This window comes from Bacillus infantis (assembly GCF_050107595.1).
In the GTDB taxonomy this organism is placed as follows: Bacteria; Bacillota; Bacilli; order Bacillales; family Cytobacillaceae; genus Bacillus_AB; species Bacillus_AB infantis_C.
Map to the genome: position 1 here is coordinate 1 of NZ_JBNILH010000005.1, position 56,219 is coordinate 56,219.

Annotated in this window: 62 protein-coding genes, 1 pseudogene and 1 riboswitch (1 of these 64 running past the window's edge); of the genes and pseudogenes, 33 read left to right on the plus strand and 30 right to left on the minus strand. The window is 45.1% G+C overall.

Annotated features, from left to right (window positions below; genetic code table 11):
- Positions 1-722 precede the first annotated feature (722 nt).
- A complete protein-coding gene (locus ACQCVH_RS11600) occupies positions 723-1,826 on the plus strand; it encodes an acyl-CoA dehydrogenase family protein (protein ID WP_426836155.1) in 1,104 nt (367 codons plus the stop codon).
- Positions 1,827-2,508: 682 nt separating this feature from the next.
- A complete protein-coding gene (locus tag ACQCVH_RS11605) occupies positions 2,509-3,465 on the plus strand; it encodes a cation diffusion facilitator family transporter (RefSeq protein WP_426835842.1) in 957 nt (318 codons plus the stop codon).
- A 112-nt stretch (positions 3,466-3,577) separates the two neighbouring features.
- Here ACQCVH_RS11605 and ACQCVH_RS11610 read toward each other — a convergent pair whose 3' ends face one another.
- Positions 3,578-4,153: a YkoP family protein gene (locus tag ACQCVH_RS11610; RefSeq protein WP_426835843.1), complete on the minus strand. Its 576-nt coding sequence runs from the start codon at positions 4,151-4,153 to the stop codon at positions 3,578-3,580.
- Positions 4,154-4,321: 168 nt separating this feature from the next.
- Here ACQCVH_RS11610 and ACQCVH_RS11615 point away from each other — a divergent pair, with 168 nt between their 5' ends.
- Positions 4,322-5,665 (plus strand): S8 family peptidase, encoded by a 1,344-nt coding sequence (locus ACQCVH_RS11615; protein WP_426835844.1) that lies wholly within the window; start codon positions 4,322-4,324, stop codon positions 5,663-5,665.
- A 393-nt stretch (positions 5,666-6,058) separates the two neighbouring features.
- Here the strand turns inward: ACQCVH_RS11615 and ACQCVH_RS11620 are convergent, their stop codons facing one another.
- Together ACQCVH_RS11620 and ACQCVH_RS11625 are read right to left on the minus strand one after the other, a co-directional pair.
- Positions 6,059-6,331 (minus strand): YqhV family protein, encoded by a 273-nt coding sequence (locus tag ACQCVH_RS11620; RefSeq protein ID WP_426835845.1) that lies wholly within the window; start codon positions 6,329-6,331, stop codon positions 6,059-6,061.
- 123 nt (positions 6,332-6,454) lie between these two features.
- Positions 6,455-7,051 (minus strand): biotin transporter BioY, encoded by a 597-nt coding sequence (locus ACQCVH_RS11625; protein WP_426835846.1) that lies wholly within the window; start codon positions 7,049-7,051, stop codon positions 6,455-6,457.
- 107 nt (positions 7,052-7,158) lie between these two features.
- Here ACQCVH_RS11625 and ACQCVH_RS11630 point away from each other — a divergent pair, with 107 nt between their 5' ends.
- The 6 genes and pseudogenes from ACQCVH_RS11630 (at position 7,159) to ACQCVH_RS11655 (ending at position 13,075) form a co-directional block, all read left to right on the plus strand.
- Positions 7,159-7,596 carry an NUDIX hydrolase gene (locus tag ACQCVH_RS11630; RefSeq protein ID WP_426835847.1) on the plus strand — a complete coding sequence of 146 codons (438 nt, stop codon included), beginning with the start codon at positions 7,159-7,161 and terminating at the stop codon, positions 7,594-7,596.
- A 61-nt stretch (positions 7,597-7,657) separates the two neighbouring features.
- A complete protein-coding gene (locus tag ACQCVH_RS11635; protein ID WP_426835848.1) occupies positions 7,658-7,804 on the plus strand; it encodes a hypothetical protein in 147 nt (48 codons plus the stop codon).
- A gap of 122 nt (positions 7,805-7,926) precedes the next feature.
- The gene (locus ACQCVH_RS11640) at positions 7,927-9,663 is read left to right on the plus strand and encodes a LytS/YhcK type 5TM receptor domain-containing protein (protein ID WP_426835849.1); all 1,737 of its coding nucleotides are present in this window, start codon (positions 7,927-7,929) and stop codon (positions 9,661-9,663) included.
- Positions 9,614-10,398 (plus strand): annotated as a pseudogene (locus tag ACQCVH_RS11645) (LytR/AlgR family response regulator transcription factor). The gene ACQCVH_RS11640 and the pseudogene ACQCVH_RS11645 overlap by 50 nt, the downstream one beginning before the upstream one ends.
- A gap of 148 nt (positions 10,399-10,546) precedes the next feature.
- The gene (locus ACQCVH_RS11650) at positions 10,547-11,992 is read left to right on the plus strand and encodes a carbon starvation CstA family protein (protein ID WP_426835850.1); all 1,446 of its coding nucleotides are present in this window, start codon (positions 10,547-10,549) and stop codon (positions 11,990-11,992) included.
- Between the two features lie 144 nt (positions 11,993-12,136).
- Positions 12,137-13,075 carry a ketopantoate reductase family protein gene (locus ACQCVH_RS11655; protein ID WP_426835851.1) on the plus strand — a complete coding sequence of 313 codons (939 nt, stop codon included), beginning with the start codon at positions 12,137-12,139 and terminating at the stop codon, positions 13,073-13,075.
- 389 nt (positions 13,076-13,464) lie between these two features.
- Here ACQCVH_RS11655 and ACQCVH_RS11660 read toward each other — a convergent pair whose 3' ends face one another.
- From ACQCVH_RS11660 to ACQCVH_RS11675, 4 genes are all read right to left on the minus strand, one after another.
- Positions 13,465-13,602: a hypothetical protein gene (locus ACQCVH_RS11660; RefSeq protein WP_009793745.1), complete on the minus strand. Its 138-nt coding sequence runs from the start codon at positions 13,600-13,602 to the stop codon at positions 13,465-13,467.
- 96 nt (positions 13,603-13,698) lie between these two features.
- On the minus strand, positions 13,699-14,814 hold the full coding sequence (locus ACQCVH_RS11665; protein WP_426835852.1) for a metallophosphoesterase: 1,116 nt from the start codon (positions 14,812-14,814) through the stop codon (positions 13,699-13,701).
- A 199-nt stretch (positions 14,815-15,013) separates the two neighbouring features.
- Positions 15,014-15,493 carry a YusW family protein gene (locus ACQCVH_RS11670; protein WP_426835853.1) on the minus strand — a complete coding sequence of 160 codons (480 nt, stop codon included), beginning with the start codon at positions 15,491-15,493 and terminating at the stop codon, positions 15,014-15,016.
- An 86-nt stretch (positions 15,494-15,579) separates the two neighbouring features.
- Positions 15,580-15,924, minus strand: coding sequence for a hypothetical protein (locus ACQCVH_RS11675; RefSeq protein ID WP_426835854.1), 345 nt, complete (start codon positions 15,922-15,924; stop codon positions 15,580-15,582).
- Positions 15,925-16,044: 120 nt separating this feature from the next.
- Here ACQCVH_RS11675 and ACQCVH_RS11680 point away from each other — a divergent pair, with 120 nt between their 5' ends.
- Both ACQCVH_RS11680 and ACQCVH_RS11685 read left to right on the plus strand, forming a co-directional pair.
- Complete coding sequence (locus ACQCVH_RS11680) at positions 16,045-16,281, plus strand: hypothetical protein (RefSeq protein ID WP_426835855.1); 237 nt, start codon at positions 16,045-16,047, stop codon at positions 16,279-16,281.
- Positions 16,235-16,609, plus strand: coding sequence for a GNAT family N-acetyltransferase (locus ACQCVH_RS11685; RefSeq protein ID WP_426835856.1), 375 nt, complete (start codon positions 16,235-16,237; stop codon positions 16,607-16,609). The genes ACQCVH_RS11680 and ACQCVH_RS11685 overlap by 47 nt, the downstream gene beginning before the upstream one ends.
- A gap of 54 nt (positions 16,610-16,663) precedes the next feature.
- Here ACQCVH_RS11685 and ACQCVH_RS11690 read toward each other — a convergent pair whose 3' ends face one another.
- From ACQCVH_RS11690 to ACQCVH_RS11705, 4 genes are all read right to left on the minus strand, one after another.
- Positions 16,664-17,773, minus strand: a complete 1,110-nt coding sequence (locus ACQCVH_RS11690; RefSeq protein WP_426835857.1) for an AI-2E family transporter — start codon at positions 17,771-17,773, stop codon at positions 16,664-16,666.
- Positions 17,774-17,873: 100 nt separating this feature from the next.
- On the minus strand, positions 17,874-18,059 hold the full coding sequence (locus ACQCVH_RS11695; protein WP_426835858.1) for a hypothetical protein: 186 nt from the start codon (positions 18,057-18,059) through the stop codon (positions 17,874-17,876).
- An 83-nt stretch (positions 18,060-18,142) separates the two neighbouring features.
- The gene (locus ACQCVH_RS11700) at positions 18,143-18,310 is read right to left on the minus strand and encodes a hypothetical protein (RefSeq protein WP_426835859.1); all 168 of its coding nucleotides are present in this window, start codon (positions 18,308-18,310) and stop codon (positions 18,143-18,145) included.
- A 66-nt stretch (positions 18,311-18,376) separates the two neighbouring features.
- Entirely contained in the window at positions 18,377-19,246 is an 870-nt protein-coding gene (locus ACQCVH_RS11705) for a dimethylarginine dimethylaminohydrolase family protein (protein WP_426835860.1), read from the minus strand.
- 128 nt (positions 19,247-19,374) lie between these two features.
- On the opposite strand from ACQCVH_RS11705, the gene ACQCVH_RS11710 reads away from it, so the two are divergent.
- Entirely contained in the window at positions 19,375-19,956 is a 582-nt protein-coding gene (locus tag ACQCVH_RS11710; protein ID WP_426835861.1) for a YitT family protein, read from the plus strand.
- A gap of 30 nt (positions 19,957-19,986) precedes the next feature.
- On the opposite strand, the gene ACQCVH_RS11715 is transcribed toward ACQCVH_RS11710, so the two are convergent.
- Both ACQCVH_RS11715 and ACQCVH_RS11720 read right to left on the minus strand, forming a co-directional pair.
- On the minus strand, positions 19,987-21,303 hold the full coding sequence (locus tag ACQCVH_RS11715; protein WP_426835862.1) for a hemolysin family protein: 1,317 nt from the start codon (positions 21,301-21,303) through the stop codon (positions 19,987-19,989).
- A gap of 74 nt (positions 21,304-21,377) precedes the next feature.
- Entirely contained in the window at positions 21,378-21,821 is a 444-nt protein-coding gene (locus tag ACQCVH_RS11720; protein ID WP_426835863.1) for a MerR family transcriptional regulator, read from the minus strand.
- Between the two features lie 348 nt (positions 21,822-22,169).
- Here ACQCVH_RS11720 and ACQCVH_RS11725 point away from each other — a divergent pair, with 348 nt between their 5' ends.
- The 3 genes from ACQCVH_RS11725 to ACQCVH_RS11735 all read left to right on the plus strand — a co-directional run bounded on the left by ACQCVH_RS11725 (position 22,170) and on the right by ACQCVH_RS11735 (position 23,787).
- On the plus strand, positions 22,170-22,457 hold the full coding sequence (locus ACQCVH_RS11725; protein ID WP_426835864.1) for a hypothetical protein: 288 nt from the start codon (positions 22,170-22,172) through the stop codon (positions 22,455-22,457).
- Positions 22,458-22,574: 117 nt separating this feature from the next.
- Positions 22,575-23,423, plus strand: coding sequence for an MBL fold metallo-hydrolase (locus ACQCVH_RS11730; protein WP_426835865.1), 849 nt, complete (start codon positions 22,575-22,577; stop codon positions 23,421-23,423).
- Positions 23,424-23,490: 67 nt separating this feature from the next.
- On the plus strand, positions 23,491-23,787 hold the full coding sequence (locus tag ACQCVH_RS11735) for a hypothetical protein (RefSeq protein ID WP_426835866.1): 297 nt from the start codon (positions 23,491-23,493) through the stop codon (positions 23,785-23,787).
- 53 nt (positions 23,788-23,840) lie between these two features.
- Here the strand turns inward: ACQCVH_RS11735 and ACQCVH_RS11740 are convergent, their stop codons facing one another.
- On the minus strand, positions 23,841-24,050 hold the full coding sequence (locus ACQCVH_RS11740; RefSeq protein WP_426835867.1) for a hypothetical protein: 210 nt from the start codon (positions 24,048-24,050) through the stop codon (positions 23,841-23,843).
- Between the two features lie 146 nt (positions 24,051-24,196).
- Positions 24,197-24,520, minus strand: a complete 324-nt coding sequence (locus ACQCVH_RS11745; protein ID WP_426835868.1) for a hypothetical protein — start codon at positions 24,518-24,520, stop codon at positions 24,197-24,199.
- A gap of 261 nt (positions 24,521-24,781) precedes the next feature.
- Here ACQCVH_RS11745 and ACQCVH_RS11750 point away from each other — a divergent pair, with 261 nt between their 5' ends.
- Complete coding sequence (locus tag ACQCVH_RS11750) at positions 24,782-24,916, plus strand: hypothetical protein (RefSeq protein WP_257991015.1); 135 nt, start codon at positions 24,782-24,784, stop codon at positions 24,914-24,916.
- A 24-nt stretch (positions 24,917-24,940) separates the two neighbouring features.
- Here ACQCVH_RS11750 and ACQCVH_RS11755 read toward each other — a convergent pair whose 3' ends face one another.
- The 9 genes from ACQCVH_RS11755 to ACQCVH_RS11795 all read right to left on the minus strand — a co-directional run bounded on the left by ACQCVH_RS11755 (position 24,941) and on the right by ACQCVH_RS11795 (position 36,199).
- Complete coding sequence (locus tag ACQCVH_RS11755; protein ID WP_426835869.1) at positions 24,941-25,699, minus strand: LamB/YcsF family protein; 759 nt, start codon at positions 25,697-25,699, stop codon at positions 24,941-24,943.
- Entirely contained in the window at positions 25,686-26,663 is a 978-nt protein-coding gene (locus tag ACQCVH_RS11760; protein ID WP_426835870.1) for a 5-oxoprolinase subunit C family protein, read from the minus strand. The genes ACQCVH_RS11755 and ACQCVH_RS11760 overlap by 14 nt, the downstream gene beginning before the upstream one ends.
- Positions 26,654-27,355 carry a 5-oxoprolinase subunit PxpB gene (gene pxpB / locus ACQCVH_RS11765; RefSeq protein WP_426835871.1) on the minus strand — a complete coding sequence of 234 codons (702 nt, stop codon included), beginning with the start codon at positions 27,353-27,355 and terminating at the stop codon, positions 26,654-26,656. Before pxpB ends, ACQCVH_RS11760 begins: the two co-directional genes overlap by 10 nt.
- 73 nt (positions 27,356-27,428) lie before the next feature.
- Positions 27,429-27,932: a CBO0543 family protein gene (locus ACQCVH_RS11770; protein ID WP_426835872.1), complete on the minus strand. Its 504-nt coding sequence runs from the start codon at positions 27,930-27,932 to the stop codon at positions 27,429-27,431.
- Between the two features lie 194 nt (positions 27,933-28,126).
- Positions 28,127-31,576: a methionine synthase gene (gene metH, locus ACQCVH_RS11775; RefSeq protein WP_426835873.1), complete on the minus strand. Its 3,450-nt coding sequence runs from the start codon at positions 31,574-31,576 to the stop codon at positions 28,127-28,129.
- On the minus strand, positions 31,554-33,419 hold the full coding sequence (locus ACQCVH_RS11780) for a bifunctional homocysteine S-methyltransferase/methylenetetrahydrofolate reductase (RefSeq protein ID WP_426835874.1): 1,866 nt from the start codon (positions 33,417-33,419) through the stop codon (positions 31,554-31,556). The genes metH and ACQCVH_RS11780 overlap by 23 nt, the downstream gene beginning before the upstream one ends.
- Positions 33,416-34,603 (minus strand): cystathionine beta-lyase, encoded by a 1,188-nt coding sequence (metC, locus tag ACQCVH_RS11785; RefSeq protein WP_426835875.1) that lies wholly within the window; start codon positions 34,601-34,603, stop codon positions 33,416-33,418. The genes ACQCVH_RS11780 and metC overlap by 4 nt, the downstream gene beginning before the upstream one ends.
- Entirely contained in the window at positions 34,600-35,751 is a 1,152-nt protein-coding gene (locus tag ACQCVH_RS11790) for a methionine biosynthesis PLP-dependent protein (RefSeq protein ID WP_426835876.1), read from the minus strand. The genes metC and ACQCVH_RS11790 overlap by 4 nt, the downstream gene beginning before the upstream one ends.
- A gap of 71 nt (positions 35,752-35,822) precedes the next feature.
- Positions 35,823-35,936: riboswitch (SAM riboswitch) on the minus strand.
- 83 nt (positions 35,937-36,019) lie between these two features.
- On the minus strand, positions 36,020-36,199 hold the full coding sequence (locus tag ACQCVH_RS11795; protein ID WP_426835877.1) for an H-type small acid-soluble spore protein: 180 nt from the start codon (positions 36,197-36,199) through the stop codon (positions 36,020-36,022).
- Positions 36,200-36,350: 151 nt separating this feature from the next.
- Here ACQCVH_RS11795 and ACQCVH_RS11800 point away from each other — a divergent pair, with 151 nt between their 5' ends.
- The 4 genes from ACQCVH_RS11800 to ACQCVH_RS11815 all read left to right on the plus strand — a co-directional run bounded on the left by ACQCVH_RS11800 (position 36,351) and on the right by ACQCVH_RS11815 (position 41,387).
- Positions 36,351-36,560, plus strand: a complete 210-nt coding sequence (locus ACQCVH_RS11800) for a hypothetical protein (RefSeq protein WP_426835878.1) — start codon at positions 36,351-36,353, stop codon at positions 36,558-36,560.
- A gap of 478 nt (positions 36,561-37,038) precedes the next feature.
- Positions 37,039-39,879, plus strand: coding sequence for a 2-oxoglutarate dehydrogenase E1 component (gene sucA, locus ACQCVH_RS11805; protein ID WP_426835879.1), 2,841 nt, complete (start codon positions 37,039-37,041; stop codon positions 39,877-39,879).
- A 1-nt stretch (position 39,880) separates the two neighbouring features.
- Positions 39,881-41,146 carry a 2-oxoglutarate dehydrogenase complex dihydrolipoyllysine-residue succinyltransferase gene (odhB, locus tag ACQCVH_RS11810; RefSeq protein ID WP_426835880.1) on the plus strand — a complete coding sequence of 422 codons (1,266 nt, stop codon included), beginning with the start codon at positions 39,881-39,883 and terminating at the stop codon, positions 41,144-41,146.
- Positions 41,147-41,261: 115 nt separating this feature from the next.
- Positions 41,262-41,387, plus strand: coding sequence for a hypothetical protein (locus ACQCVH_RS11815; protein ID WP_426835881.1), 126 nt, complete (start codon positions 41,262-41,264; stop codon positions 41,385-41,387).
- Positions 41,388-41,497: 110 nt separating this feature from the next.
- Here the strand turns inward: ACQCVH_RS11815 and sda are convergent, their stop codons facing one another.
- A complete protein-coding gene (sda, locus tag ACQCVH_RS11820; RefSeq protein ID WP_022543868.1) occupies positions 41,498-41,629 on the minus strand; it encodes a sporulation histidine kinase inhibitor Sda in 132 nt (43 codons plus the stop codon).
- Positions 41,630-41,897: 268 nt separating this feature from the next.
- Between sda and ACQCVH_RS11825 the strand changes: the two genes are divergently transcribed.
- From ACQCVH_RS11825 to ACQCVH_RS11865, 9 genes are all read left to right on the plus strand, one after another.
- Positions 41,898-42,728 (plus strand): AAC(3) family N-acetyltransferase, encoded by an 831-nt coding sequence (locus tag ACQCVH_RS11825; protein WP_426835882.1) that lies wholly within the window; start codon positions 41,898-41,900, stop codon positions 42,726-42,728.
- Positions 42,712-43,491, plus strand: coding sequence for a VOC family protein (locus tag ACQCVH_RS11830; protein WP_426835883.1), 780 nt, complete (start codon positions 42,712-42,714; stop codon positions 43,489-43,491). The genes ACQCVH_RS11825 and ACQCVH_RS11830 overlap by 17 nt, the downstream gene beginning before the upstream one ends.
- A gap of 18 nt (positions 43,492-43,509) precedes the next feature.
- Positions 43,510-43,923, plus strand: a complete 414-nt coding sequence (locus ACQCVH_RS11835; protein ID WP_426835884.1) for a secondary thiamine-phosphate synthase enzyme YjbQ — start codon at positions 43,510-43,512, stop codon at positions 43,921-43,923.
- 83 nt (positions 43,924-44,006) lie between these two features.
- Positions 44,007-44,741 (plus strand): class I SAM-dependent methyltransferase, encoded by a 735-nt coding sequence (locus tag ACQCVH_RS11840; RefSeq protein ID WP_426836156.1) that lies wholly within the window; start codon positions 44,007-44,009, stop codon positions 44,739-44,741.
- A 126-nt stretch (positions 44,742-44,867) separates the two neighbouring features.
- Complete coding sequence (locus ACQCVH_RS11845) at positions 44,868-46,523, plus strand: AMP-binding protein (RefSeq protein ID WP_426836157.1); 1,656 nt, start codon at positions 44,868-44,870, stop codon at positions 46,521-46,523.
- A 391-nt stretch (positions 46,524-46,914) separates the two neighbouring features.
- A complete protein-coding gene (locus tag ACQCVH_RS11850) occupies positions 46,915-47,793 on the plus strand; it encodes a gamma-glutamylcyclotransferase (protein ID WP_426835885.1) in 879 nt (292 codons plus the stop codon).
- A gap of 90 nt (positions 47,794-47,883) precedes the next feature.
- On the plus strand, positions 47,884-48,111 hold the full coding sequence (locus ACQCVH_RS11855) for a hypothetical protein (protein ID WP_426835886.1): 228 nt from the start codon (positions 47,884-47,886) through the stop codon (positions 48,109-48,111).
- A gap of 51 nt (positions 48,112-48,162) precedes the next feature.
- Positions 48,163-48,366: a DUF6501 family protein gene (locus ACQCVH_RS11860; RefSeq protein WP_009793789.1), complete on the plus strand. Its 204-nt coding sequence runs from the start codon at positions 48,163-48,165 to the stop codon at positions 48,364-48,366.
- Positions 48,367-48,473: 107 nt separating this feature from the next.
- Complete coding sequence (locus tag ACQCVH_RS11865; RefSeq protein WP_426835887.1) at positions 48,474-49,076, plus strand: GNAT family N-acetyltransferase; 603 nt, start codon at positions 48,474-48,476, stop codon at positions 49,074-49,076.
- Here ACQCVH_RS11865 and ACQCVH_RS11870 read toward each other — a convergent pair.
- The 3 genes from ACQCVH_RS11870 to ACQCVH_RS11880 form a co-directional block, all read right to left on the minus strand.
- Positions 49,069-49,611: a YhcN/YlaJ family sporulation lipoprotein gene (locus ACQCVH_RS11870; RefSeq protein ID WP_426835888.1), complete on the minus strand. Its 543-nt coding sequence runs from the start codon at positions 49,609-49,611 to the stop codon at positions 49,069-49,071. The genes ACQCVH_RS11865 and ACQCVH_RS11870 overlap by 8 nt on opposite strands.
- Positions 49,612-49,727: 116 nt before the next feature.
- Positions 49,728-50,516 (minus strand): membrane protein insertase YidC, encoded by a 789-nt coding sequence (gene yidC, locus ACQCVH_RS11875; RefSeq protein WP_426835889.1) that lies wholly within the window; start codon positions 50,514-50,516, stop codon positions 49,728-49,730.
- A 25-nt stretch (positions 50,517-50,541) separates the two neighbouring features.
- Complete coding sequence (locus ACQCVH_RS11880; protein WP_426835890.1) at positions 50,542-50,844, minus strand: hypothetical protein; 303 nt, start codon at positions 50,842-50,844, stop codon at positions 50,542-50,544.
- Positions 50,845-51,015: 171 nt separating this feature from the next.
- Between ACQCVH_RS11880 and ACQCVH_RS11885 the strand changes: the two genes are divergently transcribed.
- Entirely contained in the window at positions 51,016-51,912 is an 897-nt protein-coding gene (locus ACQCVH_RS11885; RefSeq protein ID WP_426835891.1) for a lysylphosphatidylglycerol synthase domain-containing protein, read from the plus strand.
- Between the two features lie 41 nt (positions 51,913-51,953).
- Here ACQCVH_RS11885 and ACQCVH_RS11890 read toward each other — a convergent pair whose 3' ends face one another.
- Both ACQCVH_RS11890 and ACQCVH_RS11895 read right to left on the minus strand, forming a co-directional pair.
- Entirely contained in the window at positions 51,954-52,532 is a 579-nt protein-coding gene (locus tag ACQCVH_RS11890) for a biotin transporter BioY (protein ID WP_426835892.1), read from the minus strand.
- 144 nt (positions 52,533-52,676) lie between these two features.
- The gene (locus tag ACQCVH_RS11895; protein WP_426835893.1) at positions 52,677-53,453 is read right to left on the minus strand and encodes a glycoside hydrolase domain-containing protein; all 777 of its coding nucleotides are present in this window, start codon (positions 53,451-53,453) and stop codon (positions 52,677-52,679) included.
- 219 nt (positions 53,454-53,672) lie between these two features.
- Here ACQCVH_RS11895 and ACQCVH_RS11900 point away from each other — a divergent pair, with 219 nt between their 5' ends.
- The 3 genes in view from ACQCVH_RS11900 to nadE are tightly spaced (at most 16 nt apart) and all read left to right on the plus strand, a layout consistent with a single transcriptional unit that may run on beyond the window.
- On the plus strand, positions 53,673-54,218 hold the full coding sequence (locus ACQCVH_RS11900) for a cysteine hydrolase family protein (protein ID WP_426835894.1): 546 nt from the start codon (positions 53,673-53,675) through the stop codon (positions 54,216-54,218).
- A 16-nt stretch (positions 54,219-54,234) separates the two neighbouring features.
- Positions 54,235-55,698 (plus strand): nicotinate phosphoribosyltransferase, encoded by a 1,464-nt coding sequence (locus ACQCVH_RS11905; protein WP_426835895.1) that lies wholly within the window; start codon positions 54,235-54,237, stop codon positions 55,696-55,698.
- Positions 55,699-55,712: 14 nt separating this feature from the next.
- Positions 55,713-56,219, plus strand: partial view of an ammonia-dependent NAD(+) synthetase gene (gene nadE, locus ACQCVH_RS11910; protein ID WP_426835896.1) — the 5' portion only. Its footprint extends 318 nt past the window's final position; the window shows 507 of its 825 coding nt (coding positions 1-507); it begins with the start codon at positions 55,713-55,715; the stop codon falls past the right edge of the window.

The following is a 56,219-nucleotide window of genomic DNA, read 5'->3' on the forward strand; positions in this document are numbered from 1 at the left end:
GTATAAGCGAAGCGCGAAAATTTTTTGACAGGAAAGGGGGTACCCCCTTTCCTGTCAAAAAATCAAAACATAGCACAGTGGTTGTATCATTGTTTAGATGAATTTACACAATTTTAAGGACTTGACTTTTTTTTCAAGATAGTGGTCTCAGTTCCTTCGGCTGGAGCCACTATTTTCATTTTTCTTCACGATAGTGGTCCCAGTTCCTTCGGCTGGAGCCACTATTTTCATTTTTCTACAAGATAGTGGTCCCAGCCCATCCGGCTGGAGCCACTATTTTCATTTTTTTTCAAGATAGTGGTCCCAGCCCATCCGGCTGGAGCCACTATTTTCATTTTTTTTCAAGATAGTGGTCCCAGTTCCTTCGGCTGGAGCCACTATTTTCATTTTTCTTCAAGATAGTGGTCCCAGCTCCTTCCGCTGGAGCTACTATTTTCATTTTTTCTTCACGATAGTGGTCCCAGCTCCTTCCGCTGGAGCTACTATTTCATTTTTCTTCACGATAGTGGTCCCAGTTCCTTCGGCTGGAGCCACTATTTTCATTTTTCTTCAAGATAGTGGTCCCAGCTCATCTTGCTCCATATTTTTAAATCACATTAATTGCACACTAACCTGATCTGAATAATAATAATAGTAGTAACGTGAATTGATGTAAAAAGGCAAGGAGGAATAATGTGAGCGATTTTTGCAAAGCTGCTGGTGAAGCAGACAGATTTGAACTTATGAAAGAGCTGTCCGCAATTTTCAAGGAGCGGAGCCGATCTGAGGAAAATAGAAAGAGCTTCCCCCACAATAATATTCAAGACCTGAAAACATCCAGATACACAGCCCTGACGGTTCCTTCAGACCAGGCTGGAAAGGATATCTCCTTGCTCGAAATGATGAGGCTGCAGGAAAAGCTCGCAGAAGGAGACGGTTCTACTGCGCTTGCAATCGGGTGGCATATGGGGATTACGAAGAATCTGGGAGAAAAAAGGAAGTGGGATGATGAACTTTTTTCTTTTCTTTGCCGTGAAATCCTGGATGGGAAGCTGATAAACAGTGCTGCAACGGAAAGGCAGACGGGCAGCCCGACACGGGGCGGCCGGCCACAGACTGAAGCAGTGCTCAAGAATGGGAGCTGGGTAATCAGCGGAAGAAAGACTTTTACAACGATGGCTCCCGCACTGGATTATTTCATTGTCAGCGCCTTTATTCCAAGTGAAGACAAAACAGGGAATTTCCTTGTTCCCAGAAAGACAGAAGGTTTGTCGATCGAGGAAACCTGGGACAGTGTCAGCATGAGAGGGACCGGCAGCCATGATCTTGTGCTTGATGGTGTTTCCATTGAAAAATCTTTTCTTGCAGAAACATTGGGAAATGATAAAAAGGCGAATGGCTGGCTTCTCCATATTCCGGCGGTGTATCTTGGCATTGCTCAGGCAGCCCAGGATTATGCAGCCTGCTTTGCTAAAAGTTATTCACCAAACAGCATTGAAGGGACCATCAGCGATATTCCTTCTGTCCAGCAGAAAATAGGTGAGATGGAGCTTGAACTGATGCGGGCAAGAGAGTTTCTCTATGCCGCGGCAGACAGATGGGACAGGGCCGCTGAAAACGAAAGAGAGTCCATGCAGCCTCTTCTTGGTGCAGTAAAGCTGGCTGTGACCAATGCTGCATTAGCAGTTGCTGACCTTGCAATACGGGTCGTTGGCGCAAGAAGCCTGTCTGAACAGAATCCTTTGCAGCAATATTATCTGGATATCAGGGCAGGGCTTCATAATCCTCCTATGGATGATATGACCATTTCGCTGCTTGCCCGCAATGCTTTATCAAGGCTTGATTGACAAAAGGAATGGGGAAGCCCATTCTTTTTTTATTGTATAGGAATTTAAAAATTGTAAGTCTTGTGGATAAATATCAATTTTTGATCAACGTCCAGCAGCTTCGCCAAGGTCACAAGCCAAACCTCCAAAAAAGGCAAAGAACGCCTTTCCGGAAGCTTCGTGCAGGGGGGAGAACTCTTTATCTCTTATTTATCCAGCATGGTGGATGGTATAAAACTTGAGGAATATATCATTAAACCGCTTTCACTATCACCAGGAAATCTTATAGAGAAACAGGTGAAAACACAGGATGTTCGGCGCACTTCAAACCTGAATGATGCATTAAAAGGTATCCTTACCGGGTTTTTCTTTGCCATGGAGCAAGATTCATATGAGGGTGTGCTTCTTTCATCAGCTTCCAGCCTTTCCAGAGAGATTTCTGACCCGGCCCAATGAGCATATTATCCAGTGCTCTCAAGCAGGTTTTATTGAAGGGAATTGATCGCTTTTGGCCCCGATATATGGGAAAACTAAAGGGAAGTGAGTATTATGCAAAGGTGGATGTGAAAACGGAGTGCGCATCCATATTTCCGGAAATGACATTATCAATTAATAGTTGACAGCCTTTATTATTTTTGAGGTTTGCCTTTCGCTTTATCATGGTAAATAAATATAAATACAAAGATTATAAAGATAGAGGGTGATGTCACTGCTTGCATTTTTAAAAAGAGGGAATAAGTCTTCAGGGATTGCCGCTGTAGGGAATACGGCTTTAGCCATTGCCAAAGGAGTGGCAGCAGCGATAAGCGGCAGCGGTGCCATGTTTGCTACGACCCTTCATTCGGTTGCTGATGCATTGAACCAGGGATTCGTTTTCTTCGGAAGCGCTATATCCGAGAAAGAAGCAACAAAGAGATTTCCGAGCGGCTTTGGCCGTGTAGTCAATTTATTCGTATTGGTCGCAGTCATTGTGATTTCAATTATGGCTTACGAAACCATCCATAAAGGGTGGGATCTAATTGTCCATCCCAAAGCATCTTCTGATTTATGGCTGAATATCATCATTATGATTCTTGCAGTCCTGACAGATGGGGGGGTCCTGGTGAAGGCAATGAAAGAGATTGCCCATGAGACAAAAAGCGGGGCGAAGGGGTTCAGCGTATTTACGACATCCTTTAAGAATGTCCGCCTTGCTGCACCGCCCACAAGACTTGTCTTTTATGAAGATATCATCGCGACTTTCGGAGCTCTGCTGGCACTTATTTCGATCATCCTTGCCCATCTGACAGGCTTCTATTTCCTTGATGGGGTAGGTACAATCCTGATTGGGTTCCTGCTGGTGGGAATTGCCATCAAAATCGGCTATGAAAACACGCTTGGACTGATTGGGGTTGCAGCACCAAAGGAAATTGAAGACCGGGTGGCAGACACCATCCTATCAGATCCGGACGTAGTCGATATTAAAGATATGCGCATCCTCCAGGAAGGAAGGAAGTATCATGTTGAAAGCTATATTGAGCTGAAAGCCGGCCTTTCCCTGGCCATTGCTGATGATATTATTTACAGGGTCCGGGATAAGCTTTTTAAAGATCCAGATGTCGGCGACGTCAGGATGGGGATCCTTGAAACCGATAATATCACCACCTGGAAAAGGGAATAGATAATAATGAGGCACACTTCCAAAAGAAGTGTGCCTTTTCTATGCAGCAGAAGGCTGTAAATGCCTGTACAGTATAGGGTTAAAAATGCAAAAATCAGGTACAATCCGGTTTTTATTGCTGTACAAGGGATTGGAGATACCTGGCTGTAAGCTGTTCCTTTGTCATGACGAGATACGCAGGAGCAGTCTCCTTAAAATCCTTCCATTTAGCTTTTGGCTGGGACAGATAATAAATCGGTGACTGCATCAGCTGTTTAAGGAGAATATATCCCCTGTGTGTCAGAGGATGCCGTTCAAAGCCAAGAATCTGATAGCCTTTGCTTATCATGGTGATGCCGATGATTCCCTTGATGGAGCCGCTGTCAGGATGATGTTCGAGATGAAGGGCAAGACAGGGCATGGACTCACCGACAATCCTGATTAAAGCTCTGCCTCTCGATACCGGGCTTTTGATATGGACAAGCTGCTTAAGAAGCCTTGAATTATGAAGATGGATTTTAATGACGATATCATTCTTTTTAAGGGAGGATCCGTCTGAGAGGATGATATCAGGCCCTCTATATTTCGTCTTTCTGACACGGAATACACTATACTTTTCCTCCAGCTTCAAATGAAACAGTCTTGTGCAGCAATAATAAACAGGATCAAGGAAATCCCATAAGTAAATCAGCCAGATACGAATGATCATTCCAGTCTCCTTTGCTGTTAATTTTATTGTTAGCTTTTTATAAAAGAAGCTATTGTATACTCCCTGTATTTAAACATCTGCCCATGCCACCATGTGAATGTTTACCATCATGATTAGCTGCATTCATGAGCACGCTAAAAGGAAACTGACAATCAGAGGTGCACTTTTATGAAAAGAATGATCGCAGCCCTCATCAGTGCTGCAGCGCTGTTTGCGGCTGTTATGATGTTATTCCAGCTGCAGGGGAACAACCAGGAAAGGACAGATAAAAGGGAGCTTTCCGGGCGTACACAACCTTTTCAGCACAGCTCAAGCCGCCTGCTGAATATTAATGCAATAGAACAGGGCGAAAGAATTAAAACACTCCTCAACGGGGATGAAGATGTTAAGATCATCCATCATAACCCGAAGGATAAAAGTCACTATAAAGAGCATGAAGCTACTGTTAAGTTTTCCGTACCTCCTGATGATGATGAGCTTGACAGTCTGGCGGCCGGACTTGATGCAGAATTTTTCCGGCATATGGATTCCATTTTTGTTTTTCAGTCTGACAGTATGACAACTGCGGATCTTCTGCAGTTTTTCAGGCAGCGGCCTGATGTCTTATATGCAGAGCCTAACTTCATTCTGATGCAAAATGAAACTCAGCTGCCGAATGACCTGCTTTATAGAGAAAACTATCAATGGAACCTGCCTGCCATCGATATTGAAAAAGCCTGGGATATCTCAAAGGGCGACGAAGATATCATCATTGCTGTTGTCGATACAGGGGTGGATATGGATCATCCCGATCTCAGGAGACGTCTGATGAAAGGCTATAATGTCATGGAAAACAGCAGCAATTTTGACGACGACAATGGTCATGGCACCCACGTTGCGGGCATCATTGCTTCTGAAACGAACAATGGCGAAGGAATTGCAGGAATTACCTGGAACAATAGGATTATGCCGGTAAAGGCAATGGGCAGCAAGGGCTACGGTTATACATTCGATATTGCCAAGGGGATTATCTGGGCAGCGGATCATGAAGCGGATGTCATCAACCTGAGCCTTGGCAACTACCAGCCTTCTGCATTCCTCGAGGAAGCAATCCGGTATGCTTATGACAAAGGAGCAGTCCTCATTTCAGCCGCAGGGAATGACAACTCTGAACAGCCATCATTTCCGGCTGCCTTTCCGGAAGTGCTCAGTGTGTCGGCTGTAAGCTATACAGGAGATAAAGCTGATTTTTCTAATTATGGTTATTATATTGATGTGACAGCACCAGGTGTGTATATTCCAAGCACCTACTTTAAAAATCAGTATGCAGCCCTATCAGGCACATCCATGGCAAGCCCGCATGTAGCAGGGCTTGCAGGGCTCATTCTTTCAGTCAATCCTGATCTGTCAAACAGGCAGGTCATGAATATAATAAAAGGTACAGCGAGGGATATTGGGGAAAAAGGCAGGGATGCCTACTTCGGGAACGGCCTGATTGATATCAATGCTGCACTTGCAGCAGCAGCTGAATAATAGTGAAAGGACCAGCCGCTGTAAAAGTGGGCAGGTCCTTTTCCTTGTGGAGAACATTTTCTCCCAGTGTGATGCTGTTTCATGATAAAAAATGCTATTGTCTTTATAAATCCTTAAATTTTCTCAGAAAAAATCCCAAAAGAATGATTAAACATCTGTTACTGGAATGGAAGGAATGCAGATTCAGGTGGGAAAGCAGCGGCAGAGCGGAGACCCGCAACGCACAAGCGTGAAGAGGCTCAGTGCCGCCCCACTGAAAGCGAAGTGTCTGGAACGGAAATCAATAGCCACATTCCGACTGAAAGCTAAGGAAGAGGGGAAAGTGGAAATAATTTATTTAAGCTTGCAAATAAGCGTTCAATTCATAAATAAGCTTAGTCCAGGAGCCAGCGCTCAGCTCTTCACACCATATAAAATGCAGCCGACTCCTGCGAATACCCAAAGCATCTTTGTGAACGATACCTTGTCGGCAAGGCCAATGAGCCCTATGGTGGTTGTTGCTATTAAGATGAGCGGGCCAACGAGGGCGAGGGAACTGTTTAATACGAGAGCTTTCTCAACATCATTGTATTTGATGATCATAAATGCCGCCAAGATTTCAAGGCTTCCCGAAAAAATCCTCAGTGAAGCCATCATGATTATGGTCTTTTCCAAAAGCTGAAACATAAGTACCTCCCAAAAGCAGTTTGGTATAGTATATGCAGCCGAACTGCCGGGAAGGACAAACATTTTCAATGCCTGCTGAAGCAAAAGATTCTGGCCATCCGGACAAAATCTTTTTAGCCATTATCATGCTGATTGTTTCAGTTTGTTCAAGCGGCTGACAGAAAGCGCATTTCGATTCAGTCTTAAAGCAAGAAGGCCTGCCAGTACGGAAAGGATAATATCCTTTGGCAGCGGAACCAGCATCCAGATCCACGCCATTGCATAGGTAAAGCCTTCCGGAGCTGCAAACCACAGTTTATAAGCAAAATACATATAGTTTGTGCCCAGTATATAATTGATGGCCAGTCCCACCAGCGCAGCTGTGATATAAGATGCTTTGCTTGCATTCTTTTCGATTATCTTCCCTGTTGCATAAGCTGCAAGAATATATGTAAGGATGAAGCCGAAAGTCGGACTGATGACAGTCGCAAAGCCGGAGCCGAATTTTGCAAACACAGGGACACCTGCGATTCCAACTAAGGCATATACAGTCATGGCGATGGCTGACAACCTGCTGCCGAGGATGGCTCCGGACAGGATGGCGATGAATGTCTGCAGGGTGATAGGGACCCCTCCAATTACCATGAATGGTACAAATGAAGTGATATTTGCTCCAATCGCCATTAGCGCAGTAAACATACCGGCCAAAGAAAGATGGAGCGGTGTCAATTTCTTTTTCATGACATAAGCCTCCCAGCAAAGTTTTATACTAAAATAAGAATAAGATGGAAAACAAGTATATGTCAACTAAAAATTAATCAAGTTTACAAAAAGAGGTGCCGAAGATAGTGGAAAGGCCAAGAGCGAACACATTGGGCATTATTTATAAGGACGGCCGCATCCTGGTCGAAAAGCTCAGCGGTAAGCATTCAAAAGGTGAGGGGATCTTTTACCGCCCGCTCGGAGGAACGATTGAACTTGGGGAAACCTCAATAGATGCTTTGAAAAGGGAGTTTATGGAAGAGGCAGGAGCAGAGATCAACATAGTGGACTATATTGCTTGCCTGGAAAATATTTACTCTATTAACGGAATTACAAGACATGAATTGACACAGCTTTATGAGGCAGAGCTTGTGAATGAGTCACTTTATGAAAAAGAGTTCATTCCGGTCAATGAAAACGGGAGGAAGTCGGAAGCAAAATGGATGCCGGTCATTTCTTTTATTGAAAAGCGGGAAATACTTTTTCCGGCCGGACTTGAAAATTTTCTGATCCGTTTCTTATAGTTCTAATGTGTACTTTTCTTACTGCACGGGTATATAACAAATAAAAGAAAGGGTGATAATCATGCAGACCTATGGTGAATGGTATACCCGAAAACGTCCGGAATACAAAGGGTGGGAGAACCAGGATACAAATGAGATCCTCTTCAAAAATGCTCTCTACTATGGCCTCCCATCTGTAGTCATGGTTGCGCTTTTAATACTTGCCTGATAAGTGAAAGCACCTGCCTTGCCGGCAGGTGTAATATTATGGCCTCTTTTCCTGGATTATAGTAAAGCGTTAGAAATTATAGTAAAATAGGGGCAATCAACTGGAAGAAAGAAGGTGTCCGTATGTTCGAGCTGCTGCTGACAATGCTCGAGAGGCTTGGCCTGATTGTAACCATTGCCTTCATTTTGACCAGATTCCGTTTTTTCCGCGAAATGATATACCAGGAATCATTGACGGCAAAACAGCGGTGGGTCGCTGTTCTTTTTTTTGGATTCTTCGGGATATTCGGCACCTATACCGGTGTCAGCTTTGATACGGATACACTGCAGTTCAGCCGCTGGGCTTCAGAGCTTTCTTCAGATGAAGCCATTGCAAACTCCAGGGTAATCGGCGTAGTGCTTGCCGGTCTATTCGGCGGCTACCGGGTAGGAATCGGGGCAGGACTGCTGGCCGGCGTCCACCGTTTTACAATGGGCGGCTTTACAGCCTTTTCCTGCGGCCTGGCTTCCATCTTGGCTGGAATCATAGCAAGCATCCTGCACAGGAAAAACAGGCATGTGAAGCTATCGACAGCGTTTATTATCGGAGCCCTTGCTGAAAGTGTGCAGATGCTCATCATTCTTCTTCTCTCAAGACCTTACGGCAAAGCTTCAGCACTGGTTGAAACCATCGGTATGCCCATGATTCTCGCCAATGGAGTCGGCTGTGCCATTTTCCTCCTGATTATTAAAAGCGTGGTCAATGAAGAGGAAAAAGCTGCAGCCATCCAGGCACAGAAATCCCTGAGGCTGGCACGCCAGACTTTGAAGCATCTGCGAAAAGGGATGACCAGCGAATCTGCAGAAGAGGTATGCCGGATTCTTTACCACGAAGTGAACGCCAGTGCCGTTTCGATAACAGATGGTGAACGCATCTTGTCTCATATCGGCGCAGCGGACGACCACCATACTCCTGGACATCTGATTCAAACAGATATAACAAGACAGGTGCTAGCCCAAGGTTCCCTGATCATTGCCGGAAAGAATGATATCAGCTGCAGCAGTCCGTCATGCCCGCTTGGCGCTGCCGCCATTGCTCCTCTGAAGGAAAGGGGACAGACCATCGGCACCTTGAAATTTTATTTTAAATCAGAAAAAGAAATTACTAATGTAGTTATTGAATTGATATCCGGGCTGAGCATGCTCCTTAGCAATCAGCTCGATGCTGCAAGGGGCGAAAAAGCATTCCAGCTTGCGAAGGAGGCAGAAATCAAGGCTCTGCAGGCGCAAATCAGCCCGCACTTTTTGTTCAATACCTTGAATGTAATCGTTTCTCTGATTCGGATTGATCCAAAAAAGGCCCGCAAGCTTCTGTTGTCGCTTTCCCATTTCCTGAGGCAGAATCTCACAGGGACAACTTTGGAACGTACGACTTTGAAGGAAGAATTAAAGCATGTACAAGCCTACTTGGAAATAGAAGAAGCAAGATTTGCTGACAGGCTTAAAACAGAATTCCGGATTGAAGAAAGGGCACTTTCTGCTCAAATTCCGCCGCTGACACTCCAGCCGCTTGTAGAGAATGCAGTCAAGCATGGCATCAAGGATAAGGAAGCTGACTGCAGGATCATTATTTCTGCTGCTGTTAAAGAAGAGGGGACAGAAGTATCCGTTGTTGACAATGGGGCAGGAATCGAAGCAGAACACCTGCACGAGCTGGGGAGGGGGCTTGTACCTTCCCTGACAGGGACCGGACTTGGAATATATAATGTAAACAGAAGGCTTGCGATGCTTTTTGGGGAAAAAGCCGGACTGAATTTTGACAGCAGGCTGAATGAAGGAACGACAGTCTCATTCACGCTGCCGGACAAAGGAGAAGAATAGCATGGAAAGAAAAATCAGCATATTGATTGCAGACGATGAGCCATACAGCAGGCAGGAGCTTGTTCACCTGCTGAAAGAATATGAAGACCTGCAGGTAGTAGGAGAAGCAGAATCCGGTGAACAGGCCGTCATTCAGTGCCTGCAGCTGCAGCCGGATGCTGTATTTTTAGATATTGAAATGCCAAAAATGAATGGCATGGAAGCAGCCAGATCCCTGAATGATTTAAAAAAAGTGCCAAAAATCATCTTTGCGACAGCTTATCCGCAGTTTGCAGCAGAAGCTTTCCGCTACGAGGCGGTTGATTATCTGCTGAAGCCTTTTGACGAAGACCTGCTTAAAGAAACAGTAACAAGGCTTAGGAAGCTTTTCGCAGAAGAAGGCGACATCACAGCCGCAGCCGTGAACCCTGGGAAACTAGCAGTGGAAGAGGATGGCAATATTTCTTATATAGACCCATCATCCATCCTTTATATATCCCGTGATGATAAAGTCTCCAGAATTGTTGCGAAAAACGGAAGCTACTCTGTCAAAACCCCTTTAAAGGAGCTGGAAAGCAGGCTGCAGCATTTCCTTTTTTCCGCATACATAAAAGCACAATCGTCCATCTGCCATATGTATCAAGGCTGACTCCATGGTTTAACGGCGCTTACCAGCTGGAAGTGGAGGGGTCTGAAGAAATATTATCTGTCAGCCGGAATTACGCCAAAGGATTAAGGAGCAGACTGGAAATTTAGTGATGCAGGCTGGAGTCTTGGAGATGCATTTCAGCTTTAATAATATACATCTTAAGACAGCTTATTGACATGTTGGCCACAATTCTGCCACATTTTCTTCCCTATGCCTTATACTTTCTGTAAGCGGTTACAAAAGGAGGCATTTCAATTGTATTCTTTTATAGCAGGAATCATTTTACTTATAGTAGGCTATTTCACTTATGGGAAATTTGTAGAAAAGGTATTCGGCGTTAAAAAAGAGAGACAGACCCCGGCATATACACATAAAGACGGTGTTGATTATCTGCCGATGAACACGAAGAAAAACTCACTTATCCAGCTGCTTAATATAGCAGGAGTAGGGCCGATCTTTGGACCGATCATGGGTGCACTATATGGACCGGTCGCTTTTCTATGGATTGTGCTCGGCTGTATTTTCGCCGGAGCTGTCCATGATTATCTGACAGGGATGATATCCATCCGCAACAGGGGCGCACACTTGCCTGAGCTAGCCGGGAAATTTCTAGGCAGCTTCATGAAGCATGTTGTAAACGCATTCGCTATACTGCTGCTGCTTCTTGTGGGGACTGTATTTGTCACTTCCCCTGCAGGGCTGCTTCACAATCTGATGAACGGGTGGATGAGCATGGGCCTAATTCTTGGTGCCATTTTTATCTACTATATTCTCGCGACATTATTGCCGATTGACAAAATCATTGGGCGCTTTTATCCCATTTTTGGGGCATTGCTGCTGATCAGTGCTCTTGGAGTAGGGGCTTCACTCATCATCAGCGGTGCACCTATCCCTGAAATTAATCTGACAAACATGCATCCTGACAATGCACCAATCTTCCCGCTCCTGTTCCTGACCATTTCCTGCGGGGCTTTATCCGGATTCCATGCGACCCAGACGCCAATCATTTCTAGGACAACAGAAAATGAGGATCAGGGCAGAAAGATTTTTTATGGCATGATGATTGCAGAAGGCGTTATTGCCATGATCTGGGCTGCAGCTGCTATGAGCCTTTTCAATGGCTCTGCAGGCTTGAACGAACTGCTTGCAGCTGGCGGTCCTGCAGCGGTTGTTAGTGAAGCTTCAAAACTGACTCTTGGTGCAGTCGGCGGAACACTGGCCGTCCTGGGGGTAATTGTCCTTCCTATCACATCAGGTGACACAGCTTTCCGAAGCGCTCGGATGATCATTGCCGATTATATCCGCTTTGGACAGCAGAAGCTGGGCAACCGCCTGGTTATCGCCCTGCCGCTGTTTGTCATTTCTTTTGCACTGACAAAGATAGACTTTGAGATTCTGTGGAGATACTTTTCTTGGGCAAACCAATCTACTGCTGTTATAGCCCTTTGGGTAGCAAGCATGTACCTTTTCATTGCCAGAAAAAATTACTGGATTGCCATGATCCCGGGGATCTTTATGACAATGGCCACCGTTACTTATATTCTGAACGCCAAAATTGGATTTGGGCTTTCAATGAATATATCGTATTTAGGGGCTGCGATTGCTACGGTTATTATCACTGTTCTTTTCTACAACGCAGCAGGAAAGGCAAGAAGGAACAATATCGCACTCGAAGAAGATATTACAGGAAGAGTAGCTTAAGATTAATAATGCATGAGGGCCTGGATGAGCAATTCCGGGCTCTTCTGTTTAGACACTGTGCTAAAATGAGAAATAATGATGGAAATAAACGGAATGATGCAGGGATTATTTTGCAGCCGTATTTTAAGAAAGGATGGTCATGTTATGCGGATATTGATTGCAGGTGCAGGGGCAGTAGGAGGCTATTTCGGAGGCAGGCTCCTTGAAAAAGGAGAAGACGTTACCTTTCTAGTAAGGGAAAAAAAATACGACCAGCTTCAGCAGAACGGCCTGGTCATCAACAGCTTACATGGAGATGCAAATCTGAAACCAAAGCTTCTGAGAACAGGACTTCCTTCAGGAGAAGACTTTGATTTGGTCTTGCTTTCGGTGAAAGCCTATCACCTTGAGGAAGCCATCGAAAATATTAAGCCTTTTGCCGGAGAAGGAACATGCATCCTTCCCCTGCTCAATGGCATTGCACATATGGACATACTTGAAAGGGCTTTTGGAAAGGAGAGGCTCCTTGGAGGTCTTTGCTTTATCGAATCAACATTGAATGAAAAGGGCGAAATCATTCAGAAAAGCGATATGCAGGAGGTTGTTTTTGGGGAAATTGACGGGAGGCAGAAAGAGAGGATTTCACGGATACAGGAATCGCTTGCCGGAACAAAGGCATCTTTCCGGTACAGCAGTGAAATCGTGAGTGAAATGTGGAGCAAGTATCTTTTTATCAGCATGATGTCCGGGCTTACTACATTGACGCGTTCGCCAATCGGTCCTATAAGGGATACAGCAGAGGGGAGAAGCATCATAGAGAGGCTCGCTCTGGAAATCCTGCCTGTCATGAAAAGCCTGGGAGCGAATCTTCCGGATGATGCTAAAGAAAATATCATCAAAAAAATCAATGCAGTCGGATACATGATGAAATCTTCCATGCAGCGTGATATGGAAAAAGGCTTGGAGACTGAGTCAGTCCACTTTTTTAAATATCTCCTGGATGCAGCGGCTGAACACCGTTTACCAGTACCAGTTCTGAGTACCATCTATATGAATCTGCAGGTATATGAAAAGAGGAGGGAAGAACAAAAAGAGAGGGGGTAAACTCAAAACAGTCCGGAGACAAGTAATCACAGGGTCTTAGTTAGAGCGGCTAACACCCTCTAGCCGCAGAAAAATGAATCAGAGGGTCTTAGTCAGAGCGACTAATACCCTCTAGCCACAGAAAAGTGAATCAGAGGATCTTAGTCAGAGCGACTAATACCCTCTGGCCACAGAAAAGCGAATCAGAGGGTCTTAGTCAGAGCGACTATTACCCTCTGACCGCAAAAAAGCGAATCAGACGGTCTTAGTCAGGGCCCCCAAAGCCCGCTTGCTCATAAAAAACAGAAGCAGAGGGTTTCCCCCTCCCCAATCACAACTTCTGTTTGCCTGAAGGGGATTTCTAATTTCATTAGTTGTCTTAAAGTCTAATGCAGATCTTTAACCTTATACTATTGGAGAGCAAACCCCAGCAGTTTTATATCCTGGAGGATTTTCTGCTGGATATCAGGCTCTTTGCATTTTTCAAAGTCAGTGATCAATCTGCCAATTTCCCTAATAAAAAGCAAATATTCGCTGTCTTTCAGCATAAATAGTCACCCCTACTATCGAAATAGGTCTAATTTCATACATTTTAGTATAAAATAGCAGAGATTGGAAGTAAAGTAAAATTACCTGCAGTTCACTCATTTATGCTTTTTCGTTTTAATATGAACCTCCTCTGCGAGCTGTTCTGCTCTCTGATCGTTTTCAATGCCGCCTGAAAGGCCCGGTGTATCAGGCAGAAAGACGGGGCGGACTTCGGAATCTGCTGATACAACTTTCCACTTTCCTTCATCAAGAGCCAGGCTGAAATCTATAATCCCTAAATGGCTTCCCCAAGAACCTGCCTGTACAGCCGGAATTCCATTGATTGTGCCTGCTTCCGAATCGATCAGACCGCTGCTGTCCCTGAGTTTAGGAGACGGAAAGACCTGGTGGGTATGGCCGAACATAATGGCATCAATTCCAGGCACCTTGCTCAGCCCGAGCACTGAATTCCTGCTTTTATCCTTAACCTGTTCATCAGCTTCGAGACCAGCATGTGCCAGCGCTATTATGACATCTGCGCCTTTTTCCCTCATAATCGGAATATAATGCTCAGCTGACTCGACCATTGATTTATTGCTGAGCTTTCCTTTTAAATGTTCTTCATCCCATTTCAGGACTACAGGTGTAATGAAACCAATCACACCAATTTTGACAGGATATTTTCTGCCATCATCTGCCGTAAAGTTCCGATGAAGAATCACATAAGGGGAGAAATAGGGAAGCTCTTCCTGGAATGATTCTGTACCCTGGATAAATAGATTGCTGTTAACATAAGGAAAGGCTGCCTCTTTCAGCTTTTTATTAAGATAGCCCAGCCCGTAATTGAATTCATGATTGCCGGGTGCTGCGGCATCATACTGCAGCTCGTTCATAATGCTGATAATAGGGTGAGGCAGGCCGGGATGCTCTTGACTATAATCTCCCAGAGCACTTCCCTGGATTAGATCGCCATTGTCAAAAAGAAGGGTATTATGTCTCTCCAGGCGCGCTTTTTTGATTAAGCTAACGGTTTTTACAAATCCGAAGCTCTTCACTTTTTTTCCGCTTTTATATTCGTAATTCAATATGTAAGAGTGAAGGTCCGTCGTCTCCATGATCCTGAGCTGCATGTTGGGATGGTGTTCGCTGAATACAGCTGAGCCTGAAGGAACACAGAGGAGCATGGTTAATAAAACAAACACGGTAATAAAAATGGATTCTTTTTTCAACATGGCTCACCGCCTTCCCGTGATTCTGTTATTGTGCCTAAAACACAAAGAATCATGCCAGAAAGTTAAGCGGAGGATAACTGTTCAGATTATAGAAGGAGGGCCGCAAATACCGCTTTCAGCAGCAGAGCCTTTTATTTCCCATTCAGGAACACAGTAAAAAATCTGAAGGGCTAAGTCCAGCTGTCCCTTCAGATTTCGTTTATTTTGAATAAGTTTTTTCTGTACCATCCGTAAAAGTTACTTCAACTTCAATATTTTCATAGTCTTCGTTAAGATCAAGGCCTTGTATTACCTGTACCAGTACCTCATCCTCAGAAGACTCTTCATCAAAAGTAAATTGCTTGAATGCTTCCAGCAGCTTGTCCAGCGCTTCATCTCCGTTTAATTCTTCATCATTTAAACCATCTTTGATCTCAGCTTCCATCGTATTATTTCGATCATATTCGTAGTCAACTTCATACGATTTCATATCCGGATACTCAGCATCAAGCTCAAAATCTGTAAAATTGATGCGGGAGAAATCCTCAACCGGCTGTTTATTATCTGTATTCAAATCATCTTCCTGGCTAGGTGCGCTAGGGGGCGGATCCTGGACTTCATTCTCATCATTCCCGCAGGCAGCAAGCGGCAGCATCAGAAGGGCGGCTGCTATTGGATTCAATAACTTCGATTTTTTCATGACAGACCTCCTATTTCGTTTTTATAATATGTATATTTCCTATTTCGCTATATTAAAAACGCATATGAGAGGTTTTCTGTTCTGATCTACTCTGCTGCAGGCAGCAGCCGATCCTCTGAAAAGCATATTTCATGGAAAAAACTTTTCAGCAGCAGCCATCTGGCTGGATAGGCAGCAGCGAAGTCAGAAGCAGATTGTTCATTATAACATACGAGGCAGTCCAGCATCATTCTGCCTTCCTTCAAGTCATAATAAAGGGCATGCAGGTTTTCATAATGATCATTAAGCTGCCAGCGGTTCAGCTTAACTGAAGATATTCGGTTTATTTTCATATATTCTTGCGCTGACTTCTTTTGGATTTCATGAATACTTTCTGGCGCATAATCTCCAGCTGCCTGTCTTTCATTGATAAAATAAATGCCTTTCTTCATCTATGAACCCCGTTCCTGTGTTTTCTACCACTATTGACAGAAAAAACTGAGTTCATACAGGAAAGAACAGAAGATTATAGAATTCTTATATTAGAGTGAATATTAATGTGGAGGCTTATAATGAGTGTATTATTTGAAAATGGCAGCCTGAAAGTAAGAGAACTGGAAGATAAAGATAAATTCCACCTTGTCCGCTGGCTGCAGGATCCGTCTGTGCTGAAATATTACGAAGGCAGGGACAATCCTCATTCACTGCAAATGGTCGATGAGCATTTCTATAAACGGGATCGTTATGTAGCTGCCTGTATTTTTGAATGGGAAGAAACAGAACTGGGATATCCAGTTCTATTCGCTTGATGAAGAAGAAAGGAAGAAATACGGATACGATCCGGGTATTTCTGTCTATGGGATAGATCAGTTCATCGGGGAACCAGAATTCTGGGGAAAAGGGATCGGAAAGCTGCTCGTCCAGTCTATGATCAACTATTTAATAATAGAAAAGGGAGCAGACCTGGTAGTCATGGATCCCCAGACATGGAATGAAAGGGCTATTGCCTGTTATGAGAGCTGCGGAATGCAAAAAAGAAAGCTTCTCCCGAAAAACGAATACCACGAGGGTGAATGGAGAGATGCCTGGCTGATGGAATATGAAAAAAAAGCGGGAAAGACTTGTAAGGAAAATTAAAAGTGAAAAACCAGCAAAAAAGGAAGCAAACTCAGCTGAGTTTGCTTCCTTTTTTTATAGGAGCGTATCAGAGCCAGAGGCAACACTTTCTCTTCTTGCCCTCAGGAACCGTACAAAGTTCATGACGATTGTTTTTACAACCGCATATGTTGGAATAGCAAGGATCATTCCCAGGATACCTGCAAGGTTTCCTGCCACAAGCAGCAGGATGATGATAGTGGCAGGGTGAGTGTCCAGCCTTTTTCCAAGGATGAGAGGAGAAAGGATATTCCCTTCAACCTGCTGGGCAACAGCAATGACGATGATCGCCAGAATGGCCTTTGCCGGGGAATCGAACAGCGCGATCAATACAGCAGGCGCCCCGCCGAGAAAGGGACCGACATAAGGAATGATGTTCGTGACAGCGACTATCAGCGCCAAAACGAGTGCATATGGCAGGTCAATGATCATATAGCCAATGAAGGCAAGAGTCCCGACGAATAAAGCCACGGTTACCTGTCCCTGTATGTATGCTGCCAGAGTTTCTCCTGTCTCCTTCAGCGTCTTTAAACCTTCGCTCCGATAAGAAAGAGGGAGGAATTTGGATATGGCAGCCGGAAACCTTCCGCCATCCTTGAACATATAAAACAGCAGGAAGGGAACTGTTACAATTGTGACTGTAATATTGGCGACAAGGCTGAATACATTGGAAATTCCGTTTGTCACCCTGTCAGGGATCGTGTTGGCAAACTCCATCAGTGACCTTTCCAGATTTTCAATCGGGACATAATCCTGATTCATGACCCATTTGAACTGCTGCGAGCTTGAGAGATTTTCTATGTAGATTCTTGTTCTTTGTGCATATGTCGGCAGATCATTGAATAAGGCTGTAACCTGCTTTGAAATGATAGGAACAAGGCTGCCGATCACCAGGACAATAAGGCCGATGATAATCAGATAAATGATTACAATGGCAAGGGTCCTCGGCAGTTTTCTTGCCTGGAGGAAATTGACGACCGGATTAAGCAGGAAATAGAGGAAGCCTGAGATGATAATCGGGAAAAACAAGGTAGACACAAAGATTCCGATTGGTTCAAATAAAAAGGATATTTTGGATGATACGTAAATGATGGCCACAATCAGAAGGATCTGAAGAGACCAGAATTGGATGTTTTTTTTTGTCACAGAATTCACCTTTCACTTTCTTCCTGTAAAAAGTATAACAGATGTTAGAATAATTTTCCTGAAATTTACGATATTATGTATATAAAGCGGGCATCACCATTTAAGCGGCAAAATAAAAAGACCCAGATTGGCCCTTATGTTTGGATTTGTATAAAAGATCTTTCTTTGTTTTTGTCTTTCTTTCAGACATATCAAGTAATGCATAAGGGCTCCTTTTGCTTTCCGGGTTTCTTTTTCCTTCACGCACCATTTTAGTGCGCAGCTTCTTTGCCTTGGATCTTGCCATCACATTTACACTCCTGTCCTTAGGGAATGTATTTATTTTATAATATCCCGGTCATTCAAACAATGGGTTCTTAGACCGGGAAGCTAAATTTTTTCTGCAAGCTTCTCCTTTGCCTGCTTCAGTTTGGCGGCCATTGCCTTTTCGAGTTTTCCTGGTCCATTCATATAGCGGCAGATTCCGTATATGAAACCTTCTTCAAAAAGAATAAGCAATAATAAAACAGCAATGGCTGCAGCAAAAAGATTCATCAAGCATCATGCCTCCCGAAACCAGTCATATATAAAGCATATGAAAGGAAGGGAGGCATAATGAACATTTTATCCTCTTAGGCCGGGGCTTTCTCTCAATACAGGAAGGGTGCAGCAGCGGAAGGCTCCCCCGGACTTAATGATTTCGGTTATATCCACTTCAATTACCTCGAAGCCTCTTTCTTTCAGCTGCCTGTTGACATTTTCATTAACCGTCAGGCTGAAGATCTTCTTGTCCCCGATGCATAATACATTCGTACCCAGTGAAAATTGTTCTTCTTTGGATACTTCTATCAGATGATATCTGGATTTAATGTATTCCAGTGCTTTTGGGTCGATTTCTCCAGGATAAATCAATGCCTCGTCTTCAGAAATGACATTGAAGACACAATCGAGATGAAGGAATTTATCTGTAAAAGGGACTGTTATCACTTCATGATCTGGCAGAAGCGATTTCAAATGGGCTGCAGCTTTCTCATTCGTCCTGTCACTCAAGCCGACATAAACAGTATTGCGGTCTATGACGATATCTCCGCCTTCAATTTTTTCGCCAATCAGGTTGAAATAGGAGGTCCGCTCCTTTTCCAGCCATTCTTTGAACACATCTTCCTCGCCCTGCCTGACCCTGCTCGCCATTTCTGCCACAAAAACGGTCTGGCCGAGGGTAAAACCGATATCCCTCGTGAAAACCTGTTCAGGATATTTGCCCCGGGCAGGGAGGAGGTAAACCTCCACACCGTATTGCTCTAGTGTTTTAACAAAATTGCGGTGCTGCTCCAATGCCTTTTCAATATCAATGCCTTCTTTAAGAAAATGGCGCTGGGTCTCGTTGATCACATCTTTAATGGTCATATGCTCCGGTTCACAGAGAACCACTTTTTTCAGCCGGTCATATTCGCTTCCCACATATGCCGGCATATCTGGCGTTTGCTTTACCATAATATCCTCCTAAAATCAGGTTACTTCCTTTACTATTCACCTAAACCAGGCTAGTTATGAAAAAAGCTCATACTATCCCTGGGACTGGCTTCATATACTAGAGGACATGCAGCAGCCAGGAGTGTTCAATGATGATATTTAAAAAATCGGCTATCATCCTTACCGGATGCCTTCTTCTTTCTCTGGGGATAAACGGTTTTCTAATTCCTAACAAGGTTCTTGATGGCGGTGTAATCGGCCTCGGTTTGATCTGCAATTACTTATGGGGATTTGAAGCAGGTTTGTCCATCCTCCTGATGAGCGTTCCCATATTCGCTCTTGCCTGGTTCAAGGATAGAGGTTATTTTTTCAACAGCCTGCACGGTTTGCTGCTATCCTCCATCTTAATCGATATCATGAACCCAGTCAGCAGGTCTCTTCCATATATCGACCCTGCCATCGGCTCTATTGCCGGAGGGGCGCTTGTCGGCCTGGGCATAGGCCTGATGCTCCGCTATGGCACGAGCACAGGGGGGACAGACCTATTGGCTCAATTTATCGCGGATCTTTCAGGAATGAATGTGGGGATAGTAATCTTATTGATTGATTCCCTTGTCATCTCTATCGGAGGTCTGCTTGTTTCAGGAGATACCTTCATGCTTTCTCTTATCACGATCCTGACAGTAGGGCTGGTCACAAGCCTATGCACCTATCGGACCGCAAAAGAGTAGGGAAGGTGCATTGGGTGACAAAAAAAGCCCTTACTCAGGGCTTTCTTCTTCAGCCAGTCTCCTGACCTCTATAAAAACAATATGATGGCCTTCCAGTTCTTTGACAGTAAAGGAGTAGTTTTCCTCAATGATTTCTTCCCCCTGGACTACATCATACCGCTGGGAAAGGAACCAGCCGCCAAATGTATCAACATCCTCTTCGGGCAGGTTCGTACCAAGGAGGTCATTGACATCTTCGATAAGGACCTTGCCGCTGATGATATAATGGCCTTCAGCCAATTTGCGGATATCGGAAATTTCATCTGCATCAAATTCATCCCGGATCTCACCGACGATTTCTTCGATGATATCTTCTACTGTCACAAGTCCTGCTGTCCCGCCATATTCATCCAGCAGCAGGGCCATATGGGTCCGCTCCTTCTGCATTTTTAGGAGAAGATCATGGATCGGAATCGTCTCAATGACCCTGATGGCAGGCTTCAAAAAAGCGGTGATGGGAGCACCTGTCAGCGTTTCCCTTTTTACGGTGGCAGTCAGGATGTCCTTAATGTTGACGATTCCTTCAATATTGTCTTTATCGCCATTTATGACCGGATAGCGTGTGTACTTCTCCTCACGGATGATACCGAGGATATCCTCTACACTGTCATCGATGGAAAGGCTGACGATTTCCGTCCGAGGCACCATGATTTCCTTGGCGAGCCTGTTATCAAATTCAAAGATATTATTTACATATGTCAGCTCTGATTTATTGATCTCACCGCTCTCATAGCTTTCAGAAAGGATAATCCGGAGCTCTTCTTCTGAATGGGCCAGATCATTTTCAGAAGCAGGCTTGAGACCGAACAAGCCGGTAAGGATCCTTGCTGAACCATTGAGCGCCCAAATGAAAGGAAACATCAGCTTATAAAACAAAATCAGCGGCTTAGCAAACAACAGGGTAATTCTTTCCGACAGCTGTATGGCCATGGTCTTAGGAGCCAATTCGCCGACCACAACATGCAGAAATGTAATGGAAGCAAAGGCAATCCCGAAGGATAAAAGATGGGTGAGCGATGGATTAAGCTCCAAACTCTCAAAAAGAGGATGAAGCAGCTTCTCGACCGTCGGTTCCCCAAGCCAGCCAAGGCCGAGCGCTGTGATAGTGATTCCCAGCTGGCAGGCAGAAAGGTATTCATCCATATGGGTAATCACATGCCTGGCCGCCTGCGCTCCAGGTTTATTTTCTTCAATCAGCTGGTCGATCCTCGAACTTCTGACTTTGACGATTGCAAATTCTGCTGACACAAAAAAAGCGGTTAAAGCAATTAAAAGTGCAACTAATACCAAATTGATAAATATGTCCAACGAATCGCCTTACAGAGTAAGGCTTACACCTCCTGGATGAGTAAAAAAGTCTGCTGTAAGTTCCGGCAGGAGGGCTACATCAATAAAAGGAGAATGGTCTGCATGAGGGATATGCTTTCAGCAGAAAGATGCTTTTTAAGAGCTTCCTTCTTCAGTCCTTTATCCTCCAGATTTTGGAGCAGCTCGGAAAGCTCCTTATCCAAACCGGATATCTTTACTTTAAGTGTTTCATAATCGGTAAGATCTGATTCTTTTTCCTTTAGTCTGTTCTTTATTTCTTCCAGTGAAAAGCTGTTCCTTTTGCACTGTTCGATATATTTAAGGGTATCAAGAGCTTCTGCATCATAGTAGCGGTAATTGGAAGCAGAACGCCTTGCTTTGATAAGGCCGATTTGTGTGTAATAATCTACCGTACGCTTCGTTACATTCGCCCTTTTTGCAATCTCTCCGATTTTCAGTTTCTCTGCCCCAAACTCATCGCCTCCCCAGCAGAACGTTTTAGTTATAGTGAAAATCATAATCCTATTTATTTAAAATCACAATCATTAAGTTTTGGCGGGAATGGAATTTTCTTATGAGGATAGGGTAAAACCTATAAAAAGGACAGGGAGGGATTTTCTTATGGACTCTACAAATCCGTTTTGGCAGACTGTGCTTTCATTCTTGCCGCTTATTATTATTGCTGCGATTGTGGTTGCCTTTCTGGTCTACCGAAAAAGCAAGAGCAGGCGTTAGCCTGGCATGGCCCGGCAATAAGCCGGGTCCCATTTTAGTTGAAATAGCGGGGCAGCTTCAATTAACATGATACATAACAGAGATCCTGGCAATCCTGTCTCTATATAAAATAAAGGGGGAAACTGACTGATTTGGCACACCGCTGTTCGCATCCTTATCGTATATTCAGCAGAAAAGTGGAGTGGAATGAACAAAAAGTGATTGAAACCGAATGCCACCTCCACCTATATGACGACCGGGTCGTCGCAGAAGACCGCGAATTCAGGCTGGCTGATATCTATGATGTCTCCTACCGGGAACAGTCTTCCTTCGGCTTTTTGTACTTGCATACAAACCACGGTCTTTATCCCTATAAAGTCTATATCAGTCCTGAGGATTTCATCAGGCAATACCGCATAGCTGCAGGCAAGGCCATTTAAGCGGCTGGCAAAAGCATCCCGGATGGATGCTTTTTTTTCGGATGAAACAGAACATGAGAGCGACTATTTAAGCTCAAGAAGGGTAAAGATAGGCAGAATAGCAGAGGAGCTGATTGCATGAAAGAGAGTTCATCAACCAACCGTTTTCTCCCGGTTGCTTCAGCAGCAAGCGGAGATATGAAAGATATCACCCCTGACGTCCATTGCCTGCCGATTCAAATTGTCAATGTCTTTTTTGCTGAGGTAAATAACGATTCCAATGATTGGGTGCTGATTGATGCAGGCATGCCTAAATCGGCAGGAAAAATTATTGAAGCAGCTGAAGCTCTCTTCGGTGAAGGAGCTGCACCAAAAGCAATCATCTTGACTCATGGGCATTTCGATCATATTGGAGGGATAATCGGACTGCTTGAAACATGGAAAGTGCCAGTTTACGCACATGAGCTCGAGCTCCCATATTTAACAGGGAAGAAGGATTATCCTAAGCCTGACGCCAGTGTCGAGGGCGGGATGATTGCCAAGATGTCGCCGCTGTTCCCGCATGAAGGGATCGATATAAGTGAATATATCCATCCGCTTCCTTCTGATGGGTCTGTTCCTGCATTGCCGGGATGGAGATGGATCCACACACCCGGACATTCTCCGGGCCATGTTTCCCTGTTCAGGGAGGCAGACAGCCTGCTTATTGCCGGAGATGCTTTTGTGACGGTAAGGCAGGATTCACTTTATAAAGTCCTTGTCCAGGAAGAAGAGGTGAACGGGCCGCCCCGTTACTTGACTACGGACTGGAAAGCCGCAGAAAAATCTGTCTTAAAGCTGGCTGCATTGAACCCTTCGGCGGCTGGAACAGGGCATGGCCGTCCGATGTCAGGCCCAGGATTGGCAGAGGGCTTGCAGAGGCTTGCGGATCATTTTGGCGAATTAGCCGTACCGGACCATGGCAAATATGTCGAAGGGAACAGCTGACAGGACTTTTTTGTGTGCATAAAATCTTCTGCCCCGCCCAAACTAGAGAAAAAAGGGGCTGTATATCATGATTTTCTATGCATGCGTGAAGTATGAGGACCATGATCCCAATTCATATAAAGGGATTGAAGTGACTACATTGGGCTCCAATGATAAAGTGGCCGAATTTGAATCTTATGACCCGCTGGAGGATTACCGTAATTTTGCCAGCTGGGCTGAAAGTGTCGGCGAAAATAATGTAGGGTTCTGTGACACTTTCAAGGCATTTGCCCATGATTACAGACAGGTTTCAGAAGAAGATTCAGAAAAAATGATCTCTATGCTGTATGGGGACCATGGCAGCTGCGGCTATGAATATTACTGACAGGCTTTTTACGCTGATAACAGCAGAAAAGCCCTGGGCATCCAGGGCTTTTCTTACTGCTGTTCTTCATCAAAATAACTCTCAAAGCTAATCCGGTCTGTCAGTTTTTCATTTTTGTAATATGGGTTTTCTATTGTTGAGTTCTCAGGATCCAAATTGGTTTTGATGACGAGGAAAGGCTCTGAAGAATGCTGTGCAATGAGCCTGTCATCCAGCTCCCTGAAATCAGGCATTTTTTCACTTCCCGGCTTAATGGGATCCATGCTTCCACCTCCTGACCTTAGGTTGCTGCCGGCAGGAACACGTTATCCAGGAAAGCAGTGGAAAAAAGAAAAGCAGCTCCATCGGGATGACGGAGAGCCAGAAAAATGAGTACTAGCAGTAAATTATTCTTTGTGCAGCAGGGACGCTAGCCTGTCTTTTCCGGCATGATTTGCAAAATGAACTGCTTGGCCTTTTCATCAATGAAAAGGCAATATTCCTCCTGATCCTTCAGGTCCAGCAGATTTCTCAGCTCCATTGGAATATGGATGGACCCATTATCAGAAACAACCCTTTTGTTTTCAGTACTTCTGGGATCTGCTTTTCTGATTAAAATTTTCTTGTCTTCATCTTCGAACTCCAGATCGGCAAGCCTGCCGGGGAGAAGGTCGAATTTTTTCCTCCAGGGACTTGGCAGCAGGACTTTTCCGGTCTTAGTAAAATTTTTGCATTTATAGACGCTTTGCATCATAACACTTCCCCGAATTGTTTTACTGACTCTCTGCTGAATCACGTGTTCGAGCTTACTTACTACATAGCACGTGAAGGAGGGAAGAAAACCTCATATTGCATACGAGGGAGGAAAAAAGGGACTTTTTTTATCATACAGAGCCCGCTTCTCTGGAAGAATATGAATAGTTGTGTTCCAGCTTAAGTTTAACCAGGGAAAAATAAGGAGAAAGTACAAAGGGGCTGCATCCTGTTATATGCCTATCTAAAAGGAGGAAGAAATATGAAGGATGAAAAGAAGCTGATGAGCGAGGAAGAGCTTGATGCACTCCATCATGTAATGGAAGAGCAGATCGCTTATATTCTTGTAGATGAAGAAGAAGAAAGGTCCAGGGAAGAGCAGAAGGCTGAAAGGTAAGAGGGGGGAGACACCCCCCTTTTTTTATCTGTAAGAAGCAGCCTCAATACCTCTGTCCTTCAGGGCGGCATGAAGCGCTGCCGCAAACTCCAGCGAATGGAGACCATCACCATGGAGGCATATGGTATCTGCTTTGATTTCAATCTCATTTCCATTCCGGCTGACAGCTTTATTTTCCAGGACCATTTTCAGCACCTGACCGACTGCTTCTTCTGCAGTAGTGATCAGGGCATCGCTGCTTGATCTTGAAACAAGCGTTCCGTCATCCTCATATCTTCTGTCCGCAAACACCTCATGCGCAGCTCTGATTCCGATCCTTTCCGCTGCCCTGGTGCTCTCGCTGTTATGAAGCCCAAAAAGGACGAGTTCATCGTCCACACTCTGAACAGCCTTTGCCACCGCCTCTGCAAGCCGTTTATCACCCGCACACATATTATAAAGCGCCCCATGAGGTTTTACATGGCTGAGCCTGCCGCCTTCCGCTTTAACAAAAGCAGACAGTGCGCCGATTTGATATAACACCAGATCGAAGGCCTCTTCAGGATCAATATCCATTTTTCTTCGGCCAAATCCCTGGAGGTCAGGCAAACCCGGGTGCGCACCTATGGCCGTCCCATGCTGAAGGGCAAGCTTGACTGTTCTGCGCATTGTCCCTGGATCTCCTGCATGGAAGCCGCAGGCAATATTAGCAGATGTGATATAAGCCATGATTTCCTCATCGGATCCAATCTTGAAGCTTCCAAAGCTTTCACCGAGATCACAGTTCAAATCAATTTTCTTCATTTATGCGCACCTCTTTCTCCCATTTTTCTTTCACTATTTTTGTCATGTATGCTATTGTTTTTGCATGATTCTTATAAGCAGTTTGTGCTTCATCCAAGGAGGCAGCAGCAAACCTGATCTTATCTCCCGGTTTTTTCTGTGCAAGGATTGGAATGTCTGCGGACAGGACCTGGGCGATTTTCGGGTATCCGCCTGTTGTCTGCCTCTCAGCCATCAGGATGATGGGGTTGCCGTCAGCAGGCACCTGGACTGTCCCGGATGATACTGGTTCTGTAATCATTTCAATTTCCCTTGCTTTTGTGAGCGAAGGGCCCTTCAGCCTGTATCCCATCCTGTCAGAATCTGCTGAAATAGTAAATTCCTGCTCTGAAAACTGCTTAATAGCATCAGGAGAAAACCAGTCAGACTGCCTGCCGGGCATCACCCTGATCTTATCATGCTGAAGATAAGATGTGAGTGAGGGGGAGAGGCTCCAGCTTCTGCTGAATCGGCCGGTGGATTGTCTGATAGGAAGGACATCGTTTTTTTCTAATGTTCTGCCCTCCAGGCCGCCAAATCCTGCTTTCAGATATGTGCTCCTGCTTCCCATCAGAGGGGGCACCAAAATGCCGCCATGGAAGGCCACATATGTACGGCATCCCGCCTTCATTCTGCCAAAAGAAAGAACATCTCCTTTTTTTGCAGTGATCGGCTTGCCTGAATGGATATTGATGCCGTTCAGCTTTGCTTCTGTTTCTGCGCCAAATAAGCTGAAGATGCTATCCTTTTCGAAGAGCAGCCTGGGTCCAATCAACGTAATTTCAAGAACTGCTTCATCATTGAAATTGCCTGCTGCCAGATTGGCAAGTGTATAAGAGAAAAGATCCATTGCACCAGATGGCGATACCCCGATATTTTGGAATCCTTTTCTGCCTGCATCCTGGATCGTCGTCATTAGTCCCGGCTTAAGTATTTTTATTCCCATAGGCTGCTGCCCCCTGACTGGAATTCTGCTTCTTCAATCGGAAAAAAACGCAGACGGTCCCCGGGCTTAAGCAAGCTGGGTTCTTCCCTTTTTGGATCGAATAACTTTATCGGTGTCCTTCCGATAATCTGCCAGCCTCCAGGAGTCTCGTTTGGGTATATCCCTGTCTGCCTGCCAGCGATGCCCACCGAGCCAGAGGGAATCTTCAATCTTGGGGAAGTTTTGCGCGGAGCCGCTATGCGCAGATCCATCCCGCCAAGGAAAGGGAAGCCGGGAGAGAAGCCAAGAAAGTAAATCTCGTAGTCTCGTTTACTATGCATCTCTATAACTTCTTTTTCAGACAATCGATTTGAACGGGCTACAAAAGCCAGATCCGGGGCATGTGCTCCTTCATAGCAGACAGGGATTTCCAAAAGCCGCGGTGAGACGCCATCCAATTGTATTTCTTCTCCGAGCTTTTCATCAATTAAAGAAGAGGCTGTCTCAAAGGGAGAAAAAGTGCCGATGGCATAGGGGTCATAATGAACAGCCAATGTATGAAAGGCAGGGACGCATTCAATCATGCCCCTGAAAGGTTTTTTTGATAAAAGGGAAGCCGCTTTCCGGACTTTTTGATTGCTTTCCGGGTCGATGCTGCTTCCGAATTCAAGGATGATGCAGCTGTCGCCTGCAGCATATGAACGATAAGGCATATTTGCACCAGCTTTCTCTAAGTAGTCAGAAACAAACAAGTATACTGACTATTGTACAAGATAGGTGCTTGATTTAAAAGGCAAGCTCAACCGGCACTTTAAAAAGCCAGACCAGCAAAAGGATGATCACACCTGAAAGGCCGTAAGTCAATAAGGGCCTCATATGATGCAGCCTGATCATTATGTACATCACCGGGTAAAAGAGAAGCTCCATCCAATATTGATAGCCATTCTCAAAAACAATCATCCCTGTTGCAGCAAAAGGGAATTCTGCCGCAAAAGAAAGAACGCTCCAAAGTATTATATACCGGAGTCTGCCGCCCTTTTCCGGGTAGAATGACAGGTATAATACCGTAATTGCTGGTAGTATGGCGAATGCATGAAGCAGCTCTCCTGCAAAATGCGATTCTAATGGAATGCTTTTGTGCTTCCATAATAGATGATCCTTGCAGATAAAATTGTACAAAAGCACCAACACAGAGGTATAAAGCATCGTAGGGTGATAGGCACGCCAGTTTTTCCATGCTTTCAAATAGCCGGCGCAAACAGCCAGGATAATGGATAATGTAATGTTCATCTTCTGCACCTCAATAGGAGAAATCATCTTATAATTTACTTTTTTTGTAAAAAATACACCCGCCCATTGATATTTATTAAATTAAACGATGGCAGCGGCTGGATATTGATCAAGCATGAAAATTTTTCACGGGACATACAAATTATAAATTCCTGTATAACATAAAAGCCTGCCGTCATTGGCAGGCCGTTGCATCAGTTTTTCAAGACATTAAAATACCGTGCTTCCGGATGGGCAAAAACCATGGCTGAAACCGAAGCTTCCGGCTCCATCATGAATCCTTCCGTCAGTTCTATGCCAATTTCCTCCGGCCTGATCAAATCAAAAAGCTTGCGCTGATCTTCAAGCTCCGGGCAGGCGGGATAGCCGAATGAAAAGCGCTGTCCCTGATATTTTGCTGAAAATCTCTCTTTCATAGTAAAGTCTACTGGATCCGGGAAGCCCCAGCGGTCACGTATCTGCCTGTGGACAAGTTCTGCAAAGCCTTCTGCCGTCTCAAGCGCCAAAGCCTGAAGGGCATGGTTTTCAAGGAAGCGGCCATCCTCTTTAAGATTTACAGCAGTCTCCCTGACAGCATTGCCGGCTGTAACAGAGAAAAAGGCCACATAATCCATTTCCCCCCCATCAGCAGGCTTCAGATAATCGGCAAGACACAAAAATGGTTCAGTCTGCTGGCGTGGAAAATCGAATGTCTCCAATATCCTTCTGTGATCATTTTTATCGTAAATGATGACCTTGTTACCGTCAGATTGAGCCGGAAAAAATTGATACACAGCTCCCGGCATGATCCAGCCCTCCGTTTTTGCCTGAACGATAAGGGAATCTACTGTATCCTTCAATTTCAATGCCTTCTCATCACCTGACTCAATGAGACGGCTGATATTGCCCTTAAGCCCCAAATGATGCCCCAAGAGCATCTGCCGGTTGATATAAGGCTCTATATGCCCAAGAGTATAGGATTTCAGGACATGCCGCTCCAAATCCTGCGGAACATAAACCGGTACATCAGACCTGACAGCGGGCCGCACCTTAACTGCAGCTAGAGCTCCTGCTTTTCTTTCTGTTAAGGCAGCGGGGAGGGGAAGGGACCGCTTCGCCACTTGCTCGGCAAGGAGCCTGTTGTATTCCGGTTCGTGCCGGAGCTGATCGGCGATTGATAATCCATTCATTGCATCTTTGGCATACATGACAAGGCCGTTATATTCCCTTGAAATCTTTGTATCCGTAAATTTCCTTGATAGTGCCGCACCTCCGACGAGAATAGGGATATCTATGCCTGCCTGTTTCATATCAGAAGCAGTGATGACCATCTGCTGGGCGGATTTAACAAGCAGGCCGGAAAGTCCGACCATATCAGGCTTTTCCTTTTTTACTGCTTTTACAAGCTCAGAAGGCGATACTTTAATGCCTAAGTCGATTACCTGGTAGCCGTTATTGCTGAGAATGATATCAACAAGATTTTTGCCGATATCATGGACATCTCCTTTTACAGTGGCAAGAATGATCTTCCCTTTGCCTGAGGAACTTCCTTTTTCCATAAAAGGCTCAAGATAGGAAACAGAAGCTTTCATTACTTCTGCACTCTGAAGCACTTCGGCGACGATCAGCTGGTTGTCGTTGAACAGGCGGCCGACCTCTTTCATCCCATCCATCAGGGGACCATTGATAATTTCAAGAGGGGAATTGTACTCGAGTAAGGCTCCCTTAAGGTCATCCAGCAGGCCTTCTTTAGTTCCTTCTATAATATAATAGGCAAGGCGCTCAGCCAGGCTCATATCAGGGAGGAGACTTTTTTCTTCCTTTTTCCTCCCCCTGTAGAATTCTGTGAACTGTGCCAGCGTTTCATCTGTGGTTTCAAATAACAGCTCTTCTGCCAAAGCTGTTTCCTCCCTGGCTATACTGGCAAAGCGCTCAAGCTTTTCTGTATTCACGATTGCATAGTCCAGCCCTGCCTGGGTACAGTGGTAGAGGAACACGGAATTAAGAATTTCCCTTCCTACAGGAGGCAGGCCAAAAGAAACATTGCTGATGCCAAGAATCGTCTGTGTCTTTGGAAAGCGTTCTTTTATCAGCCGGATACCCTCAACAGTAGCTCTTGCTGAGCCGATGTATTGTTCATCACCGGTCCCGACCGGGAAGACTAGCGGATCAAATATGATGTCCTCTGGAGGAATCCCGTATTTCTCAACAAGAAGGCTGTAGGAGCGGGAAGCGATTTCAAGCTTTCTGTCTGCACTCACTCCCATGCCTTTCTCATCTATGGTTCCGACTACCACTGCTGCTCCGTACAGGCTTATGAGAGGGGCAATAGCCTCAAACCTTTCTTCGCCATCCTCCAGATTTATAGAATTAATCACAGATTTACCCTGCAGGTATATAAGAGCTTTTTCTATAACTTTCTCATCCGTAGAATCTATCACAATTGGAGCCTTTACTTTTTTAGTTACTTCTCTGATGAAGTTTTCCATGTCTTCCAGTTCATCGCGATCCGGGTCAGCAAGGCATATATCAATAACATGGGCGCCGTTCTTGACCTGCGCCCTCGCGACTTCTGAAGCTTCTTCAAACTTGCCCTCGGCAATCAATCTTTTGAACTTCCTGGATCCTATGACGTTTGTCCGCTCGCCGACCATGATGGGCCGGAGGGTTGGGTCATCATAGATAAGCGGCTCAATGCCTGATACTTTATGGACAGATGCTGCAGAGAGCTTTCGCGGTTCAAAATGTTCCATTTTATCTGCAATCGCCTTGATATGCTCCGGTGTAGTTCCGCAGCACCCGCCTACGATGTTCAGCCAGCCTTGGGATGCAAACCCTGCAAGCTTCTCTGCGAGCGATTCCGGTGTTTCATGGTAGCGTCCTTCTTCATCAGGCAGCCCGGCGTTTGGATAGCAGCTGACAGCAGCATCAGCAAGGGAAGATAAAGACCTGATATGCTCCTGCATGAATTCTGGGCCTGTAGCGCAATTAAGGCCGACAGCCAGCGGTTTCATATGCTCGAGAGAAATATAGAAAGCTTCAATTGACTGGCCCGCAAGTGTCGTCCCCATGGGTTCGATTGTGCCTGAAACAATAAGGGGGAGAGTGATGCCGGTTTTTTTGAAGGCATTTTGAATCCCGATGTATCCTGCTTTTACATTGAGCATATCCTGGCTGGTCTCTAGAAGGAGCAGGTCTGCTTTGCCATCAATTAATCCGCAGGCTTGCTCCTCATAGGACAATGCCAGCTCTTCAAATGTTGTTCCCCCTGTCACACTAAGTGTTTTTGTAGTCGGACCCATAGATCCGGCAACAAAACGCGGCCAGGAAGGAGTACTGATCTGATCAGCCGCTCTTCTTGCAATCAAGGAAGCTGTTCTGTTTATTTCATAGGCTTTATCTCCTATGCTGTACTCATCAAGTACTATGCTCGTGGCACCGAAAGTATTGGTTTCAATTATATCGGCACCAGCTTTAAGATAGGCGAGATGGATTTCCTGAATCAACCCCGGTGCTGTAAGATTCAGGTATTCATTGCAGCCGTCAAACTGTTCACCGCCAAAATCTTCAGCAGAAAGATCAGCTCTCTGCAGCATCGTTCCCATGGCGCCATCCATGATCAAAATTTTGTGATTCATTCTTTCAGATAGAGATATTTTTTGCATTTCTGTTCCTCCTGGCTGTTTTCAGCTCCACGCTGCGGGCATATTTGGCAAGTTCCGCTGTCAGTTCATACTTCATGAACGGGGTGATTAAATAGATGCCGTTAAACAGCTCTGCAGCTGCATCAATCAGTTCTTTGCTTATGCTGATCCCTTCTCTTACAGACTGGATGGGGTCATCTTTCAGGCTATTCATACGTTTCCTGATTTTGTCGGATATCTTGATGCCCGGCACTTCATTATGAAGGAAATCGGCATTCCTGCTGCTTGTCAGAGGCATCAGGCCTATATAAATCGGCTGTTCCAGATGTTTGGCAGCATCATATATTTCCAGCAGTTTCTCTTCCGAAAATACAGGCTGGGTAATAAAATAATCCGCTCCGTAAGCCGCCTTTTTTTCAAGCCTCTGAACTGCCTTCTCGAGAGAGCGGACATTTGGGTTAAAAGCAGCAGCAACAGAGAATGCAGCCTTTTGTCCAAGATCCTTGCCTGAAATCGAGCGGCCTTCATTCAGCTGCTTGATCATCTGGATAAGCTCGAAGGAGGACATATCATAGACGGAGGAGGCGCCGGGAAAATCACCGACCCTTGCAGGATCTCCAGTAATGGCAAGAATATCATGCAGCCCCAAAGTATGAAGGCCCATTAAATGAGACTGCAGCCCAATGATATTCCTGTCCCGGCATGTAAGATGAATGAGCGGCCGAAGCCCCAGCCGGGTCTTTGCCAGATAGCCGAGTGATTCATTTGAGATCCTGGGTGATGCAAGAGAATTATCAGCAAGTGTAATGGCATCTATTCCTGCGGCTTGCAGTGCCTTGGCACCCGCAAAAAAATTGTCTGTATCCAATTTCCTTGGCGGATCTAATTCCACGATGACCGATTGTTTTTCCTTCACAAGATTTTGGAGAGGGGGGAGATCTCTTTTTGCCTCTTTAGGCAAGACTTGAATATCAGCCTTTGGTTCCCTAACCTCCTTTTTCCCGATAGGAGGTGATCCTTTTAATTCCTCCGAAAATGCACGGATGTGAGCAGGAGTGGTGCCGCAGCAGCCTCCAAGCAGCCGGACTCCCTGGTTCCTGAAAGCTTTGGCAGATTGCCTGAAATAGTCTGCATCTCCCTCGTAATGGAATTTTCCATCCGTGTATGCAGGCAGGCTGGCATTCGGATATGCGGACAGATATGCCTTCTGCGGGAGGGGCACCTCCTCAAGCGTCAGCAGCATATGATGGGGGCCAAGCCGGCAATTGAGTCCCACGATATCCGCCCCGAGCGCTTCCAGCCTGGACAATGCTTCCCTTATGGGTGTATGATCCTGCAGGATTCCTGTTTCCTGCAGTGACACCTGCGCAATGAGAGGGAGGGCTGTTTCTTTTCTAGCGATCGAAAGGACTGTTTCCAGTTCCTTGAGATCGTAATACGTCTCAAGAAGGATCGCATCTACCCCTTCCATCAGCAGGCAGTAGAGCTGCTCCCTGAAGCTTCTTTTTATCTCTTCTATAGATATGGAGTGAGGTTTAATCCCGCGGCTGCCGCCAATCGTTCCCGCAACAAATGCACTTTTTCCCGCAGCCTTCCTCGCAACCGCGACAGCGGCACTGTTTATCTCTTTTACATGGTCCTCAAGTCCGTAGCGCTGCAGCTTGAGATAATTGGCTGCATATGTGTTTGTCTGAATCAGAGTTGCACCGGCATCTATATAGGCTTGATGGATATTTTGAATTTGGCCGGGCTGTGATACATTGAGTTCTTCAAAGCAGAAATCAGTACCATAGGAATAGAGGAGGGTGCCCATCGCTCCATCTGCTATGATGATCTCTTTTTCCATTTTATCCAGCAGGTTCATAGTTTTACCCTCGCTGAAGCGGATGTTCTCTCTACAGCAGCAAGTGCCCTGCTTAAATCATCTATTAAATCATCCGGATTTTCGAGACCTGCTGAAAGGCGGAGAAGCGAGTCAGATATTCCCCGTCTGCTTCTTTCGGATGAGGACATGGAAGCATGGGACATCCTGGCTGGCCAGGAGAGTATGGACTCGACGGCCCCCAGGCTTACTGCAAAAACCGGGATTTCCAGGGCTTCAGAGAATTTCCGCAGCGCATCTTCGTCCTCAAGCTCAAAAGAAAGCACCGCTCCCGGCCCGGCAGCCTGTTCTCTCTGCAGCTTATACTGAGGATGGCTCTCAAGCCCCGGGTAATGCACTTTTTTCACAAGTGGGTGATTCTCAAGGAAAGAAGCAATTTTCTGTGCTGTTTTCATTGACTGCTGCAGTCTGACATGAAGGGTTTTCAAACCCCTCAGCACAAGCCAGCAATCCTGCACGCCAAGGACAGCCCCAAAGGAATTCTGCAGAAAGGCCACTTTCTCAGCCAGCTTTGGATCTTTTACAGCACAGAGGCCGGCAACGACGTCACTGTGTCCGGAGATAAATTTCGTCGCACTGTGAAGGACAATATCTGCCCCTAGGTCCAGCGGCTTTTGCAGCTGTGGGGTCATGAACGTATTATCTACGAAGGTATAAGCATCATTTTCCTTGGCAATCTCAGCAATGCTTTTGATATCGGCAACCTTCAAGAGGGGATTGGAAGGTGTTTCAACATAGAATAGTTTTGTATGTGGAAGGGCAGCCTCTTTTATTTCCTCTATATTAGTCATATCTGCGAAAGTGTAATCGATTCCGTAGCGCGAGAGGACCTCGGTGACCATCCTGTAGGTGCCTCCATATACGTCCTCTGAAATAATGACATGGTCTCCCTGTGACAGAAGAAGAAAGCAAGTGGAGATGGCCGCCATCCCGGAAGAGAAGGCAAACCCTTTAGACCCGCCCTCAAGTCCGGCAATTATATCTTCAAGCGCCTCTCTTGTCGGGTTGAGGCTCCGGGAGTAGTCGTATTTGCCAAAAGACTCAAGATCCTTTTGATGGAAAGTGGAGGCATGATGAATCGGGACGCTTACAGCCCCTGTGAACGGGTCTGTTTTATGTTTATTGTGCAATAGCTTTGTTTCGAATCGATAGCAGTCTTTCTTCATCTTATATTCACTCCTTCCAAACAGGCACTGAAGGCTTTTTCCAGATCTTCCATCAAATCGCCCGGATCCTCAATGCCAACCGAAAATCTTAAGAGCTTGCCGCAAATTCCGGCGGCTAACCGGGTCTCTTCAGGGATGTCTGCGTGGGTCTGTGTGGCAGGATAGGTAATGAAACTTTCAGTTCCGCCAAGACTTTCAGCAAAAGTAATAAGGTTCAGATTCTGCAGGAATAGATCCGCCCATCTTTCTTCACGGACCCTGAAGGAGAGCATGCCGCCTTTTCCGGGATACAGCACTTCCTCGACACATTCATGGCTGCTCAAGTATTCAGCCAGTTTACCAGCATTGCTTTCATGCTTTTTCATCCTGAGGGCAAGGGTTTTCATTCCTCTCATCAGAAGCCAGGAATCAAACGGGCTTAATACTGCTCCTCCCGCATTATGGTGAAGGGCAAGGGAGGCGCATAATTCCTCTCCGCGTGCGGCGATGAGGCCGGCGAGAACATCGTTATGGCCGCCCAGATATTTTGTAGCACTGTGAATAACGATATCTGCCCCCAGCCTGATTGGCTGCTGAAGGACCGGCGTATAAAAGGTATTATCGACGATCAATAGAATGCCATGCTGGCGGGCAATTGCCGCCACAGCCTCAATATCGGCCTGCTGCATGAGCGGGTTGGTTGGCGTTTCCAGAAATATCGCTTTCGTTTGAGGGGTAATCTGCCTGCTTACCTCATCGATATCAGAGGTGTCGGCGTATTTTGAAACAAGCCCCCATTTGGCAAAACCCTGCTCAAGCAGCCTGTAGGTGCCTCCATAAAGGTCTTTTGACACCACCAGCTCATCACCTGAACGGAATAGAGATAAAACGGTGGATATGGCGCTCATGCCTGAGCTGCATGCATAACCTTGATCTGCTTGTTCCAGTTTGGCAATTGCCTGCTCAAGGATTTCCCTTGTGGGATTACCCGTCCTTACATAATCATAGCCGTTGGATTTGCCGATTCCTTCATGACGGTAAGCTGTAGAAAAATAAACCGGAGGGTTGACGGTTCCTGTATGCTGATCGCTGCGATTGCCAAGCTGCGCCAATAAAGTTTCTGTTTTCACCAGTGCTTTCACTCCTTTTTGCTTAATGCTTCTCCGCATTTCATGCTCCATGGAAAATAAAAAAAGTCTTCTATAAGAAGAAGACTTTTTGAATGCAGCACTTGTCATTCTTCTTATCTTTCAAGCCCATGAAGGACTTGCAGGAATTAGCACCTTTTCAATGTTATCCATTGAAGGTTGCTGAGGCTTCACAGGGCCATACCCTCTGCCTCTCTTGATAAGAAATACAGGTATTTAATTTTCTATACTTTACAACATTAAACCAGTGAAAGTCAACAAACTTTCATAATATTTTAAAAATTTGCCTTTATCCCTCAATCAGGTTCAGCACAGAAACATCCAATTCTTTTTCTGGATTAGTCTTGGAGTAGATTCGGGCTGTCCTTGTCTTTTCATCTACATGCTGGATAATTACTGCTTCGCCTTCACAGCTTACTTTAATTAGATCAGCAGACCCGAGAATTTCTTTTGCCCGGCCGATGTTCATGTTCATTCCTCCTTAGAAAGTATCTTTATATTTTTTGTACAGCGGGGAGAAATTTATGCGGAAGAAAGGAAAAAATGGTAAATTATTTTTGTGAAAATTCAGTACTTTTGTTTTAAAATAAAAGCAAGAAAAGGAAAGTGAAGGTGAGTCCATGCAAAAACATATGAAAAATCGCTGCTTATTGTATGATTGCATTCAGAGCGGAGAACTGATTGAAGAGGCAGGCAATATGCCGTTCCTGCATGCGGACGTCCTGGTAAAGGGGCCTTATGACTTTCCGCTGGACAGAAGACAGGAATGCCTGCACAGTATAAAGAGCAGGAAAACAAAACAGCTTGGTATTAATATAGAAAGAATATAATTGGGAACAGGGCCGCGGGAATACACAGAGAAACACCGGGTCAGGCAGCGTATTAGATTAAATCATATGGTAAAAAATAAACCCGGGGATCATTCCCGGGTTTATTTTTTGCTATTAGAATAATAATCACTGTTTATTCACAAGAATTCCTTAATCCTTTACAGCCCTAAAGTTAGATATCTTCCTATTATAACACTACTATATTCATTGTGGAGCGAAAAAAAATAGAAAAATCATTTTTTTAATATAGATTTTAAGGTGATGAAAAAAAATTACATTTTTCTTCTAATTTTCAGTTTAAATCCTTTGTACGATAGGGATTTGCATGGTAAAATGTCATTGAAAACGTTTTATCCTCTGAATAAAAATATTATTCATACAATTTTGCGTTACTATTTCATATATTAGGGTAAAAATTTACGGGATAAAATGCCGGAAACTAAATGTTTTCTTAAAAAAACACTCGGAGGTAATTTTCATGAAAACGCCATCCAACGGCGAGGGACCTTTACAGGGGTTTCATGGACCAAACCTTGGCTATGTTATTGAATTATATGAAAGATTCCTGGAGGACCCTCAATCAGTAGACGCTGAAATGAGAGAGTACTTTGAAAAGTGGGGATCTCCTGAACAAACTCAGATTGACACCTATGAAAATGACAAACCTGTCCAGGCTGCTGCTCCCGGACAGCTGGAAAAAACGCTGGCAGCTATCCGGCTCGCGGATAATATCAGGGCATACGGCCATATCTCGGCTGATATCTACCCTTTAAAAAACAATAAGCCGGAGAAAGACATCCTTGCCCTGGAGCAATATGGATTATCCCGGAATGATCTGGAGCAGGTGCCGGCATCGATCATATGTTCAGATGCCCCCTCACATGTCCGCAACGGATTTGAAGCAATAGAGCATCTTAAGAATGTATATACCCAAACGATAGCTTATGAGTTTCATCATGTTTACGATGTGAACGAAAAGAATTGGCTTCGGAGCAAGGTGGAAACAGGTACACTGCTTGCTGAACCTTCAAATGAAAAGAAACTGGGTGTCCTGAAAAGGCTGATGGAGGTTGAAGAGTTTGAAAAATTCCTCCACCGTACATTTGTCGGGCAAAAACGCTTTTCAATCGAAGGGCTTGATACACTTGTTCCGTTATTGGACGAGCTGGTTGCAGAATCTGTTGTCGACGGCGCGAAGACGATCAATATCGGAATGGCGCACCGCGGCCGCCTGAATGTGCTTGCACATGTACTTGGAAAGCCGTATGAAATGATCTTCGCTGAATTCCAGCATGCACCGAATAAAGAGCTCGTACCTTCCGAAGGTTCTATCGGCATTAACTACGGCTGGACAGGCGATGTGAAATATCACCTGGGACTGGACAGGCAGATCAAGAAAGAAAACACGACTAAAGCCAGACTGACTCTTGCAAACAACCCTAGCCACCTTGAATTTGTAGGCGCGGTAGTTGAAGGTTTCACCAGGGCAGCACAGGATGACAGAAGTGCATCCGGCTATCCAAAGGAGGACCCAAGCTCAGCTATGGCAATCCTGATTCATGGCGACGCGGCATTCCCTGGTCAGGGAACCGTGGCGGAAACATTGAATCTCAGCCAGCTTACTGGTTACCGGACTGGCGGAACCATTCATATCATCGCCAATAATACAATCGGATTTACAACAGAATCCCAGGATTCCAGATCTACCCGATATGCAAGCGATCTTGCGAAGGGCTATGAAATACCAATCCTGCATGTAAACGCTGATGATCCAGAAGCTGTCGTAGCTGCTGCCCAGCTCGCCTGTGAATACAGAGCGAAGTTCAATAAAGATTTTCTGATTGATCTGATCGGCTACCGACGCTTTGGTCACAACGAAATGGATGAGCCTATGACGACAAATCCGCTTATGTACAATATTATACATAAGCGCCCAACCATCAAATCACTTTACAGTGAACAGCTAGTAGCAAATGGCACTCTTTCCAGGGAAAGCCTGGAAGGGATGGGTGCTGAGGTCCTTGATAAGCTCAAAGAAGCCTATAACAAAGTTCCTGATAAGAAAAAGGAAATTGAGGAAACCAATCCGCCTGAAACGGTGGAAAAAGGCATTCCTGAATTAGCAACAGCTGTCGACCTGAAGGCATTAAAGCAAATCAATGAAGAGCTGCTGACATGGCCTGAAGATTTCAAGGTCTTCAATAAACTGGATAAGATCCTGAAGCGCAGGACTGAAGCACTCGAAGGAAACGGAAAAATTGACTGGGGCCTTGCAGAAACATTGGCATTCGCCTCCATCCTGAAGGATGGTACGCCAATCCGCCTGTCCGGGCAGGATTCTGAACGCGGCACGTTTGCCCAGAGAAACGTTGTCCTTCATGACAGCAGTTCAGGAAAAGCTTATTCGCCATTGCATATGCTTTCATCTTCAAAAGCATCATTTGCAGTCCACAACAGCCCGCTGTCAGAAATGGCTGTAGTCGGCTTTGAATACGGCTACAATGTGTTTGCTCCTGAAACTTTAGTGCTGTGGGAAGCGCAATACGGTGACTTCTCCAATGCAGCACAGGTCATGTTCGACCAATTCATTTCAGCAGGAAGAGCGAAATGGGGGCAGAAATCCGGTCTTGTCATGCTTCTTCCTCATGGTTATGAAGGCCAGGGGCCAGAGCACTCCAGCGGCAGGGTTGAAAGATTCCTGACTTTAGCTGCTGAAAACAACTGGACAGTTGCCAACCTGACTTCATCTGCCCAGTATTTCCATATTCTGAGGAGACAGGCTGCCATCCTGAACAGGGAAGAAGTAAGGCCTCTTGTCCTCATGTCGCCTAAGAGCCTGCTGCGCAATCCGAATGTAGCTTCCAACGGTCTTGAGCTCAGCGAAGGAACTTTCCAGCCAATCATCGAGCAGCCTGGATTGGGGCAAGCAAAAGACCAGGTGAAGAGAATTGTATTTGGAACAGGAAAAATCATGATCGATCTGCATGAAAATATTGAAGATGCAGCTGGCCTTGAATGGCTTCATATTTTAAGGGTTGAAGAGATTTATCCTTTCCCGATGAAGAAAATCAGAAGCATCCTTGATCAATATCCAAACGTTGAGGAAATCGTATGGGTACAGGAAGAGCCGAAGAATATGGGTGCCTGGAATTTTGTCGAGCCGCGCCTGTCAGAATTGGCTCCAGCCGGTGCAAAAGTCTCCTATGCCGGCAGACGCCGCCGTTCAAGCCCGGCGGAAGGCGACCCGAACGTTCATAAAAAAGAACAAGCGCGCATTATTAATGAAGTCTTAACACGTACGGAAGAGGGAGGATTTTAAAGTGGCAGAAATTAAAGTTCCAGAATTGGCGGAATCAATTACAGAAGGTACGGTGGCACAGTGGCTGAAACAGCCGGGCGACTTTGTCAATAAAGGGGATTATGTGGTAGAGCTCGAAACTGACAAAGTTAATGTAGAGATCATTTCCGAATACAGTGGAGTCATCAAAGATCTTGGCGCACAAGAGGGCGATACTGTCCAGGTGGGCGAAACCATTGCGACGGTTGATACAGAAGCTACAGAAGGCGGAGAATCTGCAGAAGCACCAGCTGAAAAAGCTCCGCAGGCGACTGAGCCGCCAGCTGCCCCTAAAGAGCCTGTAACAAACGAAGCTAAGCCTCAGACAGAAGAAGAACAGGAAAAGAAGCAGCGTCCGATCGCTTCTCCTGCAGCCCGCAAAATGGCCAGGGAAAAAGGCATTGACCTCAGCCAGGTACCGACAGCCGATCCTCTTGGCCGCGTAAGAGCACAGGATGTTTCCGGATACAATCCGCAGGCTGCTAAGCAAGACTCAAAGCCAGCAGCTGCTTCACCGGCACCTGCTGCACAGCCGGCACAGGACAGCAAGCCTGTTGAACGTGTCCGCATGTCCCGCCGCAGACAGACAATTGCCAATCGCCTTGTGGAGGTTCAGCAGAATGCTGCCATGCTGACAACCTTCAATGAAGTCGATATGACCAATGTTATGAATCTGCGCAAGCGACGCAAGGACAAGTTCTTTGAAGAAAATGACGTCAAGCTGGGCTTCATGTCATTCTTCACAAAAGCTGTTGTTGCTGCCCTTAAGAAGAATCCTTTATTGAATGCTGAGATCCAGGGTGACGAGCTGGTACTCAAGAAATTCTATGATATCGGCATCGCTGTTTCGGCAAAAGAAGGACTGGTTGTTCCTGTCGTACGGGACGCGGACCGGAAGAACTTTGCTGAAATCGAAGGGGACATCATGGATCTTGCCGATAAAGCAAGAAACAATAAACTTTCTTTGAATGACCTGCAGGGTGGAACATTCACAATCACAAATGGCGGAGTATTCGGTTCACTGCTGTCAACACCGATCCTGAATGGCCCGCAGGTGGGAATCCTGGGAATGCACAGTATCCAGATGCGCCCGGTTGCCATCGACGCCGAGAAGATGGAAAACCGCCCAATGATGTATATAGCATTATCATATGACCACCGCATCGTTGACGGAAAAGAAGCAGTTACCTTCCTGAAGCGTGTAAAAGAGCTTATCGAAGATCCGGAATCACTGCTTTTTGAAGCTTAAAAGTTAGGAAGCAGAGCCTTAAATGGCTCTGCTTTTTTATTCATCTAAAAATGTTTACCGATGGAAACATTTTATCCTTCTTGAATAAGCTATTTAAAAAGCAGGAGTGAGGAAAGTGGGACGAATTCTGAAGAAGATATACTGCTATTCAGCTTTAATGAAAAAAGCTGGGATCATCAGTGAAGAAGAATATCAAAAGATTATTGAGGGATGCTGCGGGCAGAAGAGAAGCGGCGGGTAAACTCAGGAACCATATTTTTTGGAGGGACTTTTATTCTGAAGTCAACGGAAGAAAAGCAGAGGTAAAATAAAAAACCCGTTTAGATTGCTCTAAACGGGTAAAGTGCTTCGTTAGTTTTTAAATGGCCTAAGGCCTCTTCGCTGAATTTCACCTTTAAGTATGTTGATCCATTCTTTTTCCATACCAGTTTTCAATGCATCACGATACGAGACGACAAGTTGTTCATTACTCATAATTTTCATTTTGCATTCCTCCCAGAAAAAGAATTGAATATTCTTACTATTAACTTATTGTAAATGATTGTGATCGTTTTGAAAAGCAATAAGGGAAATATATTTACAATCGGTCCTTAAGTACCTTTTTTCAGCATATTTCATCATCATGCGATTATTTCTTTCAATATAGGGTATATATAGAGATTTAACGTTGTCGGAATATAGACGCTTATTATTACATGAAAGTAAAATAGACTGTGAGAGACATACAATAAAAGGGAGCAGTGAAAGCACAATGAGTGAAGAACTAGCAGTAAGCAGAAGCACAAGCCTTATAACAGCAGAGACGCTCATGAATGATCTTGAAAGTCTCGGTGTGGCTGAAGGGATGACTTTGATTGTACATTCAAGCCTCAGTTCAATCGGCTGGGTGTGCGGTGCAGAACAGGCAGTCATTCAGGCATTGCTTGGCTCCGTCGGAGAACGGGGCACAATCGTCATGCCAGCTCAGTCACTTGGAAACAGTGACCCAAAATATTGGCAGAATCCTGCTGTACCGGAAGAATGGTGGGATGGAATAAGGGCAGGCATGCCAGCTTATGATCCAAGCACTACTCCGACAAGGGGGATGGGAAGGGTTGCCGAGCTTTTCAGGACATTTCCTGAAGCTAGAAGGAGCTCCCATCCGACCGTTTCATTTTCAGCCATCGGCCGCCTGGCAGAGAAAATCACAAAGATTCATTCAACCGATCTTCCATTCGGGGAAGAATCTCCGCTGGCAAAGCTGTATGAATCCGGCAGCATGGTCCTTCTGATTGGTGTGGGTTACGACAACAGTACAAGCATGCATTTGGGAGAGTACAGAGCAGGCGGCCTGAAAACCTATAAACAAAGTTCTGCCATGATGGAGGACGGGAAAAGGATTTGGAAGACTTATACTGAGGCAGAGGTTGATTCAGACCGCTTCCCTGAAATCGGACGGGCTTTTGAAAAAGAGCATTCAGTCACGAAAGGGAAAGTGGGGCAGGCAGACTGTCTGATGATGGATCAAAGGGAAATTGTTGATTTTACGGCAAAATGGCTGCTAAAAGAAAAAGGAGGCCAGACAAATGAGTCTGAAGCTTGATCATATTGTGCACTTTTTAGACAGGCATCCTGCTGAAGCAGTGGATAAACTGAAACACGAGGGACTGGAAGCGTGTATGGGCGGGCGGCATCCGGTTTGGGGAACCTATAACAGTGTCATTTACTTCCATTCTTCATACATAGAATTCCTGGCAGTAGAGGAACCGGAAATTGCTGCTTTTTCTGAAAATCCCTTGATTCAGCAGCTTACGAAAGGGGTAAAAAGAGGGGAAAGAATCGGACAGCTCTGCTTCAGGACCGAGCATATCGGCAAGCTGCAGGAGCAAATCGCCAACATTGGCATCAATACAGTCATCCATGAAGGAAGAAGAACTACGCAAGATGGTAAATTGATTGAATGGAAAATGCTTTTTGCGGAAGGGGAAGGCGGCCTGCCATATCCTTTTTTCATCCAGTGGGAACAGGAGGATGAAGAAAGGTTTGATGATTTAAGAAATACAGGTCTCTTATTGCCCAGCCAGGAGTCACATGCTGTAAAGACAATTAAGATATTGACTGAAAATAAGATTGAAACAGCAGAATCCTGGGCGAAGCTTTTGGGATGCTCCTCCCCAGTCAAGCAAATGACTGAGGGTGAACCTGTAATTGTCCAGGCAGGAGGCTGCCGGATAGAATTTAGTGAACCTTACAGCAGGGAAACCGAAAGCATCTTCTCTGAGTTTGGCGAAACGATTTGGCAAATCACTTATAACCCGCCGCTGAAAGAGAACGGTATACATGTCTTTGGCGGTATCTATCAATAAAAACAAAGGAGGATGTTTGTGCTGAAAAAATATGTGATATCCACTTCGATGCGGGATGAATTTGCAGAAATCACCGAGACTGTCAGGGAGTTTGCTGCAGAGCAGGAGCTTTCCGATGGAGCGGTCCTTATATATTGCCCTCATACCACGGCAGGCCTGACAATTAATGAAAATGCAGATCCAGATGTAAAAACTGATATGATTAACCGGCTTGATGAAACCTTTCCATGGAATCACTTAAAGGACCGTCATGAGGAAGGGAATACGGCCGCACATTTGAAGGCTTCGACCATGGGAGCTTCACAGCATGTCATTGTTACTGGCGGCCGTCTCCTTCTTGGTGTATGGCAGGGCATTTATTTCTGCGAGTTTGATGGGCCCCGGGAAAGAACATTTTATCTTAAGGCTATTCATAATCGTGCAGAAGAATAGGCAGGCGCTTAGGCGCCTTTTTTATTTTGCCGTTTTATGGTAAAATTCAAAAGATTTGACTTTATTTAGAAAGTGGTGGAATGATGCCATTCAAGGGACCAGAAGCTTATGATGATGAAGGTTTTTTCAGCAGCTATCTTTCCAGGAGAAATCGGGCAGAGAGTCCTAATCATACAATGGAGGAGCCTGCTTTTTATTCTTTGGCCGGCAGCCCTGCAGGCAAGGAGATTCTCGAAATTGGCTGCGGTGATGGCTCATATGCTTCCAGACTGCTAGAAGCAGGATGTGCTTCTTATACAGGAATTGAAGGGTCGCAAAATATGGCCAGACTTGCACAAAAACGGCTGGAAAATTCAAATGGAACGGTGATTCACAGCCGGATCGAGGATTATATGTGGGAACAGGAACAATTTGATTTGATCTTATCCAGGCTGGTCCTTCATTACATTGAAGACCTTGGCCAGGTTTTTTCCCATATCTCCTCTTGCCTGAAGCCCGGTGGCAGGCTTGTCATCAGCCTTCAGCATCCCCTTTTAACATCTACTTTCAAAAGCATGGGCAAGGATGCAAAAAGAAAGAACTGGATTGTTGACGACTATTTTCTGACCGGAAAAAGGGAAGAGCCCTGGATCGGCGGCTTAGTAGTAAAATACCACAGAACTGTAGAGGATTATTTCACACTCCTCCAGCAGGCTGGACTGGCTGTTGAAGGGTTAAAAGAGGCAGTTCCCGAGGAAAGGTTCTTTAAGGATAAATCGGAGTATGAACGAAGAAGAAGGATTCCCTTATTCCTGCTGTTTTCCTGCAGGAAGCCGTAGATACTGATTGGCCCTGCAGAAATGCAGGTTTTTTTACCATTTATGATAATTGAATATTCTGTAAAATATGATAACATGTTTGTAAGCCTTTTCAACTTATTATAAGGAGTGGGGATTATGCAGGGATTGCTGAATACTACAGTCGGAAAATTATTGGAAGAGAAAGCCCGGCTGCATCCGGGGCATGAAGCTGTCGTTTATCATACAAAAGGACTGCGGATGACGTACCGGGAATTTGACCATTATTGCCGGAATACAGCAAAAGGCTTAATGAAGCTGGGCATTGAAAAAGGAGAAAATCTTGCTGTTTGGGCAGCCAATACACCAGAATGGCTTGCCTGTCAATTTGCCACAGGCAAGATGGGTGCTGTCCTTGTCACAGTGAATACGAATTACCAGGCTGCAGAGCTGGAATATCTGCTCAAACAGTCAGAGTCGTCCACTTTAATCCTCCAGGAGAATTACCGGGGTTCTTCTTACATAGATATGCTTTATGAAATTGTACCTGAGCTGTGGGACTCTGAGCCCGGCCATCTGAAGAGCAAGAAGCTTCCCTTTTTAAAGAATATTATTGTCATGAGCAGCAACAGGCATCCAGGAGCCTACTGCTGGGAAGATATTATCCAGCTGTCAGAAGAAGTTGAAGACAGAGATCTCGACAGCAGGATGGAATCCCTTGAACCGGATGATGTCATCAACATGCAATATACATCAGGTACAACCGGGTTCCCTAAAGGCGTCATGCTGACACATTCCAATATCATTAATAACGCCTATCATATTGCTGGCTGCATGAAACTGGGCAAAGAGGACCGGCTCTGTATCCCTGTCCCTTTTTTCCATTGCTTTGGATGCGTGCTTGGCACCCTCGCCTGCGTCTCTGTCGGAGCTACTATGCTCCCTGTCCAGGAATTCAGCCCGAAAGAGGTGCTGCTGACTGTTCAGAACGAAAAGTGCACCGGCCTTCATGGTGTTCCGACGATGTTCATTGCCGAGCTTAATGACCCATCCTTTGGCGACTATGACCTCTCTTCACTGAGGACAGGTATTATGGCAGGCTCCAATTGTCCAATTGAGGTAATGAAAGCTGTTATTGAAAAAATGGGAGCGGCAGAAATCACAATCGCTTACGGACAAACAGAATCATCTCCAGTCATCACACAGACAAGGACCGACGATCCCATTGAACTCCGGGTAGAATCAGTTGGGAAGGCGCTGCCGTATGTGGAAGTTAAGATTGTAACTCCCGGGACTTCAAATGAAGTTCCCAGGGGAACACAGGGGGAATTATGCACAAGGGGCTATCATGTTATGAAAGGCTATTACAACAATCCTGATGCAACTAAAGAGGCCATTGACAGTGAAGGCTGGCTTCATACCGGGGACCTTGCTGTGATGGATGCGAATGGCTATTGCAGCATCACCGGCCGCCTGAAGGACATGGTGATCAGGGGAGGAGAAAATATATATCCCCGTGAAATTGAAGAATTCCTATATACGCATCCCAAGGTACTTGACGTGCAGGTCACCGGGGTCCCTGACCCGGTTTTGGGAGAAGAACTGATGGCATGGATCATTCTGAAGGAAGGGGAAACTGCCGGAAAAGAAGAACTCAGCTCATTCTGCAGAGGAAAAATCTCCCGGCACAAAATCCCCCGTTATTTTGAGTTTGTCAAAGAATATCCGATGACAGCCTCGGGGAAAATCCAAAAGTTTAAACTAAGGGAAATAGGAAGGGAGATTGCAGAAAAAGAACAGGAAATCCTGTCCAGTCAGAAATAATATACTTCCATTTTCAATCAAAAGTCTGAGTGCTGTTCCTCCTTCCTGCCAATGCTGCAAAATTCCCTGCAGTATACAATGAGAATAACAATAAGCGGGAGGCGCAGGACAATGTATGAAGAGACTTATGTATGTGAGAAGCTCAGCCAATACAGGGAGAAGGAACTTGAAAGCAAACCCTTTTTAGAGAAGGGAAAACAAGAAAAATATCCTTTTTACTGTCACTTTTCTTTATTTGAAAATAGGCCGGCATGCCAGTGCATCCAGCTTAATCTGCAGCCAGGTAAGCAGGGTCTTCATTAGCTCCTGCTTTTCGTTTTCTGTATAATAGCCGTAAGGCAGGATCTGACGGAATTAACTTTTCATTTTTTCATTATGGAGGTTTTTAACATTGTCTTACGTAAAGCTGTTTGTATACGGAACTTTGAGGAAGCATGAAGAGAATCATTATCTGCTGGAAGCCAGCAGGTGCCTGGCAGAGCAGGCATGGGTTTACGGGGAACTTTATGATACAGGGCTGGGATATCCTTCGATGAAGGCCTCAGCCTATCAGAAAGTATACGGAGAATTATATGAAGTGCACTTGGATCAATTCAAGGATCTTGATGAATTGGAGGATTATATACCCGGGCGGAAGGATAATCTCTATGACAGGGTGGAGCAGGACATCCACACGGATACTGGATCCTTCAGCGGTTTTGTATATATATCCAACAGAGATGATCTTTTGGCAAAGCCGATCCTTCACGGAGATTGGAAACTGTACAGGTTTATGGAAGCTCGCCCTCCAAGCGTACTATATTTTGCTTACGGTTCCTGCATGGACGATGAACGCTTCAGACTGGCAAAAGTGGATCATTTTTTTCAGCAGATCATTGGCTCCGGCACTTTAGAAGGCTACTCAATGAAATATCTACTGGAGAGGCCGGACGGGGGCAGGGGCGATATCATTGAGGATGGCGGAGTAACAGAGGGGATTCTTTACAGACTGCCATATGACGCAGTGGAATACCTGTTTATCCGCGAGGGCTTCCATGGAGGACTGTACAGGCCTGTTTTCCTTGATATTAACTCTGAAGGCATTTTGTATAAAAATGTCCTTTCCTTTCATGTATATAATAAACGGGAGGAGCTTGCACCTCCTGACCATTATGCTGCAGAGATCCTGCGTGGTGCAAAGGGAAGGCTTAGCAGTGAATATTTCGAGAAGCTTGAAGGAAACATCGCTGATCTCCGTACACAAAGGCCTGCAGCCGGCCAAAAGGAATAAAAATTTCTGCAACAGCCTATCCACAGGTTTAATACTGGCTCTCCAGGTGGTAAATAACATATGCCATCATCACAGAAAGAGGGTCAGCATATGAATATGATTTTGGATAATGGCTTGCTGATTGAAGTAATCTATCATAAGAAGCTTTATCAATACTTAGAATTTATCCGGCTGGATAACATCTGCCAAAAGACATATGTGACATGCAAAAATATTGTAACAGGCGAAATGTATACGTTTGATGAAGAATATATTGATAATATCGTCACCAATATCCAGCCAAAACCGGATGAAGAGGAAAATCCAGTTGCTATATAGGCTCCCGATTCTTTATACTTAAAGGTGAAAAAGCTGAAGGAGTGGCAAAAGATGATCCATTTAGACTGGCATGAACGCCCAACATTAAAAACAGTAAAATGCGTCCATACGAATGCAGCTAAGTATATTGTGAACAGGGCGCTTACTGAGGGCAAAGAGTATGAAGTTAAAAATGAGACAGAAGAGTTTTATTTTGTCGTAGACAATTCCGGAAAAGTGAGCGGTTTTTATAAAGATTACTTTCAGGAAGCTTAAGAAGAGAGCTCCAGGCATGTGCCTGGGGCTTTTATTCTTTTGGTAAAAAGGATTTTTCTCCTTTTTGTCGAATATAGAGTTTCTTAGCAGAACAGGAGGAGAACTTTATGGCATTATGGATAGAAGCGCCCATTCTTGAAGGAAAGTCCGTCAGACTTAGCCCGATCCGTGAAGATCAAAGCAGTTTGCTGTGGGAGGCTGCTGCGTATAAGGAGATCTGGGAATTTACTGCATCAAAGATTTTTAGTCTTGAAGAAATGAAGGCAGATACCCGGAAAGCAGCGGATTTAGTGAAAGAAGGGAAACAACTGGCTTTTTCGGTAAGCTTGAAGGAATCCGGCAGGCTTGTGGGCAGCACCAGGTATCTGGACATCCTGCCGGAAAATAAAACGCTTGAAATCGGCTCAACATGGTATACGCCAGAAGTCTGGAGGACATCTGTGAATACGGAATGCAAATTTCTCCTTCTCAGGCACGCTTTTGAAATATGGGATATGAACAGGGTCCAGCTAAAAACGGACAGCAGGAATATCAGATCCCAGAAGGCAATAGAAAGGCTAGGTGCAGTTAAAGAGGGCATTCTCCGGAAAGACCGGATCATAGCTGATGGATACGCCAGAAATACTGTTTATTACAGCATTCTAAAAGAAGAATGGCCGCAAGTAAAAGAAAGGCTTATACAGAAACTGAAGAATATCTATCCTATTTAGAATCCGGGAATGTTTTTTCTGCGAGCTTTATAAACTCCTGGTAAAGCTGATCTACCGGCTTTCCGGCAATGATTGCATTCTGATAGGTTTTTACATGCTTATAAAACTCTGCATCATCTGTTATATAAATAGCTTTTGCAGAGTTTTCGGTATGCAGTGCCTGTTTGATTTCCTGCCTGGAGTTCCCGGCAAGCCGATATTCTTTACCTCGATTTACCGCAACAAACGTGCGGTTATTCGTTTTAATAACGACAGCATCAATAATCATGTCCATACTGCTGATTCTTTTAGAAGCTGCTTCATCCAGGATCAGCCTGGGCGCTTCATTTTTCCCTTCATAAGATGTCCTCGTAGGATCCGTCAGCTTTGTGTTTGTTTCACTGTCTTCCTTCGAAGTGCTGACGAGATTTTCTGTCTGTTTGCTTCCCATATCCCTGATAGCAGTATCATCATATATATCTTTTTCATTAATCCCGCAGCCAGGCAGAACAGAGAGGGCTGCAAAGCCGGCTAGAAATAGCTTTTTGCTGATCAAATTCCCACATCCTTTCTATTCTTCATTATTTCAGAGTTTCAGCCCATTTATGCAATAGCGTGCTGCCATCTATACGAAAAAGAAGCATGAGGGGATCCCTCATGCTTCTTTCAACATTATTTGGATATTTCCGCTTCTTTGGCTGCAGGAGCCGTCTGATAAAGCCTGCGACCAATCAGGGTCTGCAGAATAAGGAAAGTTCCTCCCACTGTCCAATACAAAGGGAGGGCTGCAGGAGCGCTGAAAGAGAAGATAACAATCATGATCGGCGATAGCAGTCCCATGAATTTCATCTGGTTCTGCTGCTGGACCGGCATATTGGCCTGGGTCACTTTAAACTGCAGATAATAGACTATGCCTGCTGCTGCTGTAATGAGCAGGTCAGGCTGTCCAAGATTGAACCACAAAAAAGAATGCGCAGCAATTTCATGTGAACTCCTGATGGCATAGTAGAAGCCCATCAGTATAGGCATTTGAATCAGGATTGGCAGACAGCCCATATTAAGCGGGTTTACACCATGCTTGCGATAAAGAGCAAACATTTCCTGCTGCAGCTTTTGCTGTTCTTTTTGATCTTTAGTCTTTTTCAACTGGGCCTGGATCTTGTCCATTTCCGGCTTCAGCACATCCATTTTGCCTTTCATATCCTGCTGCCTTTTGTACTGCTTAAGCATAAGCGGCATAAGGGCCAGGCGGATGACCAGCGTAATAAGAATGATGGATAAACCGAAATTGCCATTAAATAATTCAGCGACCATATGGATGGCACTTGCAAAAGGCTGGACCAGATAGGTATTAAAAAAGCCATCACTTTGCTGGCCGGGCTGTGATGCCTGGCAAGCGGAAAGAAGGATAGCTGTTAAAGATAGAGCAAGAAATGCAGCAAGATTTTTTTTCGATTTCAATTTAATTCCTCCATTAGTTTAAATTTCAGATAACAAATTTAAGCATAATGGAGGAGTCTGCATCCTCGGAGTCGCTGCCCGATCCTTCCTTGGCGCGTATATATTTGGCAATCCAGCGGAGAAGCGTGCTGAAGGGCCTGCCGCATGCTTCGTAAAGCTTAAGGCTTTCGGAGCCGGCGCCAAGCTCGGCTGGCTTGCAGGTAGATTCCATGAAAGAGTATTCAATATTCCATGCCCAGAAGAACTTTACTGTAAGACCGAGCATAAAACTCGCATACAATGTATATTCAGCCGGAATATTTGTAAAATCCATTAACAGATCAAACATTCATTCACCCCATAAATTAGTAGGCCAATACTTTAATTATAAGCTATTCCAGCTTTAAAGGCAATCATGCCCGGCGGTGGACTAACTGATGCCGGCCAGACTGCAGATTCTTTTTACAGGAAAGAATGAATAGGATAAGTTATAGCTGAACAAAAGGAAAGGAGGACAAGGGTGGCAATAAAAAATAAATATATCTTTCTTCTTAAAATCTCCCTGCCAGCATTATTTCTCATTGTTTTAGGTTATGAGGCAAAAGGCATGCTCTCCAAATTGGACTGGGAAGCTTCTGCAGGATTGGCCCGCAGCCTTTCTTATCTGGACTTGCTTTATATTTTTGCTCTTGGGATTGCCGCCCTTTCTCCTATGTATTTTTACGATGTTGTCCTGCTTCAGCTTTTTTCTGTCCATTTACCGAGAACAAAGTTATTCTTTTATTCACTTTCAGCAAACGCGTATTCCAATATTGTGGGTCTGGGCGGGATAGCAGGGGCCACACTTAGGACATATTTCTATAAGAAGTATATGCCGAAGGACAGCCCGCTGGTCCGGACGGCTGCCAAGCTATCTTTCTTCTTTTTAACCGGACTTTCTTTTTTTGCAATTGCTGTTCTGGCCGCTTCTGCAGGGCCCCTGTATGGCTTGGAGGGTGTGCCCTTATGGGCGATTGCACTTTACAATCCGCTTTTTTTGGCACTTTACTGGCGCCGGCAGCCTTTTTGGGATATTCCCGGAAACCGGAAAGGCTTTGTATCAGAACTGGTTGCCATTTCAATTTTTGAATGGCTGTTCATTGTACTTTGCATATGGGGAATTTCCCATACCATCGGGGTGAACATATCTTTTTTTCAGCTGTTCCCAATCGTCATCGCAGCGCTGTGTACAGGAATTATCAGCATGATTCCAGGCGGAGCCGGATCTTTTGATCTGATTTTCCTTTTAATGATGCAGAGGGAGGGGGTCGCAGGTGAAGCTGCCATGCTGATCCTGTTTTTGTACAGGCTCAGCTATTATCTGTTTCCAGTCCTTCTGGGAACTCCGTTTATAATAAAAAAAATGCTGGGAAAATAAAAAGGCTGTCCTCAAGATGGACAGCCTCCGAATATATCGTATTAAGCCGACTCTTTCACTGCACCTCCAGAGGTGAAAAGGAGCCTTGCGCTTACAAGCCTGCGCCTTACAATAATACCGGCCCATGCAGCCAAAGCTGCTTTAATGACCCCTACAGCGAGGAAAGGTGTGAATCCTCCTGCAATTGCAGCACCCCAGCCAAGGTCCGCAGCAATCTTAAGCCAGGCAGTTCCAAAAATCAGGGTAACGAACATTCCGATTATGTTGGCTACTAAAGCATGCTTGAAGGTGAAACCCATTTTCTCAATATAAAGGCCAGTGATAAAAGCAGCAGGAACAAAACCGACAAGGTATCCTCCCGTTGGACCGGCGAGCTTTGAAATGCCTCCTGAAAATTCGGCGAAAACAGGAACACCGGCAGCTCCGATGATCAGATAAAGAATAACTGATATAGTTCCATAACGGGATCCAAGAATGGTAGCTGCCAGCCCGATTGCCAGCGTCTGTCCAGTGATGGGCACGAGGGGCAGGGGAACAGTAATCTGTGCCAGCACTCCAATGATTGCTGCAAATAAGGCAGTTACAATCATTGATCTGAGTTTTAACTGATCTTTTGTCATGAAGAATCTCCTTTTCTGTAAACCATAATATTATGTATGTTAACAATTAAAATGTAAACCTTACAGAATTTATTGTCAACTAAAAATTTTGGTGGTTTACTGAAAAACAAAGCCCGGCTGTATGAAGCCAGGCTGAAGATCCTGCTACTGCCATATATATTCAAGCATAAGCCCCTTAAATAGATTGGTATCAATATTGCAGGCTTCGGCATCAAGTCCATATTGCCAGCCCAATACAGCTGACCCTTCCGGTGCTTCCGGACTATAGGCAGGTGCCTTTCCCTCAGTTGTGATTCCTGCTTGAGGATAAGCTGTCCACAGAATTAGATTTTCCTTCAATCCAGCTGTATCTGCGGCTGCATTATTATAAGCGGCATACAGAGTGCTGCTTCCGGAAAAAACGCCATAAATCCCCGCCTCATATGGAGATTCACTCATAGCACTGTAATAACCTCTAATAAAGTCAGAGTCAACCTGATAGTTCGGTTCTATATCAGCAAAAATGGCTGTGCCCTCCGGAACGCCCAGTTCACTGGCGAGCTGAATCCCCAGTTTCCCTGCTTCTGTTCCATTGTCAATGCCTGCAGCATCTGTAAATTGGTTATTGATCAGCAGTATGCCGGCCTTATTAGCTTGCAGGAAGGCCGCTTCCTCTTTTGTCAGTCCTTGTGAAACCCCTTCTTTTGTACCCAGATACCTTCCCCAGATCTTAGGGTTACCAAAGTTTTCTCTCACACACGAAAATAGGGCTTCGGCTGTCAGGCTGGCGGAATCAACACCCCACACCACCGATTCTGGATCGATCTGGTTTCTGCCGCTGTCATCTTCCTTTGAAGGACCCCAATGGAAAATAATAAAAGGAATGGCCGCTATCAGAAGGACCGGGATCAGTATAGCAAAGAACTGCTTCCAATTGATCATCTGTTCACACTCCTTCATCGGTACATGATATTCTCCGCACTGGAAGTGTGTCTGGGCTATTGGAGATTCTGATCCTGATGCAGGGCTTTATAAGAGTAAATAGCTTGAAGTTGGGGTATCATCGTAAAAGATGAATCATATTTGAGGAAGCTTCAGGGTGATTCCTTCCATGAATTGGCTTATAATAGATTTATTCTTAAAGCGAGAGAGGATTTTTGTATGAAAAAAGCATTGATCAATATTGATTACACCTATGATTTTGTAATCGGTGCCCTGCCGTGCGGCAAGCCTGCCCAGGAAATCGAAGAATACATAACAGACCTGACTGAGACTTTCATTAAAGAAGGGCATTATACCGTTTTTGCCATTGATCTTCATAAGAGAGACGACCCTTACCATCCTGAAACAGAGCTCTATCCGCCCCACAATATAGAAGGGACAAAAGGGCGTGAACTGTATGGCAGCCTTAAAAATGTGTTTACAGAGCACAAGGATAAGGAAAATGTCTACTGGATGGACAAAACGCGCTATAGCGCCTTTGCAGGAACCGATCTTGAGCTTAAGCTGCGGGAGCGGGGGATAGAAGAACTTCACCTGGCAGGTGTCTGTACCGATATCTGTGTTCTTCATACAGCTGTAGATGCTTATAATAAAGGCTTTAAAATCATCGTGCATGAGAAGGCGGTCGCAACCTTTAACCAGGCAGGCCACAGCTGGGCCCTGGAACATTTTAAAGGCAGCCTGAATGCTTCGGTAATACAGTAATCTTTGGAGGTAGGACATGACTGGAAAGTATATGGACGACAGTATGACTCTTCATACTGACTTATATCAAATTAATATGGCTGAAACTTACTGGGAGGATGGTGTACATAACCGTAAAGCGGTTTTTGAACTGTTTTTCCGTAAACTTCCGTTTGGTAACGGCTATGGTATTTTTGCAGGCCTTGAAAGGGTGATAAGCTATCTGGAAGATTTCCGTTTTACAGAATCAGATATTGCTTATTTAAGGGATGAGCTTCACTATAGGGAAGATTTCCTGGAGTATCTGGCAGAATTGCGATTCACCGGATCTGTCCGTTCAATGGCAGAAGGTGAGCTTGTTTTCGGAAACGAGCCGATCATGAGGATTGAAGCCCCGCTTGCCCAGGCGCAATTGATTGAAACGGCGCTTTTGAATATTGTCAATTACCAGACCCTTATTGCCACCAAGGCTTCCCGCGTCAAGCAGGTGGTCGGCGAGGAAACGGCAATGGAATTCGGAACAAGAAGAGCACAGGAAATGGATGCTGCGATTTGGGGAACAAGAGCTGCCTATATAGGCGGATTTAATGCCACATCCAATGTGCGGGCCGGCAAGCTGTTCGGCATCCCTGTATCAGGTACACATGCACATGCGCTTGTACAGGCTTACCGGGATGAATATACAGCCTTCCACAAGTATGCACGCAGGCATAAAGACTGTGTATTCCTGGTAGATACCTATGACACCCTCAAATCCGGGGTTCCAAACGCCATTAAGGTAGCGAAGGAACTTGGCGATACAATCAATTTTATAGGGATAAGGCTGGACAGCGGCGACCTTGCTTATCTTTCGAAAGAAGCAAGAAGGATGCTGGATGAAGCAGGATTCCCGAATGCAAAGATAGTGGCATCGAATGACCTCGATGAATACACAATCATGAACCTGAAAGCCCAGGGAGCAAAAATAGACACATGGGGCATTGGGACAAAGCTTATCACTGCCTATGAGCAGCCAGCCCTTGGCGCTGTTTATAAGCTTGTATCCATAGAGGATGAAGAAGGTTCCATGAAAGACACTATCAAAATCAGCGGCAATCCTGAAAAGGTCACAACCCCTGGCCTGAAAAGGGTTTACAGGATCATCAATACGGCTAATCAAAAATCAGAGGGCGACTATATTGCCATGGAGCATGAACAGCCTGAAGAAGAAGAAAGGCTGAAAATGTTCCATCCGGTCCATACCTTTATCAGCAAATTCATCACCAGCTTTAAGGCACAGGAGCTGCACCATGATATTTTCCGTGATGGGAAGCTTGTATATGAAACCCCTGAACTCAACAAAATACAAGCTTTTGCAAAGAGCAATCTACATGTGCTATGGGATGAATATAAGCGGTCCCTCAACCCTGAGGAATATCCAGTTGATTTGAGCACATTATGCTGGGAAAATAAAATGCGCAATATTGAGCAAGTTAGGGAAAAGGTAAAACGGAATCAATAGAGGAGGAGAAACAAATGAATCTGCAAAAGAGAATTATGGAAGAGTTGAATATTAAGCCAGAAATTAATCCTTCTGAAGAAATCAGAAGTAGAGTCCAATTCTTGAAGGATTACCTTGTGGCCTCCAAGGCAAAAGGATATGTGCTCGGAATCAGCGGCGGCCAGGATTCAACCCTTGCCGGCAGGCTGGCCCAGATGGCAGTGGAGGAATTGAGGAGTGAAGGGCATGAGGTACGCTTTATAGCCGTCCGCCTTCCGTATGGAGTGCAGCAGGATGAGGATGATGCTCAGCTTGCTCTTTCATTCATTAAAGCCGACACTGAATACTCGTTCAACGTGAAAAATGCTGTAGATGCCGTTAAAGAAGAATTTGACATCACCACAAAAGGCGAACCTTTGTCTGATTATCATAAGGGCAATGTAAAAGCCAGGATGCGCATGATTGCCCAATATGCAGTTGGCGGCCAGGAAGGCCTGCTGGTCATCGGCACAGATCATGCAGCAGAGGCAGTTACCGGTTTC

Bases quoted from the DNA above. Each gene is read 5' to 3' on its own strand.
- ACQCVH_RS11600 (WP_426836155.1), top strand. From the start codon at position 723: ATGAAAGAGCTGTCCGCAATTTTCAAGGAGCGGAGCCGATCTGAGGAA.
- ACQCVH_RS11605 (WP_426835842.1), top strand. From the start codon at position 2,509: ATGTCACTGCTTGCATTTTTAAAAAGAGGGAATAAGTCTTCAGGGATT.
- ACQCVH_RS11610 (WP_426835843.1), bottom strand. From the start codon at position 4,153: ATGATCATTCGTATCTGGCTGATTTACTTATGGGATTTCCTTGATCCT.
- ACQCVH_RS11615 (WP_426835844.1), top strand. From the start codon at position 4,322: ATGAAAAGAATGATCGCAGCCCTCATCAGTGCTGCAGCGCTGTTTGCG.
- ACQCVH_RS11620 (WP_426835845.1), bottom strand. From the start codon at position 6,331: ATGTTTCAGCTTTTGGAAAAGACCATAATCATGATGGCTTCACTGAGG.
- ACQCVH_RS11625 (WP_426835846.1), bottom strand. From the start codon at position 7,051: ATGAAAAAGAAATTGACACCGCTCCATCTTTCTTTGGCCGGTATGTTT.
- ACQCVH_RS11635 (WP_426835848.1), top strand. From the start codon at position 7,658: ATGCAGACCTATGGTGAATGGTATACCCGAAAACGTCCGGAATACAAA.
- ACQCVH_RS11640 (WP_426835849.1), top strand. From the start codon at position 7,927: ATGTTCGAGCTGCTGCTGACAATGCTCGAGAGGCTTGGCCTGATTGTA.
- ACQCVH_RS11655 (WP_426835851.1), top strand. From the start codon at position 12,137: ATGCGGATATTGATTGCAGGTGCAGGGGCAGTAGGAGGCTATTTCGGA.
- ACQCVH_RS11660 (WP_009793745.1), bottom strand. From the start codon at position 13,602: ATGCTGAAAGACAGCGAATATTTGCTTTTTATTAGGGAAATTGGCAGA.
- ACQCVH_RS11665 (WP_426835852.1), bottom strand. From the start codon at position 14,814: ATGTTGAAAAAAGAATCCATTTTTATTACCGTGTTTGTTTTATTAACC.
- ACQCVH_RS11670 (WP_426835853.1), bottom strand. From the start codon at position 15,493: ATGAAAAAATCGAAGTTATTGAATCCAATAGCAGCCGCCCTTCTGATG.
- ACQCVH_RS11675 (WP_426835854.1), bottom strand. From the start codon at position 15,924: ATGAAGAAAGGCATTTATTTTATCAATGAAAGACAGGCAGCTGGAGAT.
- ACQCVH_RS11680 (WP_426835855.1), top strand. From the start codon at position 16,045: ATGAGTGTATTATTTGAAAATGGCAGCCTGAAAGTAAGAGAACTGGAA.
- ACQCVH_RS11695 (WP_426835858.1), bottom strand. From the start codon at position 18,059: ATGGCAAGATCCAAGGCAAAGAAGCTGCGCACTAAAATGGTGCGTGAA.
- ACQCVH_RS11705 (WP_426835860.1), bottom strand. From the start codon at position 19,246: ATGGTAAAGCAAACGCCAGATATGCCGGCATATGTGGGAAGCGAATAT.
- ACQCVH_RS11710 (WP_426835861.1), top strand. From the start codon at position 19,375: ATGATGATATTTAAAAAATCGGCTATCATCCTTACCGGATGCCTTCTT.
- ACQCVH_RS11720 (WP_426835863.1), bottom strand. From the start codon at position 21,821: ATGATTTTCACTATAACTAAAACGTTCTGCTGGGGAGGCGATGAGTTT.
- ACQCVH_RS11730 (WP_426835865.1), top strand. From the start codon at position 22,575: ATGAAAGAGAGTTCATCAACCAACCGTTTTCTCCCGGTTGCTTCAGCA.
- ACQCVH_RS11735 (WP_426835866.1), top strand. From the start codon at position 23,491: ATGATTTTCTATGCATGCGTGAAGTATGAGGACCATGATCCCAATTCA.
- ACQCVH_RS11740 (WP_426835867.1), bottom strand. From the start codon at position 24,050: ATGGATCCCATTAAGCCGGGAAGTGAAAAAATGCCTGATTTCAGGGAG.
- ACQCVH_RS11745 (WP_426835868.1), bottom strand. From the start codon at position 24,520: ATGATGCAAAGCGTCTATAAATGCAAAAATTTTACTAAGACCGGAAAA.
- ACQCVH_RS11750 (WP_257991015.1), top strand. From the start codon at position 24,782: ATGAAGGATGAAAAGAAGCTGATGAGCGAGGAAGAGCTTGATGCACTC.
- ACQCVH_RS11755 (WP_426835869.1), bottom strand. From the start codon at position 25,699: ATGAAGAAAATTGATTTGAACTGTGATCTCGGTGAAAGCTTTGGAAGC.
- ACQCVH_RS11760 (WP_426835870.1), bottom strand. From the start codon at position 26,663: ATGGGAATAAAAATACTTAAGCCGGGACTAATGACGACGATCCAGGAT.
- pxpB (WP_426835871.1), bottom strand. From the start codon at position 27,355: ATGCCTTATCGTTCATATGCTGCAGGCGACAGCTGCATCATCCTTGAA.
- ACQCVH_RS11770 (WP_426835872.1), bottom strand. From the start codon at position 27,932: ATGAACATTACATTATCCATTATCCTGGCTGTTTGCGCCGGCTATTTG.
- metH (WP_426835873.1), bottom strand. From the start codon at position 31,576: ATGCAAAAAATATCTCTATCTGAAAGAATGAATCACAAAATTTTGATC.
- ACQCVH_RS11780 (WP_426835874.1), bottom strand. From the start codon at position 33,419: ATGAACCTGCTGGATAAAATGGAAAAAGAGATCATCATAGCAGATGGA.
- metC (WP_426835875.1), bottom strand. From the start codon at position 34,603: ATGAAGAAAGACTGCTATCGATTCGAAACAAAGCTATTGCACAATAAA.
- ACQCVH_RS11790 (WP_426835876.1), bottom strand. From the start codon at position 35,751: ATGCGGAGAAGCATTAAGCAAAAAGGAGTGAAAGCACTGGTGAAAACA.
- ACQCVH_RS11795 (WP_426835877.1), bottom strand. From the start codon at position 36,199: ATGAACATCGGCCGGGCAAAAGAAATTCTCGGGTCTGCTGATCTAATT.
- ACQCVH_RS11800 (WP_426835878.1), top strand. From the start codon at position 36,351: ATGCAAAAACATATGAAAAATCGCTGCTTATTGTATGATTGCATTCAG.
- sucA (WP_426835879.1), top strand. From the start codon at position 37,039: ATGAAAACGCCATCCAACGGCGAGGGACCTTTACAGGGGTTTCATGGA.
- sda (WP_022543868.1), bottom strand. From the start codon at position 41,629: ATGAAAATTATGAGTAATGAACAACTTGTCGTCTCGTATCGTGATGCA.
- ACQCVH_RS11825 (WP_426835882.1), top strand. From the start codon at position 41,898: ATGAGTGAAGAACTAGCAGTAAGCAGAAGCACAAGCCTTATAACAGCA.
- ACQCVH_RS11830 (WP_426835883.1), top strand. From the start codon at position 42,712: ATGAGTCTGAAGCTTGATCATATTGTGCACTTTTTAGACAGGCATCCT.
- ACQCVH_RS11840 (WP_426836156.1), top strand. From the start codon at position 44,007: ATGCCATTCAAGGGACCAGAAGCTTATGATGATGAAGGTTTTTTCAGC.
- ACQCVH_RS11855 (WP_426835886.1), top strand. From the start codon at position 47,884: ATGAATATGATTTTGGATAATGGCTTGCTGATTGAAGTAATCTATCAT.
- ACQCVH_RS11860 (WP_009793789.1), top strand. From the start codon at position 48,163: ATGATCCATTTAGACTGGCATGAACGCCCAACATTAAAAACAGTAAAA.
- ACQCVH_RS11865 (WP_426835887.1), top strand. From the start codon at position 48,474: ATGGCATTATGGATAGAAGCGCCCATTCTTGAAGGAAAGTCCGTCAGA.
- ACQCVH_RS11880 (WP_426835890.1), bottom strand. From the start codon at position 50,844: ATGTTTGATCTGTTAATGGATTTTACAAATATTCCGGCTGAATATACA.
- ACQCVH_RS11890 (WP_426835892.1), bottom strand. From the start codon at position 52,532: ATGACAAAAGATCAGTTAAAACTCAGATCAATGATTGTAACTGCCTTA.
- ACQCVH_RS11895 (WP_426835893.1), bottom strand. From the start codon at position 53,453: ATGATCAATTGGAAGCAGTTCTTTGCTATACTGATCCCGGTCCTTCTG.
- ACQCVH_RS11900 (WP_426835894.1), top strand. From the start codon at position 53,673: ATGAAAAAAGCATTGATCAATATTGATTACACCTATGATTTTGTAATC.
- ACQCVH_RS11905 (WP_426835895.1), top strand. From the start codon at position 54,235: ATGACTGGAAAGTATATGGACGACAGTATGACTCTTCATACTGACTTA.